Annotated in this window: 54 protein-coding genes, 1 tRNA gene, 1 pseudogene and 1 riboswitch (2 of these 57 running past the window's edge); of the genes and pseudogenes, 8 read left to right on the top strand and 48 right to left on the bottom strand. The window is 40.3% G+C overall.

Annotated elements, in window-relative coordinates:
* From nrdG to murI, 3 genes are all read right to left on the bottom strand, one after another.
* Positions 1–268, bottom strand: the beginning of a protein-coding gene (nrdG, locus tag G613_RS0103560) for an anaerobic ribonucleoside-triphosphate reductase activating protein (RefSeq protein WP_029231348.1). Its footprint begins 284 nt before the window's first position; only the first 268 of its 552 coding nucleotides appear in the window; the start codon lies at positions 266–268; its stop codon lies beyond the left edge, outside the window.
* Position 269: 1 nt separating this feature from the next.
* Positions 270–2501 carry an anaerobic ribonucleoside-triphosphate reductase gene (gene nrdD / locus G613_RS0103565; RefSeq protein WP_029231349.1) on the bottom strand — a complete coding sequence of 744 codons (2232 nt, stop codon included), beginning with the start codon at positions 2499–2501 and terminating at the stop codon, positions 270–272.
* 168 nt (positions 2502–2669) lie between these two features.
* The gene (gene murI, locus G613_RS0103570) at positions 2670–3488 is read right to left on the bottom strand and encodes a glutamate racemase (RefSeq protein ID WP_029231350.1); all 819 of its coding nucleotides are present in this window, start codon (positions 3486–3488) and stop codon (positions 2670–2672) included.
* A 48-nt stretch (positions 3489–3536) separates the two neighbouring features.
* Between murI and G613_RS0103575 the strand changes: the two genes are divergently transcribed.
* Positions 3537–3986: a hypothetical protein gene (locus G613_RS0103575; RefSeq protein ID WP_029231351.1), complete on the top strand. Its 450-nt coding sequence runs from the start codon at positions 3537–3539 to the stop codon at positions 3984–3986.
* A gap of 52 nt (positions 3987–4038) precedes the next feature.
* Here the strand turns inward: G613_RS0103575 and G613_RS0103580 are convergent, their stop codons facing one another.
* The 3 genes from G613_RS0103580 to trmB are packed head-to-tail and all read right to left on the bottom strand — an operon-like array spanning position 4039 to position 5819.
* Positions 4039–4803, bottom strand: a complete 765-nt coding sequence (locus G613_RS0103580) for an SH3 domain-containing protein (protein WP_029231352.1) — start codon at positions 4801–4803, stop codon at positions 4039–4041.
* A 41-nt stretch (positions 4804–4844) separates the two neighbouring features.
* Positions 4845–5165, bottom strand: coding sequence for a thioredoxin (trxA, locus tag G613_RS0103585; protein WP_029231353.1), 321 nt, complete (start codon positions 5163–5165; stop codon positions 4845–4847).
* A gap of 3 nt (positions 5166–5168) precedes the next feature.
* On the bottom strand, positions 5169–5819 hold the full coding sequence (gene trmB, locus G613_RS0103590; RefSeq protein ID WP_029231354.1) for a tRNA (guanosine(46)-N7)-methyltransferase TrmB: 651 nt from the start codon (positions 5817–5819) through the stop codon (positions 5169–5171).
* Positions 5820–5951: 132 nt separating this feature from the next.
* On the opposite strand from trmB, the gene G613_RS0103595 reads away from it, so the two are divergent.
* Positions 5952–7349, top strand: coding sequence for a D-alanyl-D-alanine carboxypeptidase family protein (locus G613_RS0103595; RefSeq protein ID WP_242826122.1), 1398 nt, complete (start codon positions 5952–5954; stop codon positions 7347–7349).
* A gap of 49 nt (positions 7350–7398) precedes the next feature.
* On the opposite strand, the gene G613_RS0103600 is transcribed toward G613_RS0103595, so the two are convergent.
* Positions 7399–8334, bottom strand: coding sequence for a 3'-5' exonuclease (locus G613_RS0103600; protein WP_029231356.1), 936 nt, complete (start codon positions 8332–8334; stop codon positions 7399–7401).
* 129 nt (positions 8335–8463) lie between these two features.
* Between G613_RS0103600 and G613_RS0103605 the strand changes: the two genes are divergently transcribed.
* Entirely contained in the window at positions 8464–9006 is a 543-nt protein-coding gene (locus G613_RS0103605; protein WP_029231357.1) for a glutathione peroxidase, read from the top strand.
* Between the two features lie 110 nt (positions 9007–9116).
* Here the strand turns inward: G613_RS0103605 and G613_RS0103610 are convergent, their stop codons facing one another.
* From G613_RS0103610 to G613_RS0103660, 11 genes are all read right to left on the bottom strand, one after another.
* Positions 9117–9743: a hypothetical protein gene (locus G613_RS0103610; protein WP_029231358.1), complete on the bottom strand. Its 627-nt coding sequence runs from the start codon at positions 9741–9743 to the stop codon at positions 9117–9119.
* 43 nt (positions 9744–9786) lie between these two features.
* Positions 9787–10590: a DUF1295 domain-containing protein gene (locus tag G613_RS0103615; RefSeq protein WP_029231359.1), complete on the bottom strand. Its 804-nt coding sequence runs from the start codon at positions 10588–10590 to the stop codon at positions 9787–9789.
* A 56-nt stretch (positions 10591–10646) separates the two neighbouring features.
* Positions 10647–11495 carry an SDR family oxidoreductase gene (locus tag G613_RS0103620; protein ID WP_029231360.1) on the bottom strand — a complete coding sequence of 283 codons (849 nt, stop codon included), beginning with the start codon at positions 11493–11495 and terminating at the stop codon, positions 10647–10649.
* 15 nt (positions 11496–11510) lie between these two features.
* Positions 11511–12440 carry a hypothetical protein gene (locus tag G613_RS0103625; protein WP_029231361.1) on the bottom strand — a complete coding sequence of 310 codons (930 nt, stop codon included), beginning with the start codon at positions 12438–12440 and terminating at the stop codon, positions 11511–11513.
* Between the two features lie 48 nt (positions 12441–12488).
* Positions 12489–13007: a TetR/AcrR family transcriptional regulator gene (locus G613_RS0103630; protein WP_029231362.1), complete on the bottom strand. Its 519-nt coding sequence runs from the start codon at positions 13005–13007 to the stop codon at positions 12489–12491.
* A gap of 127 nt (positions 13008–13134) precedes the next feature.
* Positions 13135–13944, bottom strand: a complete 810-nt coding sequence (locus G613_RS0103635) for a YlmH/Sll1252 family protein (RefSeq protein WP_029231363.1) — start codon at positions 13942–13944, stop codon at positions 13135–13137.
* Between the two features lie 55 nt (positions 13945–13999).
* On the bottom strand, positions 14000–16495 hold the full coding sequence (locus G613_RS0103640) for a clostripain-related cysteine peptidase (protein ID WP_029231364.1): 2496 nt from the start codon (positions 16493–16495) through the stop codon (positions 14000–14002).
* A gap of 165 nt (positions 16496–16660) precedes the next feature.
* Positions 16661–23491, bottom strand: coding sequence for an Ig-like domain-containing protein (locus G613_RS0103645; protein ID WP_029231365.1), 6831 nt, complete (start codon positions 23489–23491; stop codon positions 16661–16663).
* 259 nt (positions 23492–23750) lie between these two features.
* Entirely contained in the window at positions 23751–24806 is a 1056-nt protein-coding gene (locus G613_RS0103650; RefSeq protein ID WP_029231366.1) for a LacI family DNA-binding transcriptional regulator, read from the bottom strand.
* A gap of 66 nt (positions 24807–24872) precedes the next feature.
* Complete coding sequence (locus G613_RS0103655) at positions 24873–26669, bottom strand: glycoside hydrolase (protein ID WP_029231367.1); 1797 nt, start codon at positions 26667–26669, stop codon at positions 24873–24875.
* Positions 26670–26841: 172 nt separating this feature from the next.
* Complete coding sequence (locus G613_RS0103660; protein ID WP_334291381.1) at positions 26842–28029, bottom strand: aldo/keto reductase; 1188 nt, start codon at positions 28027–28029, stop codon at positions 26842–26844.
* 193 nt (positions 28030–28222) lie between these two features.
* Between G613_RS0103660 and G613_RS0103665 the strand changes: the two genes are divergently transcribed.
* The gene (locus tag G613_RS0103665; RefSeq protein ID WP_029231369.1) at positions 28223–29092 is read left to right on the top strand and encodes a GGDEF domain-containing protein; all 870 of its coding nucleotides are present in this window, start codon (positions 28223–28225) and stop codon (positions 29090–29092) included.
* Positions 29093–29153: 61 nt separating this feature from the next.
* Here G613_RS0103665 and G613_RS0103670 read toward each other — a convergent pair whose 3' ends face one another.
* The 16 genes and pseudogenes from G613_RS0103670 to G613_RS0103750 form a co-directional block, all read right to left on the bottom strand.
* Complete coding sequence (locus G613_RS0103670) at positions 29154–30284, bottom strand: SGNH/GDSL hydrolase family protein (RefSeq protein WP_029231370.1); 1131 nt, start codon at positions 30282–30284, stop codon at positions 29154–29156.
* A gap of 134 nt (positions 30285–30418) precedes the next feature.
* Complete coding sequence (locus tag G613_RS0103675) at positions 30419–30895, bottom strand: methylglyoxal synthase (protein WP_029231371.1); 477 nt, start codon at positions 30893–30895, stop codon at positions 30419–30421.
* A 394-nt stretch (positions 30896–31289) separates the two neighbouring features.
* On the bottom strand, positions 31290–31832 hold the full coding sequence (locus G613_RS0103680) for a GNAT family N-acetyltransferase (protein WP_029231372.1): 543 nt from the start codon (positions 31830–31832) through the stop codon (positions 31290–31292).
* Positions 31833–31865: 33 nt separating this feature from the next.
* Complete coding sequence (locus G613_RS0103685; protein WP_035774212.1) at positions 31866–32684, bottom strand: SDR family oxidoreductase; 819 nt, start codon at positions 32682–32684, stop codon at positions 31866–31868.
* Positions 32677–33099 carry a DUF6608 family protein gene (locus G613_RS0103690; RefSeq protein WP_029231374.1) on the bottom strand — a complete coding sequence of 141 codons (423 nt, stop codon included), beginning with the start codon at positions 33097–33099 and terminating at the stop codon, positions 32677–32679. The genes G613_RS0103685 and G613_RS0103690 overlap by 8 nt, the downstream gene beginning before the upstream one ends.
* The gene (locus tag G613_RS0103695) at positions 33096–33554 is read right to left on the bottom strand and encodes a LytTR family DNA-binding domain-containing protein (RefSeq protein WP_029231375.1); all 459 of its coding nucleotides are present in this window, start codon (positions 33552–33554) and stop codon (positions 33096–33098) included. The genes G613_RS0103690 and G613_RS0103695 overlap by 4 nt, the downstream gene beginning before the upstream one ends.
* 9 nt (positions 33555–33563) lie before the next feature.
* Positions 33564–34271, bottom strand: a complete 708-nt coding sequence (locus G613_RS19635) for a hypothetical protein (protein ID WP_029231376.1) — start codon at positions 34269–34271, stop codon at positions 33564–33566.
* A 125-nt stretch (positions 34272–34396) separates the two neighbouring features.
* Positions 34397–35083, bottom strand: coding sequence for a CD3324 family protein (locus G613_RS19640; protein ID WP_029231377.1), 687 nt, complete (start codon positions 35081–35083; stop codon positions 34397–34399).
* A 20-nt stretch (positions 35084–35103) separates the two neighbouring features.
* Positions 35104–35811 (bottom strand): hypothetical protein, encoded by a 708-nt coding sequence (locus G613_RS0103710; RefSeq protein ID WP_029231378.1) that lies wholly within the window; start codon positions 35809–35811, stop codon positions 35104–35106.
* Between the two features lie 192 nt (positions 35812–36003).
* Entirely contained in the window at positions 36004–36879 is an 876-nt protein-coding gene (locus tag G613_RS0103720; protein ID WP_029231379.1) for an SPL family radical SAM protein, read from the bottom strand.
* 4 nt (positions 36880–36883) lie between these two features.
* Positions 36884–37051: a hypothetical protein gene (locus G613_RS19415; protein ID WP_155828026.1), complete on the bottom strand. Its 168-nt coding sequence runs from the start codon at positions 37049–37051 to the stop codon at positions 36884–36886.
* Between the two features lie 51 nt (positions 37052–37102).
* Complete coding sequence (locus G613_RS19005) at positions 37103–38107, bottom strand: GNAT family N-acetyltransferase (RefSeq protein WP_029231380.1); 1005 nt, start codon at positions 38105–38107, stop codon at positions 37103–37105.
* Between the two features lie 67 nt (positions 38108–38174).
* Positions 38175–40304 carry a glycosyl hydrolase 53 family protein gene (locus tag G613_RS0103735; RefSeq protein WP_029231381.1) on the bottom strand — a complete coding sequence of 710 codons (2130 nt, stop codon included), beginning with the start codon at positions 40302–40304 and terminating at the stop codon, positions 38175–38177.
* Positions 40294–40422: pseudogene (locus G613_RS20100) on the bottom strand (DUF3795 domain-containing protein); the annotation flags it as partial. The pseudogene G613_RS20100 and the gene G613_RS0103735, both read right to left, overlap by 11 nt.
* A gap of 41 nt (positions 40423–40463) precedes the next feature.
* Positions 40464–41021 (bottom strand): AAA family ATPase, encoded by a 558-nt coding sequence (locus G613_RS18430; RefSeq protein ID WP_029231382.1) that lies wholly within the window; start codon positions 41019–41021, stop codon positions 40464–40466.
* A 126-nt stretch (positions 41022–41147) separates the two neighbouring features.
* A complete protein-coding gene (locus G613_RS0103750) occupies positions 41148–41690 on the bottom strand; it encodes an NAD(+) diphosphatase (protein WP_029231383.1) in 543 nt (180 codons plus the stop codon).
* A gap of 215 nt (positions 41691–41905) precedes the next feature.
* Between G613_RS0103750 and G613_RS0103755 the strand changes: the two genes are divergently transcribed.
* Positions 41906–42409, top strand: a complete 504-nt coding sequence (locus G613_RS0103755; RefSeq protein WP_029231384.1) for an NUDIX hydrolase — start codon at positions 41906–41908, stop codon at positions 42407–42409.
* An 18-nt stretch (positions 42410–42427) separates the two neighbouring features.
* Here G613_RS0103755 and G613_RS0103760 read toward each other — a convergent pair whose 3' ends face one another.
* The 4 genes from G613_RS0103760 to G613_RS19800 form a co-directional block, all read right to left on the bottom strand.
* Positions 42428–43066: a hypothetical protein gene (locus G613_RS0103760; RefSeq protein ID WP_029231385.1), complete on the bottom strand. Its 639-nt coding sequence runs from the start codon at positions 43064–43066 to the stop codon at positions 42428–42430.
* A gap of 66 nt (positions 43067–43132) precedes the next feature.
* Positions 43133–44083: a DNA/RNA non-specific endonuclease gene (locus G613_RS0103765; protein ID WP_081647773.1), complete on the bottom strand. Its 951-nt coding sequence runs from the start codon at positions 44081–44083 to the stop codon at positions 43133–43135.
* Between the two features lie 65 nt (positions 44084–44148).
* Positions 44149–44224: riboswitch (cyclic di-GMP riboswitch) on the bottom strand.
* A gap of 102 nt (positions 44225–44326) precedes the next feature.
* Complete coding sequence (locus tag G613_RS0103770; protein ID WP_029231387.1) at positions 44327–45094, bottom strand: class I SAM-dependent methyltransferase; 768 nt, start codon at positions 45092–45094, stop codon at positions 44327–44329.
* 27 nt (positions 45095–45121) lie between these two features.
* Positions 45122–45865, bottom strand: a complete 744-nt coding sequence (locus tag G613_RS19800) for a GNAT family N-acetyltransferase (protein ID WP_029231388.1) — start codon at positions 45863–45865, stop codon at positions 45122–45124.
* 215 nt (positions 45866–46080) lie between these two features.
* Between G613_RS19800 and G613_RS0103780 the strand changes: the two genes are divergently transcribed.
* The 3 genes from G613_RS0103780 to G613_RS0103790 are packed head-to-tail and all read left to right on the top strand — an operon-like array spanning position 46081 to position 48464.
* Positions 46081–46935 (top strand): TraX family protein, encoded by an 855-nt coding sequence (locus G613_RS0103780; protein WP_029231389.1) that lies wholly within the window; start codon positions 46081–46083, stop codon positions 46933–46935.
* Positions 46936–46968: 33 nt separating this feature from the next.
* On the top strand, positions 46969–47628 hold the full coding sequence (locus G613_RS0103785) for a response regulator transcription factor (protein WP_330361437.1): 660 nt from the start codon (positions 46969–46971) through the stop codon (positions 47626–47628).
* Complete coding sequence (locus G613_RS0103790; RefSeq protein WP_029231391.1) at positions 47610–48464, top strand: histidine kinase dimerization/phospho-acceptor domain-containing protein; 855 nt, start codon at positions 47610–47612, stop codon at positions 48462–48464. Before G613_RS0103785 ends, G613_RS0103790 begins: the two co-directional genes overlap by 19 nt.
* A 42-nt stretch (positions 48465–48506) precedes the next feature.
* Here G613_RS0103790 and G613_RS0103795 read toward each other — a convergent pair.
* The 10 genes from G613_RS0103795 to mnmG form a co-directional block, all read right to left on the bottom strand.
* Positions 48507–48580 (bottom strand) — tRNA-Arg (locus G613_RS0103795).
* Positions 48581–48642: 62 nt separating this feature from the next.
* Entirely contained in the window at positions 48643–49353 is a 711-nt protein-coding gene (locus G613_RS0103800; RefSeq protein ID WP_029231392.1) for a histidine phosphatase family protein, read from the bottom strand.
* A 138-nt stretch (positions 49354–49491) separates the two neighbouring features.
* Positions 49492–50202: a purine-nucleoside phosphorylase gene (gene deoD / locus G613_RS0103805; RefSeq protein WP_029231393.1), complete on the bottom strand. Its 711-nt coding sequence runs from the start codon at positions 50200–50202 to the stop codon at positions 49492–49494.
* 35 nt (positions 50203–50237) lie between these two features.
* Positions 50238–51125, bottom strand: a complete 888-nt coding sequence (locus G613_RS0103810) for a DUF3881 family protein (RefSeq protein ID WP_029231394.1) — start codon at positions 51123–51125, stop codon at positions 50238–50240.
* A gap of 81 nt (positions 51126–51206) precedes the next feature.
* Positions 51207–52502 carry a serine--tRNA ligase gene (gene serS, locus G613_RS0103815; protein WP_029231395.1) on the bottom strand — a complete coding sequence of 432 codons (1296 nt, stop codon included), beginning with the start codon at positions 52500–52502 and terminating at the stop codon, positions 51207–51209.
* 110 nt (positions 52503–52612) lie between these two features.
* Positions 52613–53134, bottom strand: coding sequence for a DUF4446 family protein (locus tag G613_RS0103820; RefSeq protein ID WP_029231396.1), 522 nt, complete (start codon positions 53132–53134; stop codon positions 52613–52615).
* A gap of 24 nt (positions 53135–53158) precedes the next feature.
* Entirely contained in the window at positions 53159–54055 is an 897-nt protein-coding gene (locus G613_RS0103825) for a ParB/RepB/Spo0J family partition protein (protein WP_029231397.1), read from the bottom strand.
* A 58-nt stretch (positions 54056–54113) separates the two neighbouring features.
* Positions 54114–54878, bottom strand: coding sequence for a ParA family protein (locus G613_RS0103830; RefSeq protein ID WP_029231398.1), 765 nt, complete (start codon positions 54876–54878; stop codon positions 54114–54116).
* Between the two features lie 291 nt (positions 54879–55169).
* The gene (rsmG, locus tag G613_RS0103835; RefSeq protein ID WP_330361438.1) at positions 55170–55910 is read right to left on the bottom strand and encodes a 16S rRNA (guanine(527)-N(7))-methyltransferase RsmG; all 741 of its coding nucleotides are present in this window, start codon (positions 55908–55910) and stop codon (positions 55170–55172) included.
* Positions 55897–57671: the 3' portion of a tRNA uridine-5-carboxymethylaminomethyl(34) synthesis enzyme MnmG gene (mnmG, locus tag G613_RS0103840; RefSeq protein ID WP_029231400.1), read on the bottom strand. It continues 154 nt past the right edge of the window; the window shows 1775 of its 1929 coding nt (coding positions 155–1929); its start codon lies off the right edge, out of view; it ends in the stop codon at positions 55897–55899. The genes rsmG and mnmG overlap by 14 nt, the downstream gene beginning before the upstream one ends.

Genomic DNA, 57671 nt, shown 5'->3' on the forward strand with positions numbered 1-57671 from the left:
TTCGCTCCAATAAAGGTCTGATTTCTTTTTGATTCACAATTTCCATGGGTTCGCCCCCAAGGATTGTAAGACCTGCAATGTATTCTGGCTTAAGAGATTCAATTATCTCGTCCTCAACATCTTTGGTGTAAGGCTCGCCATAATTAAAATCCCAGGTCATCTCATTAAAACAGCCCTTGCAGTGGTGAGTACAACCACTTACGAAGAGGGCTGTCCTACAGCCCACTCCGTTGGCCACATCATTGTAATATACTTGTCCGTAGTTCATATCAAAGCTTAGGATTGCTCATGTGGAGCACTCTCTCTTTAATCTCCTGAGTACGTCCCTGATTCCAGAACTGTGTTCCGATATATCCGCAGGTACGTCTTGCAACATTCATCTTGTCCTGATTGCGGTTTCCGCAGTTAGGACACTCCCAAACCAGCTTACCATCTGTATCTGTTACGATCTTGATCTCTCCGTCGTAGCCGCAGCACTGGCAGTAGTCTGACTTGGTGTTAAGCTCAGCGTACATGATGTTTTCATAAATGTACTTCATTACAGATATAACTGCGTCGATATTGCTGTTCATATCAGGAACCTCAACGTAGCTGATAGCTCCTCCCGGTGAAAGAGCCTGGAACTCTGATTCGAACTTAAGCTTAGTAAATGCATCAATCTGCTCAGTTACATGTACGTGATAGCTGTTTGTAATATAGTTCTTGTCTGTAACCTCCGGAATAATACCAAATCTCTTCTGAAGGCACTTAGCAAATTTATAGGTTGTTGACTCAAGTGGTGTTCCATAAAGGCTGAATGCCACATTTGTCTCAGCTCTCCACTTAGCACACTTGTCATTGAGGAACTGCATTACCTTAAGAGCAAAGTCTTTTCCTCTTGGATCTGTATGAGATACGCCCTTCATATACTTGGTACATTCGCAAAGTCCAGCATAACCAAGTGAAATGGTTGAGTAGTTACCGAAAAGAAGCGGATCAATAACTTCACCCTTCTGAAGTCTTGCAAGTGCTCCATTCTGCCAAAGGATTGGTGCAACATCTGAAGGAGTTCCAAGGAGTCTGTTATGTCTGCACATAAGTGCTCTCTTACAGAGCTCAGTTCTCTCCTCAAGAATTTCCCAGAATTTCTCTTCGCTCTTAAATGAAGAACATGCTACGTCTACAAGGTTGATGGTTACAACACCCTGGTTGAAACGGCCATAATACTTGTGGTCTCCATCCTTGTAATTCAGGGCATGTGACTTATTGCCCTTGTTGCAATAGCCTTCTGCGTTCTCTTCGCTATCAGGTGTAAGGAAGGATCTGCATCCCATACATGGATATACATCGCCCTTCTTGAGTTCCTTCATCTTCTTGGCTGAAATGTAGTCAGGAACAAGTCTCTTGGCTGTACATTTAGCTGCAAGCTCTGTGAGGTACCAGTACTTGGAATCCTCATGAATATTGTCCTCGTCAAGAACATAAATGAGCTTAGGAAATGCAGGTGTAATAAGCTGTCCCTTCTCATTCTTAACACCAAGGATACGCTGCTTGAGCATTTCCTCGATAACCATTGCAAGGTCTTCTCTCTGCTGTCCCTCAGGAACCTCATCGAGATACATAAATACTGTAATGAAAGGAGCCTGACCATTAGTGGTCATAAGAGTGATTACCTGGTACTGAATAACCTGGCAGCCTCTCTCGATTTCCTTTCTAACTCTCATCTCGGCAATTTCTTCTACCTGCTTCTTGTTAACCTTAACTCCGGCTGTTTCAAACTCAAGAGCTACTTCCTTGCGGAACTTCTGTCTGCTGACATCAACGAAAGGAACAAGATGTGAAAGAGTGATACTCTGTCCGCCATACTGTGAGCTTGCGATCTGGGCAATTGCCTGAGTAGCAATGTTACAAGCTGTTGAAAAGCTCTTTGGACGCTCGATCATAGTCTCTGAAATAACTGTTCCATTCTGAAGCATATCCTCAAGGTTCACAAGACAGCAGTTGTGCATGTGCTGTGCAAAATAGTCTGAATCATGAAAGTGGATAAGTCCCTCTTCATGAGCCTTAACAACATCTTCCGGCAAAAGAAATCTTCTGGTGATATCCTTACTAACCTCACCAGCCATATAGTCTCTCTGAACGCTGTTAACTGTAGGGTTCTTGTTGGAGTTCTCCTGCTTAACCTCTTCATTATTGCACTCAATAAGAGACATGATCTGCTCATCTGTAGTATTAGACTTTCTGACAAGAGCATGCTTATAACGATATGTGATGTACTTTCTGGCAACATCGAACTTGCCTGCTCTCATGAGGCCATCCTCAACCATATCCTGGATTTCCTCAACGCTTGCTGCACGAGTAAGTGTTGCACAAAGTTTCTCTACGCCAGTTGCTATATCGATAATCTGACCGTGTGTCAGCTTCTTTTCGTCAGTGACCTCGTTATTAGCCTTCTCTACAGCAGCAATGATCTTGCTAACATCAAACGCAACTTCCTTGCCACTTCTCTTAATGATTTTCATAAGAACCCCCTTCATAAAAATTTATATATATTAACTGTTCGTCTCATAAAAAGAATATGGTCATCATGCAAGCATGCGCCATATTCGTTTCAATCATTGTTATCACTACATATTGTGGTTATAACAATATATTAGCCCAATATTTTGTTAAATTCAAGTCTTAAAAACTTATATTTTTCTGACCTCTTCGAGGCGATTATGCAGTCTTTTCAAGTGTTCCAGCGTTTTTTCATCTGAAACAAATTTTTTTGAAAAATAATATTCTGTTTTGACTGACCCCAACATCTTGTGGTAGTCATCAAAATATACCTCTGTATCTTGGCTGTCATTCATATTCAAATTAAGAACATCAGCCAGATGATGTACAGTGCCGAAATTACCGTCTACAAGAAGCGTATCCTTGCCAAAGAATTCCTGAAGCGCCGGTTTAAAGTAGTTAAAATGCGTACATCCAAGGACTAAGGCACTATAATTTGCCGGGTCAAAATTTGCAAATTGACCTCTAATATAACCTCTAACTTCCTCGGTGTCAAACTGCTCGTTTTCAGCGAATTCTACCAGCCTCGGCATAGCCATAAGGTCCACTCTGTGCTCTTCGTCCACCCTGTGAAGAAGGTCTTTAAGCTTATCCTCCCTTATGGTAACAGGGGTAGCGATCACCATTATTCTTTTGTCTTCTGTTTCCTCAACAGCAGGCTTAACTGCAGGCTCCATTCCGAGAATCGGAATGTCAAACCTTCTTCTTAGTTCCTTAATAGCCACGCTGGTTGCGGTATTACATGCGACAACTAGAGCTTCTGCCCCTTTTTCCAAAAGAAACTTGGTATTATCAACAGCAAAACCAATAATCTCTTCTTGCGTCTTTGTTCCATAAGGAACATGCTCTGTATCCGCATAAAATATGTATTCTTGCCCTGGAAGCCTGTGGTAAGCCTCATGTAGCACGGATAAACCACCAATCCCCGAGTCAAAAATTCCTATTTTCATATGTTTTCCTATCTTTACTTTTTATAATAAAATGATTAATCTAAATTTATGAGCGAAAAAAAATTTGATGAACTCCATAAATTATACGACAATTCCAAGGTTGGATCCCTTGTTCAGGAAATCTGCGAGTACTACGCCACTTTGGACAACTATGAAGACAATTCATACCAGGATGAGATTGAACCCCCTGAAATAGTGGAATCCATCTACCTTTTGTTCTGTCTTCAGAGTCGTGAGCAGATTCTTGATGAGTTATCCATTGTGCAAAAAAAATATCCCGATCTATACCAGTCCGTTAGCGGGATGCACAATACTCTTTTGATCAATATGGACTATCGCCTGCTGGAAAAAAGTTGTGGCCAAAAAATAGCCGATCATGCAAAAGATACATCTCTGGAGGAAGTTCTTGCCCATGCCGATTCTTATGCCAGATCAAGCCAGAACCTGTCAGAAGCGGTAGACAAATTCTACACCTGGCTCCACAGCCGCAGTAAATAATCCTTAACAAACCAGTTACCATTCAAAAGCGAATGGTAACTTTTTTATTGCTTTATTTTGTTGTTAAGTACTTCATGGATGCATACACTCGTGTTCCGTTATACTCCACAAGTGCCCAAGTATTTTCGCTATTAACTGCAATTCTTTTTAGCTCTGTTCCTTTGTCTACTGACGTAAAAATTGTAGCATCACTCTGAGAATTGTCTACAGTTCTAAGGTTTAGCTTCTCAGCGGTTACGACAACAGTGTCATTTGTCTCCGTATATCCCACAGGAAGAGCAACTTCCACAGTTTGTGCCTCATCAGGATCCTGAGCAAAATATCTGTCAAAGATCTTAACTTTGACTACAATCGCAATAAAAGCCAGAATGATTACTCCTGTTATGATAGAAGAAATCCTGATAAAGAGTTCTATTGGGAATCCGCCTTCTGAATCGTCTTCCTCAGTTTCCTCAGGTTCTTCTTCATACTCCTCTTCATCTTCCTCAGGCTCTTCTATTTCTTCTCTTCGTGGTCTCCTGTGCCTTATTGGTTCTTCGTCATTTCGATCAGAGTTTCTCTCTCTTCCGGGCTTTCTTGGAGGCTCATCCATAGGTCTTTCCGGCTCCGGCCTTTGTTCCAACTCCGGCTTCGATTCAGACTGCTTTGCCGCCTCGTTCTCCCTGGCTATTTCTTTCTGCCTCTCCTGGAAGTATTCTTCTCGCTCTTCTTCATTAAAGAAGTTGTAAGGATCCACAATCTGGATATCTATATCGGTTGTGTCTTCGACGTTGCCTTTTTTCTTATAGTCTTCAAAATTAGTAATCTTATCCGCCAACGTTTTATACCTGTTCCTTTATAAAACTAAAATGCTGACCCTTAGGCCAGCACTTTATCAATTATTCCTTGTAATTTAGCCTTGTTCAGTGCTCCAACTGCTGTCTCAATAACTTCCCCGTTCTTGAAGAAAGCAAACATTGGAATTGACATGACATTGTACTTCTGAGCTATATCAGGTGACTGATCAACATTAATCTTACCGATCTTCATCTCGCCTTCATACTCTCCGGCAAGCTCATCGATCACAGGCGCCATCATCTTGCAGGGGCCGCACCAATCTGCGGAAAAATCAACGAGTACCGGAATCTTGCTCTTTAAAACTTCTTCTTCGAAATTCTGACTGTTCAAACTGTAGTCCATTAGTTACTTCCCCTTTCTGCTCACAACGTATTTGTAAATCGGGTTGCCTAGTGATGAGAATTTCTCCTCATACTCCGTCATTACATTGCCCTCATTCATGACAGGATCATTATGAAGGTCTCGTGTAAAAGCATCCAAAGTCCAGCCTGCCGGTTCTACTTCTTCCAAAGCAAATTCAAACAGATCCTTATTATCTGTCTTGAATTCTACAACTCCATCGGCCTTGAGAATCTTGTCATACCTTCCCAGGAATTCTCTTGATGGAAGTCTCCTCTTGGCGTGTCTGTCCTTGGGCCACGGATCTGAGAAGTTGAGGTAAATTCTGTCTACCTCTGATGGAGCAAATACATCTGCGATATTCTCGGCATCCATCCTAATAAAGCTTACATTAGGAAGCTGTCTCTGCTCCTGTTTCTGTATTGCTCTAAGAAGTACACTGGAATACTTCTCAATCCCCACGTAATTGACGTTAGGATTAAGTTCTGCCAAATCCATCAGGAAACGACCCTTTCCCATTCCAATCTCTATTCGAATTGGGTTGTCATTACCGAATACTTCCTTTTTCCAGAGTCCCTTCTTGGTCTCGGGCTCCTTGACAGTATACTTACTGTCGGCAATTACTTCTCTGGAACCTGCAATATTTCTTAAACGCATTTCTCATCCTACCTAAAATTCTTATAAAAGAATTTTACAACATTTGCGGCCACTTGGAAAGTAGTGTATTATCTATATACTATGAGACATTCTGATTTCTTTATTATAAGGAAAATCAAATATAGAGCGGCTTTGAGCGCCTTCATTTTTTTGCTTTCCGTGTGGCAGCTGGCATTTACCTCTTTTGCCGATACTGTGGACTACCAGGCTGAAGCAGATGCCCGTAAAGAACTGCCAATTCAGAGTAACAATACTTCCGGGTGGCCGGAAGGCCCTGCAATCGGTGCAGAGGCTGCAATCATCATGGAAGCATCTACCGGAACTATTCTGTATGCCAAGAACATACATGAAGAGCTGTTTCCAGCCAGTACTACCAAGATTATGACTTGTCTTTTAGCTGTAGAGAACTCCAGCCTTAGCGACAAAATAACCTTTTCAAACGAGGCTGTCTTCAGCGTTCCTCAAGACGGTTCATCAATTGGTATGGATGTTGGCGAGTCAATAACCCTTGAGCAGGCCCTCTACGGAATCATGGTAGGAAGTGCCAATGAGGTTGCCAATGCTGTAGGCGAGCATGTAAGTGGCAGCATCGAGGACTTTGTCAAGCTCATGAATTCCAGAGCAAAGGAACTTGGTTGTACTAACACTCACTTCAATAACACCAATGGTCTTCAGGACAGTGATCATTACACAAGCGCTTATGATCTGGCGCTTATAGCAAGAGCCTTTTTTGACAACGAGCTTTTATGTAAGGTTGGAAATACTCCTAGATATCACTTTACAGAGACCTCTACTCAGCCTGATGACTTCTACCTTAATAATAAACACAAGCTTATTACCGGTGAGGTCAAATATGATGGAATTGTAGGTGGCAAGACAGGTTATACGGATCTTGCAAGAGAAACTCTTGTTACATGTGCAGAAAGAGACGGCGTCAAGCTGATCTGTGTTATTCTCAAGGAAGAATCTCCATCTCAGTTTACTGACACTGTTACTCTTTTCAATTATGGATTTAATAATTTTACTTCCATAAACGTTGCTGATACAGATAAGCGCTATATGCCAAATGATTCGCTTTTCTTTGAGTCAGAAAATGATGTATTCGGACAATCCGGTACCATCTTAAGCCTGAATAAGGGAAGCTCCATTATCCTTCCTAAGACCTCCACCATCAATGATACAGATTATTCTGTATCCTATGATTTGTCAGAGCAGGATCTGGAGACCTCAGCCAACGCGATAGCCAAGGTTTCATATACATATAATAATGTACCGATAGGCTCGGCACTTTTATGCTATGCAGGACAACGAAGTAACGGTAGTTCCGGTGGTTCTTCACACACCCACACTACATATATAAATGTTACTTATATATTTATAGCCGCCATAGCCTTTGTGCTTGTCATGACCATTGGCAGTTCAATTTCATTGAGAGTTTCCGCTAATCGCAGATATTCAAGCAAGAGTGACAGGCTTAGATACAGAAGGCGTAAAAGAGAATACAAAAAAGGTAAAATTCATTTTAAATAAGCAAAAACAGACCCCAGTATCGCATAGATACTGAGGTCTTTTCTTATTCTTATTCGCTTTGTCTTTTTTTGATTTTTCTTTGTCTGATCTTCATGGCTTCCACATCTTCAGGAGGAATGAACTTGCAGGTCTTAACTACAAACAGTCTGCCATTCTCAGCTTTTTTGATCCTGACCTTGGATTTCATAAATCCGTGAAGTTCACAGTAAGCAACAGAATAATAATGCTTACTGTTAGGAGTAAACCACTTCACCTTTCGCCTGATGTTTCTGTGACACAGATAACATTTGGTGCTCATTATCTCAATATTTTCAAGGATGTCTTCCTTGGTATCAAACTCCCTTGAGATATATTTGAAATAGTTATCGAAGGTAATCTTAATCTCCTGTTTCCTGGTCTTAGGAGTAACATAGGTATCAAAAGAAACCTTCTGGAGCACTTTATCATTTAGCTTGGCAAAAATTCTTGCGGTATATTCGGCATCGGCCAGCGCTCTGTGAAATGGTATGTCTTTGATCAGATGCATCTCATCAACAACTGTTGACAGGCCCTTTCTGGATTTGCCGTCATCATACTGCAAGCTGTAAAGTTTCTGGACATCATAGAATGCCACCGGTCTGTCTGATAAAAGAGGCATCCCAAAAAAGTCCAGATTTCTCTGAAACTCTGTAAGATCAAGCGGTCCCCAACTGCAGAATACAGCATCTTCTCCGCACCATTTTAGAAATTCCTGTGCCACTTCCTGAAATGGAGCTCCATTTTCCAGATCCTCCATAGTAAGGTGTATAAGCTTTCCGGTTATCCGGTGCATCTGCTTGAAAACCTGCGGTTTTATCAATTTAGAAAACTCGCCGATCTTTTCTTTTTTCTCATTAAGTTTAACTGCGCCGATTTCTACAATCTCAAAATTGAGAGTTTTATCATTTTCCACAACAGGCGCATCTCCCTGGTTCCATTCCAGGTCAAATACAATGTAGTTCTTCATAATCATTATTATATTATATTTCTTAAAAAATTGTTCTTGACATTTTAAATTGTGTGCAATATAATTTAACTAAATTAAAGATTGTAACCAATGTAATAGCATATAAATAATTTTAGATGGAGGTCTAACATGGGATTTTATGATTATTCTGTAACTGATGCTCAGGGAAATGAAGTTTCTATGGCTGATTTTAAGGGCAAGGTTGTTCTTGTTGTTAATACAGCTACAGGTTGTGGATTCACTCCTCAATACAAGGATATTGAGGCAATGTACGAGCAGTATCATGATCAGGGACTTGAAGTTCTTGATATTCCCTGCAACCAGTTCGCAGGACAGACACCTGGCACAGATGACGAGATTCATGAGTACTGCCAGCTTCATTACAACACTATGTTCCCTCAGATGACTAAGTCGGAGGTTAATGGCGAAGGCCAGCTTCCTCTTTACAAATTCCTCAAGGAGCAGAAGGGCTTTGAAGGTTTCGGTAAGGGACCTGCAGCTCTTGCTATGGGATTAATGCTCAAGAAGATTGACAAGGATTACAAGAACAATCCTGATATCAAGTGGAATTTCACTAAGTTTGTAGTAGATCGTGAAGGTAACGTTGTTGCCCGCTTCGAGCCAACTGAAGATATGAAGAAGGTTGCAGAGTGTGTAGCATCACTTATCTGAGCGTTTACTTATATAAATACAAATCTTTTTTAATTACCCCCTCATAAGAAAGATAAAAAGAAGCGTCTGTACAGTCTTTGAACTGCGCAGACGCTTTTTACGTCATACGATTATTTATTTAGTTTTAGCTCTACAAGTCCGGCCTTTCTAAGCCTTATAACTCCAAGCAAAAATGCTCCCTGTCCCAGAATATTGATACCTTCTCCAATCCAGTTCCAAATAGCAACGTCAAAGTCCTTGGAAGCAAGATATCCCATGCCAAGACAGCAAAGGAAATTGATAATAAACAAGATCATTATTGCTGATTTTTTGAGCCTGTGAGCCATAGCACACAGAACATAACATATCATTCCAAGTCCAATGATCATGAAGCATATCATTATGGGAGTTCCAGTGAACAAGACGGGTGGCATCACACTAAGAGCTGCATTCTCAGTCTGTTTGTGAGTGAGCATTCCCACAAGTCCTATTCCTGCCAAAAGGAAACCTACAGAAATAACAGGAAAATACAAGTTATTAAGCGCCTCGAAATCACATACTCTTGCGGCATATAACAGCTTGTATAAAGCCTTGGAACATCCCGCAAAAACAACATTTATAGTTCCGGTTGCAAAAAGAGCAAAAGCTCCCTTACTCATTTTGTTGTAAAGATCTCTTTGGAGCCTGACTGCCGCTATTGCAAAGAACAATACCGGAACAAAATCTACTAACGCCATTACAACGCTGAAATCCTTCATAAACCCTCCAAAATACCTTTATAGTCCACATCTATAAAATCTATCAGCCCTTTTTATTAAGGTGATAGATTGGTAATAACGGAATAATAATCGGTGTGCTATCAGCATAATCATTGTATGCTTTATCATTTCCATAGCGGGACATCTGTCTCTTTTCAAGACGCTGTGCTCCGTTGAACATGATATAGATGATAGAAATATAGGCGATTACTGCCATAAGCCACTGGCCAATTCCTGTATAGGTTGTAATTCCGCTGATGAATACGCCTGTCCAGAAGATAATCTCACCCAGATAGTTAGGGCATCTTACAATCTTGTAAAGACCATCCATTGCTACCATATTAGGATTAGCCTTCTTCTGCTCTGACTTCTGTTTGTCTGCTGCTGACTCAAGGATAAGGCCCAATACGGAAATGACTATTCCGATATAAGGAACCACTACATCCTTGGACTCGTTGGCATATCTAAAGAACATTGGGCTCACCTGAGCTACATAGAGAACTGCACATACAACCCAGATTGAGATGCTGACAAAAATAGGAATCTTTTTCTCTCCGCCGATATCATTTTTTAAAGTCTTCTGATAAGCTGCACTCTTGATTTCTCTGTAAAGCAGGAACCCCGAAAGTCTTGCTCCATAGGCTACAAAAAGAAGCATCTGCAGTACTGCAAGTAAAATAACGCCCTGAGTCCAGCCATTCTTAAGTGCAAGCACCAGTGAACAGATACCACCACCTGCAACAGCGAAGCCATATCCGATGGACATAAAGTAAATGTACTTGTAGAAGCCTGCCGCGCAAAGAATCAAACACACAATAAAAATTATTAATAACTCATTCCAAAACATACTAAAAGTCTCCCATTACTACGGAACTAATAAATCCCGGTAGCATATTCTTTTTATTATTTTGTAAAGCTATCCTTAATGTACTGCTTAAAGCTCATGTCTCCGTAGGTTGTATCTCCAACCATTTCCTCGGTAAGAGTCCACTTGGAGAATCTGAGAATCGCTTCTTTACCATTCTTTTTGCACTTATTAACAAATGCAAGTACGTCGAAGAGCCAAGCTGGTGCTCTCTTAATTACAGGAGTCTTGCCTGCTGCCTCGAAGCACATATTTGCGATCTCTTCGTATGAGTAGGTCTCTTTTCCTCCCACGTTATAGGACTTGTTGTCATCAAGCATGTGCTTAACAATAAACTCACCAAAGTCCTCAGTTGAGATAACATTAGCGTGTACAGGCTTTTTGCCAAGAAGAGTAACCTCTCCTTTCTCAATCATAGGGCGGAACACCTTAACAATGTCATAGAAGTAGCCTGTTGGACGGTGGATAACATATGTAAGTCCGCTCTTTTTAAGCTCTTCCTCAAAAAGATATTTAGCATGAAGCATAGGTACCTTAGGTGCCTTGTCTGCCTTAATAACTGAGATGTAAGTAAATCTCTTAACTCCAGCTGCCTTAGCCTCATTAAGAATGTTGAGGTTTCCCTGATAGTCAATGTCATAGTTTGAAACTGTTGCTGATCCCTTTGTAAGACCAACTGTTGTGATAACCACGTCTGCACCATCGCAGGTTCCCTTAAGTGTTTCAGGCTTTGTTACATCAACCTTGTGGAATGTATATGCCTTATCATCAATGCCAAGATCTCTTGTCATCATATCAAGAGCCACTACCTCATGGCCTTCCTTAACAAGTGATCTGAAAATATCTGCGCCAAGATTACCGAATGCGCCTGCAAGTACTACCTTCATTGTAAAATCCCCCTATTATTTCTTTTTCTTTTCCTGTGCTCTCTTATCGTTAATTATCTTCATATGCTCCTCGGTGATGAGCTCAACATTGTTCTCTCTTGCCCATTCTACGCATCCCTTAAGTGCCGCCGGAAGGAATACTCTTGGAACATTTAACATAAGCTTTAATGCATCATCTGTGAATTTGATCTTGTCATCAATTCTGTCTGCAGCATAGCGAACTGACTGAAGTGATGCCTGTCTCATCTGAAGAAGCTCTGCTCTCATGTGTCTCTTTCTGTGGAACCAGAAGTTCTTGGAATCTCTGTAACCGTAGTCTACAGGAAGAGGTGGGAAGTCTCCCGCCTTAACACCGTTAATGATGGCATCTGAGTATTTCTTCTTCATAAGGATCTTGTCGATTCTAAGGATGAAGTGGGCACCAAACTTACTGGTAATACCATTGAAATCATGGTATGGACCCTCATATCCCTCAAGAACTCCGGGCTGATCCTTGTCGGCGCCATCAAGCTCTCTCATCCAGGTACACTCAATAACCTGAATGGCATCAGTCATAACCATTGGTCTTATGTCATCAGGATTTTCCTCCTGAATAAGGCTCTTTTCCAGTCTGAAGTTACATTTTGGCATCTTCTCGGATGGCTTATCGCCTGGCCATGAGAGTTTTACTGCCTCTTTGAAATTCTTGGGATTATCATCAATGAAGTTGATAGCACATTTTCCTGTACGAAGGATGTTCTGTGCTGTGTTTGATGAGTTACGGCAGTTAAGGAGCATTGCGTAGTACTCTTTACCCGCAACATAGTAGGGCTGAATCAGTGAATATGGGCCCAGGTTTGTTGTGCCATCCTCACAAAGTGTACTGATGACAACAGTTGGCATTGGGAAAAATAGTGAAGTCTGATAGAAATTATCAACAATTCTCAGATTCTCAAAGCTGCTCATTACATATTTCCTCCTTGTATATTTCTCGTGTGCACCTCTAATAATCCTTCACACGAGTAATTTGATTATTGAATACTGTTTATCAAAAGGGATATCTGCCATTGTCCACCCGATAATTGAATCTGAAATATGAAGTGATAAAAACTCTTTATCTTCATACCTCGACTTCTCAACGGCCTTCTCAATAATCTTGGCTATACGAGCCCGAAACTGAACATGTTTCTTGGCAAGAACATCTGCAAAAACTCTTTGGGCATCCTCATCCTTAAAAACTGATTCGTACTTCCTGATGAACTTATTGAGAGCATTGTGAACCTGTTGTAATAATTCCTCAGGATCAGCAGACTTGATTTCCACCATCATCTGCTCACACTCACGCCAGTCCTCAAGCATAAAAGAGATAATAAGTTCATCCTTGGAGCCAAAATAGTTATAGAGAGTACCGACTGCTATATTGCAGCCATTTGCTACAGATCTTATTGTTGTCTTGGAATAACCGTTTGTTAAGATCTGATGCATTGCCTCAATTTGAATTTGTTCTTTCAGATTATCAATGATTTTTGGCATATTTTTATCCTTTATGAACGTGTTCGTTATAATTATAACGAACACGTTCATTTTAAACAATCCTGCGTTTATCACAAAAAAATAGCGGTATTTCTGTGCATTAGCACTAGAAAAACCGCTTGTATTGCTACTTGAAAAGTTTTACCGAAACAAATAGTCTCCCTTTTCTGGTAGTATTTGTAGTTCCCTGATAAATAAATTTTCCATGGCCCCTCACAGATACTCTGGCACCGGCTTTCAAGTCGTAGCCCCCGCTATAAGCTGTCCTTCCGTCAATAAATACGGATTCGCTTTCTATGAGTTTCTGTGCCTCTGATCTGGATAGATGATAAACAAATGCAAGTATTGCATCGATTCGCTCGGAAGCTACACTTCCTGATATTTCCTCGAACTTCGGCTTGATATCGCATTCCGCTGTATTTACAATCTGACTTCTAACTGAGGTATGTCTGATTCGAATAAGCTCTTTTTCCAGCATATTTGCAATATCCGGAGTAGTAAATACGTAGCTTTCCTTGTCCCCAGCCAGAATATCGCCAATCTGATCCCTCTCTATACCAAGGTTCATAATGCTTCCTAGATAGTCTCTGTGATTAAGATCATCTGCAAACTTGTTATTAAGTGGCTTTATATGAACACATTTAAGGACTTCATTTTCCTGTTTTTCAGATAAAAGAAATGTCTCTTCATCCATGTAATCCGGCAAAAAGCAGATCATGGCCCTTTCTGCATCTTCCATTCCGCCATAAACAACGTACTTTGCGCCACAATATTCATGCACATTAGAAGGCACCTTCTCAGATGCAAGTATCTGGTAAAACATTGCTATTTCTGATAATGACAGAAAATCCGTATGTGTTACAAAGCCGTTCATATAGGCTTTTGTGGCAAGGTCCCTTATCCTGCCTGCCAAAAAATCTTTTGTTTTTTCTTCCATAAAAATCCCATAATTATAGTCAGTGACCAGTAAATAAGCCACTGACTATTTTTCTTTAATATTCTAATGCCGGTGTCCAGTACTCTTCACCATAGATGTCTGTAAAGCAATACATAACTACAGTCTTGCCATCTCCTACAGGAAGATTGTTGATCACCATTTCTGAAACAGGCTTGTCTACCGTAACCTGCTCTCCCAGGAAATAGCTGTCCTGATAGTTTTGGTTGTAATCATAGAAATCGCAGACATAGTCAATTGTATCGCCTTCCTGAATTTCAGTAAGACTCTTGGCAACTGTTTCTGTTTCGCCATTTACATAATCATAAACCGCGCCTGCTACAAATCCATCTTCATTTTCAGAATTAAATACGATGATGAGATTAGCTCTATCCCCGTTGAGCAAACATGGAACGCGGCCTGTTATTGCGTAGCTGTTCTCATCTCCCTGGATATCTTCTACGTAGAAGGCTACTATCTGTCCGTCAATTGCAAGCCATGTCTTGTCATCGGGAGCAAGAAGATTTCCATCCTCGTCAAACTCAAAGGTTGTATCCATTCCAAGGTCCACATAGCCCTCACCGTCATCATAGAACATGTGAAGCTTCAGGTCATTAACAAGCTTCCACTGATCCTCAGTAAGTGAGATGCAGGTATAATCCTCTGCATTCGGTGCCCATACAAGAGCTGTAGGATCAAAATGATGCTCTGCAATGTAGGAAGACGCCTGGTCTACATCTAGACTCTTTCCAAGGAAGGATGAGTTTGAAGATGTGAGACCTGAAATGCTGCTCATATCGCTGGTAAGGAATCCTGACAAAAGCTGCATCAGCATGTCTGATGAAACGCTTCCGCCGGCACTTGTTGTACCTGCAGAAGAAGTGGTTGGTGTTCCAAACAGTGATGCCATCGGACTTCCTGTTCCGCCGGCTGCTGCCTGTCCGCCAACTCCCATTGCCGCAAAGTTCTGAATACATTTAGCATAATTTTCATCCATTCCGATGGCCTCGTAGGTTCCAACCATGGAATCTACCTTTGAAGCCTTCTGATAAGGGAAGTAGATAGAAAGACCGTATGCATTTGTCATGTTTGAGCTGGTTCTGTTGTACTTGATAGCACCCTTAAGGGCCTCTGCCAGCTCTTTTGCCTCATCTGTTCCAATCCTGTTTGCAAGGTCTACAAGGTCCACCTGATCGATTCTGGATGAAGTAGCAAATTCTCTTGTGCTGCTACGAGCATTTGAAACTGTAGCATAGTCACTGGTGATCATCTCAGAAGTATTCTTGGAGAAATCTGCCAGTTCAGCAGGTACTGTCTGAGAAAGCTCAGCCAGATCTATCAAAGAAAGTGTTGTCTTCTGTCCGGGACAAGACTGGGCGCAGGCATTTGTGAAGGCATCAATGATGTTCTTGCCAATCTCAGTTGTTTCCATGGAAGTGTTGCTTCCAAGAGCTGAAAGCCAACTTGTGTAATACCAGCCAACACCTGGTTCTGTCTCCTCAGAGGCAACAAGGTAATCTGCGTAGTTTGAAACTACAAGGGCATTCTCTACGGTAGCCATAAGGCATGTATCAAAGCCTACAAAATCAAAGGTTACTCCGCCGTCCTTGAGCGCAGTATTAATTCCTGCAAGAGACATCGCTCCTGCCGAAGAGAACTTCTCATCATAACCGTAGCCACCGGTTGATCCGCCGCCGTGATTCCAGAAAATAAAGTCATATCTGTCTGCAGGGAAATTAGATGCTCCCCATTTAATAAATCCTGAAAGTGTATCTGCCTTGGTCATAGGAACACTGCCAAGGTTATCTCTAAGGCAAATGAGCTTGCCGTCCTTTACCTGATAAATCTGGTTAGTTGAGCTTGAAATAACATTGTTCTGCCACTGCTTGGCTCCACCAGTATAGAGGATAAGGTTGATCTTATCATCGAACTTGGCTGCCAGCATTTCCTGAATATCCTTGGAAGCCATTCCGCCTCTGGACTCAAGGTCTGCACCGCACATATAAACCATGATGGTGATGGTATCCTGACCATTGCCCTTAATTACAGTGCGCTTCGCTCTAGCTGCAGATGCTACAGAAGTATTGAGCTTTCCGGTGTTTGGTGTATCACTCCAGCTTGCAGATGCCATACTTCCGCCTGAATATGAACCTGATCCACCGCCTAACATGGATCCAAATAGTGACAACATACTACCGTCATAGCCATTAGAAAAACCTGTTGTGGTCTGCGACTGTGACGATGTTGTTGTGGTCTGAGTTGTTGTCTGGGGAGCTGTTTCAGTATATGAAACTGTATCCGTTCCGCCTCCTCCCAGCAGAGATGTTAAGCCTCCGCCGCCTCCCAGAAGCAGGAAAAGAACTATAATGATCATAAACAGTGGGCTTCTTCCACCGGATCTTTTCATTCCACCATCATTTCCGTTTCCCGAGCTGCTGCCGGAATATCCGTTGGTGCTGCCGACAGGACCGGTCCCAAGGCCGTCGCCTCTTCTATGGACGCCGCTTCCTCCTGTTCCCACATTCTTTTTTCTTCCTACAGGTCTATTTTCCATATGCTGCCTCCTAAATCAGATGAAAACTACAATTTTCATTCAACTTATCTTAGTTTTCTCGAATTATCGCACTTTACATTATACTATATTTTATTTGCGATAAATTCTTATAACAGAAAAAGTTCAAGTCAATTTACGACTTGAACTTTTCCTGAACATTTTATCTTATTTTACGAGGTGGCCTAATTCGTCAAACGTATACTTTTGACCCCATTTTGTGATTGTTTCATTTCTGGCCATTGCTCCATCTGACTTTGCATAGTACTTGTAGTCTCCTGACTCTATCCAGGCACTTGTCTGCAGAACACCCTTGTCAGAAAGACAGTAGGTCTTTCCATCTACATCGACAAATCCGGTCTGCATTATTCCATCTTCATCAAAGTAATATTTGGATCCCCACTTATTTATCCATTCGCTCTTAGCAACTGTTCCATCAGACTTAACATAATACTTATTGCCATTCTCTGTAATCCAGTTGCTGGTCTGACGTGCTCCACTTGCTGAGAAATAATATGTAGCTCCGTCTGCATCAACAAATCCGGTCTGCATTACTCCGTTTTCATCAAAGTAGTATACTGCACCCCATCTTGTCATCCAACCGGTTACCATCTTACCATCTTTGTCGAAGTAATATTTATTGCTTCCATCTTCAGCAAAGAGACTTGTCTGTTTAGCACCCTTTGAATTGAAGCAGTAATAAACTCCGTCAACCTTCTGTATTCCTTCAAGAGTCTTACCGTCTTCAGTTTCGTAGTATGTAGCTTCCCACTTTGTGTACCAGCGGCCGTTTGTATATCCAAGGCTCTCTTTTTCTTTATCCATAGAGTCCTTGATAACGGCAATGAAGCTAAGTACCGGATCAGGATTTCCAGTCTTGGCAACGCTTACTGTAACCTTTGTATCCTCTGTAACTTCAAAGCTTACTGTCTCAAGCCTTGCGCTATCTGAAGATCCAAGAGTAAAGTTCTTCTGTGCAAGAGAATTACCTGCCTCATCTGTAACTGTAATTCTTGTAGGTCTTGAAGTGTTCCACCACTCCTGGAATCCCTCTGCTACTGTGTACTGACCCTTCTCAAGAGTAAATACATAGTCGATTGTCTTGTTACCTGCTGCCCAGAAACCATGTCCCCAAATATCGGAACCTGAATTCTTGTAACCAACATCGTAGCTCTCTGCATTCTCTGAGCTTCTTACGCCGTTATAACCTGACACCCCTGTCACCGTGAAGTCTTCGTCTGCGGCTGTATTTCGAATCTGCCTTCCAAGTACCTTCCTTGCAGCTGTAAGATAATCTGCTTCCTCATCACCCAAAACGTTTCTTGAAGCACTGTCGTAGAAGTAGATCATCTTATCAGGAATCATGCTTACTGTATGGGTAAAGCTTCTGTTGTAATCAGCTATAACACCTGTAACTTCTACATCGCCAACAAGGTCAGCTGCGTCTGTATTCCATGTAACTGCTTTGGTTACTACGCTTCCATCTGAAAGAGTAAGCTCAATTTCTGATGGGAGTTTATAGGCCAAATCTTCCTTGGAAAGAGCATATGTAGGAAGCCCGGTATTTATCTCAAATACCCCCTTGTTCTCAAGCTCATCCAGAGTCCAGTTAGAATAGCTTCTAAGAGCAATTCTGTTACCTGCAAGGAACTCAACAGGGAGCCAAACGTATCTTGATTCGCTGAGATCTCCTGAATTCCATCTATCACCCATGTAGATGAACTTTCCAGCTGCTGCATCTACTGGGAATACGCAAGTAGACTGAGTTCTGTAAGTTGTATTTGCACCTGAATCTGTACAAGGATTATTAACTGTTGTCCAAGGTCCCATTGGGCTTTCAGCATATGCATAGCTTGCAGGGTTTGGATCCCATCCTGTACAGCCTGATGTGATCATATAATAGGTTCCGTTGTACTTGAACATTGCGGGAGCTTCTCTTGATGCACCTGCAAAGTTGAGTGTAAAGTCTTCCCCAAGTACCGCATGTTTCTGATCGTTTGCAAGGTATGTGTACTCATCATTGAGCTTGGCAATATACATATTTGTATTGCCGTCAGATGAATACATTACATAAGCTGTTCCGTCATCATCCTTGAAGACGTTCATATCTCTTACTGAGCCCCATGCTGACTCGTCGCTATCCCACTGATGATCTGCTGTCTCTGAGTAGTTAAGCTTGTAAGCTCCAAGGAATTTGAATGGTCCATAAGGTGAATCTGAAATAGCCACACCTGCTCTGGCTTTTCCATAATTTGATCCGGTCGGATTACTCTTGGTATTTCCATCGCAGTGCCACCACATTACATACTTGCCAGTCTTATCATTATAGAGAACCTTAGGTCTCTCCATAACAGTTCTGTCAGCTGCGATATTCCAGTATACTTCTTCAAGCTTGTTATCATACTGGGAGTCATCTGCTGCCTGTCCCTTGTAATCTCCATAGAGTGTTGCAAAATACTCGTCCTCTTCGAAGATTGAAAGATCTGCCTGATAGCCAGCCTCCTTGAACTTGCCATAATTTTCATCAGCTATAGGAATTGCCTTAAAAGGAACTCCCTCATCTGTCCAGTTGTAAAGATCCGTTGAGGTGTAAAGATGTACACCTACAACCGGCTGATAATCATAAGTCTTATCTTCACCGTACCAATAGTACTTGGTTACTCCATCGATAGTGAACTGCTGAATCTGTCCACCATGAGCCTGAACTTGAACTCCGTTGTTATCGTATAATGGAGCACCCTCTACACCTGTGATTGAAGTGTAGTTAATAATGTAAGTTTCATAGAGGTTTTCAAATGCTTCCTTCAAGTTCTTGTAAGCCTCTTTAATTGCAGCTGTATCTGTACTGTTTGCATCAATGAGAGCCTTTGCTGCCTCTTCTGCTTCTTCAAATGCCAAAAGAGTTTCTTTTGTATAGGTCTTACCTTCCATTGCACTGCGATAGCTTTCAATAGCTGCTCTCAATGTATTTACATCATACTCTGGAACTGCTTTTACAATAATGTAGCTAAGCAGAGGATCCACATAGGAACTTGTTCTGTTTGTAGCATAAGCATAAAGATTAAGTGTTCCATCTGTAACTTCTACGTTGTAGGTTCTCTCCACAAGTGAGTTCTGTCCAAGGTTAAGACCGGACTCAACACATGTTCCCTCGATGTCATAGCTTATATCTCTTGCACTCCAAGGGCTCTTAACGCCGATGGTTACGAGATACTCATTGTTACTTCTGTCAGGCATTTCGAAGCTGTAGTAAAGTCCGCTCACGCCTTTCTCATATGTCCAACCCTTATCTGACATATATGCATAGGTTCCTGTAAGTGAGCCATCAGATGATCCGCCGTTTACTCTTACACCGTACTGCTCATCTGTTTCATATCCCCACTTAAGGCCTGTTTCTGCATCAACTGCTACTTCCTGGTCTGTAACTGTCTGATAAAGGCCAAGTGAATAACCGTCTGGAACAACTGTTGTATCTTTACTTGCAACATCTACAAGGTAGAGAACATAATCATTTGCTGCGATTTCTTCCTCTGAGAACTGATTTCCATCTGTGTCTACAAATTCTGAAATCTCTTTTACCAAAAGATCTACATCGTCCTGAGTTGTAGCTGCTCTGAGCATAAGCTTCTGAGCTCTCTCTAAAAGAGAATTAAGTCTATCAATCTTTGACTCTGAATACTGAGCTGTATCTACTGCCTGAGCTTTTGCAAGAGCACTCTTAAGCTCATCAAGTTTTAAGTTCTTCTGGATCCTGATAAATGAAAGAACCGGGTCAGGACCACCATTTTTGCGAACTGAGAAGGTTACATTTCCCGCCTCAGCAAGGCTATAGCTGTATACAGGTGTGTTCCAGTTGTTGTTACCATTCTTGGCATTTGTATTTCCAAGAAGTGCCTCACCGTTATCTGTTACTGCGTAAACAGACATTGGCCTTGACTGATTCCACCACTCCTTGAAGCCGAAGGTAAGTGTATAGTCACCTGCTTCAAGCGGCACTGTGTAATCGATACTCTGATTAGAATATGCATACCATCCATATGCCCATGGGTCATCGTCTGAGTTGTTGTATGCGCCGTAGTCTGCAAGTCTTCCCCAAGTTCCATCATACTTCTGGTCCGGAACCTCATTGAAAAGATCTGCATAGGAATCCATTGTCTTGTATGAAGTATGTCCTACTTCATTGTCGTTACAGTCGATGTACCAAGCCATGTTAGGTTCAACGTACTTGATGGAGAAAGTTACTTCGTAGCCATATCCGTCAAGATTTCCTGTAACTTCTTTTGCTGAAGAAAGATCTACACCATCGAGATCCCAGGTTACATTTGCATTAATTGTATTATTCTTACTTGTCTGAACGCTTACTGTCTTAGGAAGAACAGGAAGAGTTCCCTTTACTGCATAAATAGTGCTCTCATCTACAGAAACTACTGTCTCTGCGCTACTATCATAGGTAACACCCTCAATAATATATGTTGTGATTGAGTTAGCTTTAAGTGTTGCTGATACGTTCTTGGAAGCTCTGTCTACAACGATATTGTCTATAGCTGTAACATCAGCCCAGTTCTCACCGTCTGCTCTGCTTCCGCTTGTACGGATAGCTGTTACCTTGTCACCAATCTCAGAGAAATCCTGAAGATTGAATTTCCAGGTCTGATCTGAACCTGCTGTATTAACAGCAACAACTACAACTTTTCCTTCCTTGGGATCAAAAGCTGCTACTGTAGAATCACTTGAAGCAATGATTGCATATCCCGGTCTGATGTATCTTGAGAACTGGCCAAATGCGTAGTACTTCTTGCTAAGAAGAAGCTCCTGGTTATCATGATCTGCGATGGCAATTCCCCAGAAACCATCACCGTTTGAAAGCATATTTTCAACAGATTCTCTGGTTGCTGTGTCAAACTCGTTATTTGAATCAATGTGGATATCTACTGCATCCCACATGATCCATGCTGAAGGCATCATGCCATTAACGTCTGTAATGATTCTCTGTGCAAAACCAAGGCCTGCTTTCATCTCACCGGCATTTGATCCTGCTTCGAAAGTCCCATCAACTTCGCTCATCCAAAGGTTCTTTCCTGCAGACTCTGAAAGCGCCTTAAGTCCTGCTCTGTTTGATCCGCTGTAGGTATGAGCGTCAATTCTGTCCACAACCTCTTTTGCCTCGTCTGTAAGAGCGTTAAAAGAGGTAATGGCTGTATCGATGCTTGTCTCATCAGATGCTGAGATAAGAATATCAATACCCTTTTTCTCAAGCTCTTTATTAAGTTCAACAAGTATTCTTGACTGAGACTCTCCGATATCAAAGTGGCAGCCTTCCTGTTTGTTGTTAAAGGCTGACCAGTAATTGGTATAAGGCTCATTCATAGGTGTTGTACTCTGGAAGTTTATAACACCTTCGTCAGCCCAGTGCTCGATTACATCTGCCATGTAGCAGGCAAAAGCTGTATAAGAATCTGATCTTAAGTTATCTACACTTGGATCAACTCCGCCTGATGAGCAGCCTGACACTGTCATGAAATATGGTGGTGAATTGGAGAATGCTTCACCAATAAACTCATCGCCTGCTGCCTGTGCTGCTGCAATAAGAACGTTCATCTGATTCTTATCAGCATCCCAGTCATAGTTCCAAGCGTAGCCGCATTCGAAATCAGCTCTTGCAAAGTTGGTTTCATAATACTCAGCACTCTCTTTTTCCAGATTGATCTTGGTTACGTCTGTGGCATAACCGGGAACAATTGAGTCTGATCTCTTAATGTGCTCTCCGTGAAGGAAATCACTGCTCTCTGGAAGTACTCCCTCTTCTCCGGACTTAATAAGAGCCATCTTAACAAAGTCGAGGCACCAGTCACCGTCTGCTCCGCCGATATCAATCTTATTAACACCGCTCTTAAGTTCTACATTCTCAAATGTAACAACATAGAGCATGTTGTTATTTCCTGAAGCTACAAGGTTCTTGTTTACCTCAGAAGCAGATACTGTATAGATCTTAGGCTCTGCTGAAACTGTTTCTAAAAGGTTGTCTTCTGATATCTGCTCAACGTTTACGTCAACCTCGACCTCATTATCAGCACTTACAGATGCAGCTTCAACTTCACCATCTTCTGCCTCTTCTTTTTCTTCCTGGCTATCTTCTAAGTCATCTACTTTTTCTTTATCATCTGCGTCAGCGTCCACTTCTTTTTCTTCCTCTACAGACGCTTCAACAGATGCTGAATCGCTGGCTTCTTCTCCCTCAATTACATCGCCGACTACTTCTAAATTCCCTTCTGTTCCGGCATCTTCCTCCAGATGGCTGTAGGTTGCAGCCTCTTCGGAAGTAACCTTTATGCTGACACCTCTTTTGTTTGTGCCTGAAAGAGTGAACAGCATCTTGATGGTGTATGTTCCATCTTCATTTGCATTTATCAGATAGTGGAGGTTATCACCTGAACCGATACCACCATCTAAGTTGTTGATCCATCCAATAGTGTCAAAAGAGCCGACTTTCTTGCCGGATGTGAATCCGAAATCCGCATCAGACTTAGAAAAGCTTGCATCCTTAAGGCTACTGTTTGTAGAAACCTTCATGTTAGAACCCGCATAGCTAAGGTTCTCTGATGATGTATCATAGAATACTGCTTTGTCATTGACTGATACTTCAGGAGCTTCCCCGACGTTATCACCGCCTCCCACGTTGTACCTGCCAATTGTCATTCCAAGGCCTTCTTCCTTGTCAAAAAAGGCTGTTGCTGCCTGCTGCGTAAGCTCATCACTATACCCCACGCGATTAGCCCACCAGCACAGTGATGTTCCAAAGCCCTGGAATTCACCGAAACCATCTCCATCAGTGTCATTAAACAATGATGCTGTTGCAGGAGAAAGCTTAACTGTCTTGTCAGCCTTCGCCTCGGCAGCCTGGGCCGTAATACCTGTCAGACTTCCCGCCTGGAACAAGGTAGTAAAGGCCGTGGTTACGCCTAGAACTGATGCTAGTACCTTTTTCCAATCCTTCCTCATTTTGTACCCCTTTCAACTTTTTCATACTACCAGTTTCCCAAACTGGTATTTGTAGATAATTGATAAACCGTCTACATAGAATTCTAAGATTAATTGTGAAATAATACTATCTGACATTTTTACTAAAATTTTACTTCAAAAATTTTACACATTTTTATTAAGTTTATTTCACCTATATTTCGTATTTTTACACAAAAAGAAGCACCCACATTTCCACGAGTGCTCCCAAATTGCTTCAAAACATATTAAATTCGCGCAGTTACTGCATTTTCCTGATGCTTGCCCTCTCCATAAGAGTTGTAGGAATCAACGTTGTAAAGGGTATATTCACATATCCGTTTATCAGCTTGGTAAGTGCCTCAACTGCTGCTCTTGCCATCTCATCCATATAAATGTGAATACCGGTGATAGGCGGCTGCATATAGGAGGCAAGAACAGTGTCATTATAGCCAAGTACGCTTATATCCTCCGGAACCTGAAGTCCTGCGTTCTGCACAGCCTTAATTGCTCCAAGGGCTGTAGCCTCATTGTATGTAAAAAGAGCTGTAACCTTATCCTCATCAGATCTGAGATTATTATCCGACACTATGAAATTCATGACTTTATCAGTAGCATCCCTTGCAGTTCCGGTTACATCTATAGTTTCAGGATGAACTTTTCCCTCATAGCTTTTGGTAATAGTTTTAAAGATCCTACGTCTGTCCTCAGGAGCTGAAATTGCCTTGGAATCTCTTGAATTTTCAGGTCCAACAAAAGCAATATTTGTATGCCCCTGTCTCACAAGATAATCCACACCCTGTCTAACTCCGGTCTCGTAGTTGGTCTTAATGCTACAGAATTTCTGCTCATCCGGAGATGAATCCACAAAAACAATTTTCTCTGTTCTTTTCTTCATAGCTGCAATGCGCTCTTCTGAGAACTGGCCTATTGCAATGATGCCATCAATCGGTCTTCCCATGTTCCTATACTCGGAAAGCCCCTCGTCGTACTGCATGGGAACTGCCTCTATTTCTTCTTCCATGCATACCTTTTCCACATTGTTCTTAAGGTACATGTAGTAGGCATCTTCAATCTGCTCTCCCACACTCAGCATTTCCACAATTCCTACTCTCGAGAGCTTATGAAGTCCCTTCTTTTTGGCTGCTTCATACTTTTTTCTCTCAGTTTTGGTTTTGTAATTAAGGCGACCTGCGGTCTCTATAATTAGTTCTCTGGTTGCCTCAGGTACGTTCAAGGTGTCATCTTCATTGAGAACTCTTGAGACAGTTGCTATAGAAAAACCGCTCTCTGCCGCTATTTCTTTTAATGTAGCCATTATTCCCCCATATGTAGCCACCAAAATAACCATCAATGACTGCAATAAATATATTTCTTCTGTTCATCACTTGATTATGAAAGTTGTGATAGAGCTTCCCTTCACAAGACTTGTGAACTTGTTCCCCTCAAACGCAATACCACTATCATCTGTAACATCAGCCCAGTTCTCATCCTTACTGGTTCTGATAGCTGTGACAGATCCAAATTCCAAGCCAAGTTCTGACAGATCAAATTCCCATTTTAGGTCATCGGAATTAGTATTCATGGCAACAATTACAGCACTCTTTTCCTGTCTGTTTACTGCAGCAACTGTTGTGCTTGATGATCCTACGAGTGTATATCCGGGCCTTATGTATCTTGAGAACTGTCCGAAGGCATAGTACTTCTTGCTAAGAAGAAGCTCCTCTTTATCATGATCTGCAATAGCGATACCCCAGAACGGAGTTCCTTCCTCTATGATCTTGTCAGCCTCCTGCCTGGTACAGGTGTCATATTTATTATTTGTATCCACATGAAGATCTACCGCATCCCACATAATCCATGCACTTGGCATAAGGCCGTTTAAATCTTCCATGATTGCCTCTGAAAAGCCAAGCGCTGCGCTCATTCCGGTAGCTTTTTTGCCGATAGAATATGTGCCGTCAACCTCACTCATCCAAAGGTTTACCCCGGCTTCCTGCGCTGTCTGTCTGAGCATTTCGCGCTGGGTTCCCTGATAAGAGTGAGTATCAATTCTTGTCACTGCCTCTTTTGCCTCGGGAGTAAGATGCTTGTAGGAAATAATAGCCGCATCGATGCTGGTTTCATCGGAAGCGCAGATGATAATATCTATTCCCTTGTTCTGAAGCTCTTTATTAAGCTCCACAAGTATTCTGGACTGGGACTCTCCCTGAGTGAAGTGGCAACCTTCCTGCTTCTCGCTCCACATTTTCCAATAGCTTGTTGCAGGCTCATTCATAGGGTCAACGCTCTGGAAGTTTATAACACCCTCTTTGGCCCAGTGCTCGATCACATCTGCCATATAACAGGCAAAGGCTGTAACAGAGTCCTCTCGCAGGTTATCTACAGAAGGATCCTCTCCTCCTGAGGTGCATCCAGAAACTGTCATGAAGTATGGCGGTGAATTGGAAAATGCTTCCCCAATAAACTCATCTCCTGCTGACTTGGCTGCTGCAATTAAGATATTCATCTGGTTCTTGTCTGCATCCCAGTCATAGTTCCAGGCGAAGCCGCAGTCATAATCAACTCTGGTAAAAGAGCTCTCGTAATAATCTTTATTATTCTTGCTAAGGTCAATCTTGGTTACATCAACGCAGTAGCCGGGAACAACAGAATCTGATCTTCTGATATGCTCCTTGTGAAGGAAAGGGCTTTCTTCCTTCATCTGGGCCGTAACATCCTCTGTAGTAACATTGTCGCCGCCGCCTACATTGTAACGTCCGATGGTCATTCCAAGACCGGTTTCTTTGTTATAAAAGGCCTCTGCAGATGCTTCTGTTAGTTTCTCACTATAGCCACATCTGTTTGCCCACCAGCAAAGACTGGTTCCAAAGCCCTGGAACTCGCCGTAGCCGTCACCATCTGTGTCATTAAAGGTCTGAATATTACTTGTATCAAGTTTGATAGTCCTTGAAATATCCATATCTGCCACCATTTCCTCTATGCTTACGTTATCGCCATCTTCTCCATTAGAAGCTGCCTCATTTGCCGATGTATCTGCAGATGCTACTTCTTCCTGATTACTCTGACCGGCGGCATCATCGGTGCCTGCGGCAGCCCCGCAACCTGTAAGCTGGCTTAGGGCAAGAACCGCAGCAAATAACCCTGCAGATAATTTGTGTTTCCCAATACTGTTTCTCATCTCATTCCTCTGATAATCTTGTATAACTCTTACAGGTAAAAACCTGTATCTTCCATCCACAATGATAATATATTTGTTTTTATATTAGAATTCATTTTTTTACTAAATTTTTACTATTATTTATGTGCATAAAAAGATGGTACTACCGATTTACGGTAATACCATCACTTCTTTATTCAAACTCTTTTGCCACTTCTTTAAGACAATTTCTAATCTCAATATGCTGTGGGCAGACACTCTCACAAGCTCCGCACTCTATGCAGGCGCTGGCCTTTCCCTGGTCCCCGGATGTAATGAATGCGTTATAACGCCATTTTTGACTATTGTCCTTAAATGCCTTGTACATATTATATGCCTTGAAAATCTCAGGGATCTTAATATTCATAGGACAATGACTTTGCTCAACACAGTAATGACAAGCTGTACAAGGAACTGCCTTTACTTCCTTGGCTATAGCTACGACCTTGTCGATAGCTGCAAATTCCTGCTCAGAGAGAGGCTTGAAATCTTTCATAAATGAAACATTGTCCTTCATCTGGGCCATATCGCTCATTCCGGAGAGAACTATTCTGATACCCTCCTGGCTTGCTGCAAATTTGATTGCGTAGCCGGCGTTAGAGAGCCCACTTCCCAGTTCGTCAAATACTGCCTGTGCCTCATTAGGAAGATTTACAAGGGTTCCTCCCTTAACCGGCTCCATAACGATCATAGGCTTGCCATGCTTTCTGCAAACCTCATAGCACTTGCGGCTCTGAACTCCCGGATCCTCATAATCCAAATAGTTGAACTGGATCTGAACAATCTCAACATCAGGATATGTGGTAAGGATCTTATCAAGAACTTCTGCACTGTCATGGAAAGAAAGTCCAACGTGCCTGATCTTGCCTTCCTTCTTGAGCTCAAAGGCTGTCTCGTAAGCTCTGCATTCCTTGTATTGCTCAAAGTTTCTGGCATTCTGAGCGTGCATGAGATAGAAATCAAAGTACTCAACACCGCAAGCCTCAAGCTGGCTCTGGAAGAATGGTCTTATATCCTCTTCCTTATGGAAATAGGAATCTGAAAGCTTATTTGTTAAAAGAAATTTCTCTCTCGGATATCTGTCTGAAATAGCTACCTTAATAGCCTTCTCAGATTTACCGTCAATGTATCCGTGAGCCGTATCAAAGTAGTTGAACCCATTATCTATAAAGTAATCAACCATATCCTTGAACTGCTCAATGTCTACCTCTTTATCGATCATTGGAAGTCTCATACACCCAAAACCGAAAAAGGTTTTAATTTCTTGAAAAGAATTGTCCATCGCTTGCCCTCCGAACAGCACACTTTTACCAATTGTGTGCAATATTATGTTGTTAAGCATACCTATTAGTAATTTTAACATAGATGCTGCTTTATTAAATATGTCAAAATACCCTATTCTTCCCCTTTCTAATTGTTAATTATGTTAGTCTCTTCCACAAAAGTTAATCATATTTTTATACAATTAAAACATTTTAAATACGTTAATGTGATAATATTTTAATAGAGGAATGTGCCCTCTGAAGGTAGCGAAAATGGACGTTCTAAACAACTCTGATATTCTAAACAACATATTGGCCATAATCCCGGTTGGTGTATTTTGGAAGGATAAAGACAGACGGTTTCTTGGAGCAAACCAGATGTTTTTGGATTATTATGGCCTAAATTCAGTGGATGATATCATTGGGAAAACCGATGAAGACATGGGCTGGCATATTGATCCGGAGCCCTATAGAGCCGTGGAATACAGAGTTATACGTGATGGAGAAACAGTCAAAGATGTTCCCGGACAGTGTATTGTAAAAGGGCGAGTTCGTAATATCAGAGCTTCTAAATCTCCCCTTAGGATAAATGGCGAAATTGTTGGACTGGTTGGTTCTTTTGTGGATGTAACAGATGACCTTGCAGAAAAAGATCGCCTGTCTGTACTGTCCCAGACCGACGAACTTACAGGCGTCTTCAACAGAAGAGCCTTCAGCGAAATCGCTAAAAAATACGAAGAACAATATCAAAGAGACAAGACTGATTTCGTCTTATACATGATGGATATTGATGATTTTAAGAGTATTAACGATAACTACGGACACGAATACGGAAATCTTGTACTACAGTCACTTTGTAAAAGCCTTACATTAGTGGCTGCCGACAACTGTGTTTTATTCAGATATGGCGGTGATGAATTTGTAATTCTTCATCAGCTTCAGGATCCTTCCGAAGCTGAAGAGATGCAGAAAAAGATAATAAAGGCCGTAGATTCTCCGCGTAATATAGACGGCCTCAACCTGACTGTAAAAGCCTCTATAGGCTACGCTCTCTACTCTGAGACCACATATATTTCAACCTTGATTGAAAGAGCCGATCAGAGAATGTACGAAATGAAAAATGAGCACAAGGCTAATCGTTAACTACTAATCACGAAGCCTTGTGCTTTTTATTTGTAACTATAACTACCTATACAATCCCGAATCAGTCTACCCAGCCAAGCTTATTCCTCAGATAATCCACAAGCTCCTTGGTTGCGTTCTGGTGAGACTTGGGTCCCGGATGCATATGTGAACCAAAAGTATCCATAGTAGTATTTGGAAGCTGGAAGAATGAAACCTTTTCATCTCCGGCTTTTTCTTTGTACTTATTTATTCCTTCTGTTAGAACCAGGTTGAGATTACTTCCAAGCATTCCATAGCACCAGATTATCTCTGCCTTGGGATTGTGCTTTCTGATCATTGTAAGGAAATTTACAACTGCATCAACAATCTTAAGCTCATCGTCTCTGCTCCTTGTGCCATCGTCGTTAACTCGCATCTTGTAAACCCTGCCATCATCAGGGTTTACAAACTCCGGCTGGTTAAAAGAAGTATCATCATTAGTACCGAGATTTACAATAACTGCATCCGGCTGCCATGAGCTAAAGTCATATTCATCAGCTGCGCCGAGAGCTTTATTCATCTCTCCGTTAGCAAGACCGCATACCTTCTCATATACAGAAGGAAGATTATGTCTTACATCGTTATCCCATCCAACAAATACGCCCCATCCTCCCTGGGAAATCAGGTGATAATCAGCACCCAGAGCTTTGGCAGTCATAGGGCCATAATTTGCGCTGGCACTCATGTACATAGGGATCCAGTCTACATCATCAAAGGCCCCATAGCTTCCCTCTCCTGAGGTAATACTGTCGCCAATAAATTCGATCTTTCTGCTGTACTGTGGCACTTTCTGGAATTCTCCGTCAAGCTTAAATCCTTTGATCAGAAGCTTAACCTTAGGATCATCATTCATAGCCTGAAGCTCTCTGTAAAACCTCACTCTTTTGGGTGTGGTTTGTTCCATACTCCTAAACAGACATAGGCTATGTTCCCCCGGAAGCAGCATCTGCCTTGCCATGAAAGCTCCATTTATTTCAACTGCAATCCACATTTCATTAACGTCTGAATCTGTCTCAACATCTATCCACAGCTCAGAGCCTGTAACAACTACTTCAACACCTGCGCCGTTGAAAAAGACAGGAAGCGGCTGGCGCTGCTTACCCATTCTTCCAAGCACATGTATGTTTTCATTAGCTATATCTTTTAACTCAACGTATCTTAACTCGCCCATATTGTCCCCCGATATAATTAATTGTTTGCACTACGGATTTAATTATAATACAGCTTTTAAATGTATGGATATAAAAAGAAAACCGCCTTCTATCATCAAGAAGACGGTTTCGCATATATTAGCTATAAAAAGTATTACTTGTTTGGCAGAGTCTCTGCTCTGTGTTCTATATTCTGCTGGAAATTGATAACATCATGATTGTACTCATCATCCATAAGTGGTGAGTTGATCATGAAATCTGCAGTTGCCTTGTTGTTGGCAAATGGAATGTCATAAACCTGTGCAATTCTCATAAGTGCCTTAACATCAGGATCATGTGGAGCTGCTGTAAGTGGATCTGAAAAGAAAATTACGAAATCAATCTTTCCTTCAACAATCTTGGCACCAATCTGCTGGTCACCACCAAGTGGACCTGAATTATATCCTCTGACAGGAAGATCTGTAGCGTCTGCTATCATTCTTGCAGTCGTACCTGTTCCGCAAAGGAAATGCTTTTTAAGAATCTCTGAATTATCCTTACACCACTGGATGAGTTCAGCTTTTTTCCCATCATGAGCTATAAGTGCTATATTCTTTTTCTTTGGAATCGTAAGTGTAATCTTGTCTGACATAGTCTCTTCCTTTTTATCTTTCTTATTTTTATCTTCGACATTGCTTGTTGTCTTTGTAGCCGGGATTTCTTTGAATTCTTCATTCTCCTGCTGTGTAAGAGACAGGAAATAAAGAATGGCTTTTGACAAACAAAGTGCTGTATTATCCATCATAACTTCCTCTATAAAACCTTGCAATCAAAACTACCATTTTCTTTGCATTTTCACAAAGATTTTGTGATTGTGAAAAATCTTGGTCAGTATATCTAAGCGAAAACTATTTGTCAATATTCAGTTTTTTATGACAAAAAAATATCAGGATCAAACAGTAGTAATACCGCAGACCCTGAGGTTTTTTCTGACAATTTGAAATTTAGTTCACACTTTAAATATCAGTTACTTTTTATTACTCCAATTATATCTGATTGTTCGCATCTCTTTTGTCTAAAAGATATCCGATAATTGCGCCTGTCAGCACACCTCCGATGGTCCCCATCCAAAGGTTTGAGACTGTAAGCCCGATAATAAATCCCGAAATCAATCCAATCATAATATAAAGACCTGTCCAGGAACTCTTTTGCTTGGTCATGGAATAATGATCAACACCGTCTTTGGTCTCCCTGCGAACATATCCGGCCTTCTCAAGGCCTCTTACTCTATTATCATTTTCATGTCTGCACTCTGTGCATATTTCTCTGACATCCTTGATTCTAAAGACAAATCTTGCCATGGAATAATAGACTTCTTGTACGAACATGGTCTTATCATATTCCGGATTCAGCTCCACAGCCACCTTAACTTCCCCATTAAAGAGTCCGTCTTCAAAACGTAAACTTCCAACCTGTGCATGATTGTCTTCCTTAAGTGACACAACCCATTCATCTTCCATGGGCCTGTTTTCATCCTTGGGCGTGATATTAAAATGCTTGGTTCCAAGCGGAAAAAGCTTCTCTGCCATACTCCCCAAACCTCCCTATAAAAGTATCTATAATTATAACCTAAAAGCAGCCTCATTGTCTCTTGCGCATTTACATAATCCTTCAGAAACTTCGCTGAAGCTGATGCCATATTGGCGTGCCTTACTGCAATCCATCCACAGATTGTGCCTTGGAGGTGCATCTTCAAGCTGAATACTAAGCCCCATATCCTCAATAAACTGCTTGGCTACCTCATACATGGATTTTGTAGTCTCACTGCCAAAGTTATATACGCCTCCCGGCAACGTTATTACTTTTTCAAGGTTCTGCGCAACTTCCTTAACATATGTTATACCGCGATATTGCCCTGAACTAAATGCAACAGAGCCCTTGGCATTAATCATGTTCATAAAGAAATTGGACTTTTTCAGGTAGTAATCATACATCCATTCTGCCCGGAGCATTACCGCGTCCGGACATATATCAAGCACTCTCTCCTCCATCTCAAGCTTATGCTTGCCATAGACATTTGCCGGATCAGCTTTATCTTCTGTATATGGCCCGTCATCCTCAAGGCCGTTGTATACCTGATCGGAGCTAAAGCAGATCAGTTTCCTTCCTTCTGCTGCCTTCGCAAGATAAACCGGTATCTGAACATTTGCTTCATAGGATGCCTCCGGATTTTCCTGACAAATTCCGGTATCTGATATAGCCGCAGTATGAACAATCGTATCCGCGCCGCTGGCATCAATAATTCGTTTAATCTGCTCCTGGGATGCATTTCTAAGTGACGGAGAAGCAACCACATCCCTGCATACTTCCATTATTTTACTTCCTACAAATCCGCTGGCTCCTGTAACAAGTATCATTTTCTTCCTTTCTAATTTACTCATTCTGATCCAGGTTCATAAAAACTTCGTTGGCCTTTTTTATCTGCATAAAAAAGCTGGCGTAATAAACTATTGCACCGATTACATATGGAATCGAAACGGAAATGAACATATCTCTGTAAGCCGATGGCGCATTCTCGGTGAAATGACCTAAAGTCCAGATGCCACCAAAGATCACTGCTAGAAGCAGAAGATACTGTCCGATCACCACGGGAACAAAAGGAAGATGTTGCAAATAATAATGAAGCGCTAGAATCGCCGTTGCCAGCACCGAAATCCCCAGGCACATAAAAATATTTTCTGTATAATATATATCCGTAAATCCTGTAGCCTTTTCAAAGAGAAGCTTGCCACAGACAATCAGTGTAAAACTGACACAGACAATAGATATGAAATTATTTCTATTTATGATCTTCATGCCTTTTTTCTCCCCTGAAGTTTATTAAGTGCCGCATAGAACTCTGCTCTGTAGCCTCTGTTCATCACAAGACACTCATCATTCTTAAGAAAGATCAGGGTTCTCATGTTTAGATCACCCTGCAGCTTTTTAATCTTGTAGAGATTAACAACAGCTGATTTGCTTATTCTCACAAATCCCACTTTTTCATACTCATCAATTATTCCCTGCAGTGTCTCTTTTACCTCAACACAGGAATTCTTGGTATATCCAAAGGTCTTCCTGTCTACCGTTTCAAAATAGTACATATCTGCAAGTGGCACTGTAAGCCTCTTTCCATCTGTGGTGCCCTCGATATACTTAAGAGCAGGCCGCAGCCTTTCCAGTACTGCGGCAGTCTCCTCATCGATCTCGTCATAGTGCAGCTCTAAATAGTTTTCCTCTAAATCTTCTTCCCTGGTCTTAATAAATCTCATTACAATTCCTTACAAAATAAACATGATGCAGAGGAATAAATATGTAAGCTTGATATTTCTGTTTGTAAGAAGGTATGCGCCTCCAAAAACAAATCCGCCGATTGCAGAATAAATACCCATTCCAAGTGAACCCTTTGTGAACCAATGACCAAGTCCCCAAGTAAGACCTACCAGAATTCCTCCATAAGGAATCTTATCATTTTTGAACCACTTTTCAAATGCATACTGTCCAAACACAATGATGAGAAGAACCATTACAACTTCAGCCAAATAGTACAGATACTGCATTGGGAAAAGAACTCCATTGCTTGCAAACTCTTTTGCAACCTTGCTTCCGTTCCAGTCAATCCATGTTGAGATAAGGCAAAGAACTGTTCCTCCAATGAGAAGTACCCACTGAATAAGAGGCATCTCTTTTGCGCCCTGGATAAGGCTATTTTCCTTCATGTTCTTAAAAAGATCTACTCCTGATTTCTTAGCACATTCTCTTGTTACATACCATGCTCCAAACATCCATACTGCAATGGTTAATACCCAATGTACTACGCTCTGTATCTTGGTAAAATCCCCGAATTCATGACCATATAAATTAAATTCGATTCCGTAACCGAGTAAAAGTTCAAATCCGATAAAAGCGAATATCTCAAGTCCATAACTAAGGAAATCAAATCCCTGGAGAAATCTGTTTCTTTCTTTTGTTGCTGTCATTGTTTTCATTTTAAAAAGCTCCTTTTCAGTAGTCGTTGCATTTCATATGCATACTCTACTTCAAAAGGAGCTTACCCTCAATATTTATGGTGCTAAGTTGCAATCAGGGATGTCTAAGTTGCAAAATGCCATTATTATCTCTGAAAATTCTTACCAAAGTTATTCCAGAAAAAGCTATACTCTTCATTTCTGGCAAATACAAAAGCGTAATGAGAATTAGTTTTTTCCAGTTTCAGGAAATGTAGGTATTCCTGCTGGTATGGTGCAGTAAAAACGTGGTTTTCATAAATTACAATGAGTGGAAGATCAGAATAATTCTCTATTACAGCAATATCTTTTTTGCTATCTATGCCTTTATTGTTATCTGTTTTCTTATCTTCGCTTCCGTTTCTGATGAGTCTAAGCGGAATCTTTACCAGCTCTGTCATGAAGAATGCTGAATAGTCAGGGACATCTTCATCCATTGAGCTAAGGTAAGTCCGCACCCATTCTTCTCCAAGTCCCTGAGATGCGTAGTGCTCTGCAGAAGTGATAGTTGGGGAAAACATCGGAAGGTTCACTTTCTTACCATAAACAAGCTTCTTGATGGTTTCAGGCGAAAGGTAGAACTCTTCAGCTATTTCTATGATAGAGTGCCCTGCTGAGTAGCGGTTGCAGATCATGGCATTACGCTTATTTAATCTGTCACGATAGCCTGATGCTTCGCCCCATCCCTTGGAAGATTCATTCTTTGGGATATATATCACTTTTCCTGCTGCGTATTTTTGAACTTCCTCCAGTAGTTTTTCCGGGAGGATATTCTTAGCGTTTTCATATTTCATATATTAGTTCCGCGCTTTTCTTATAGTTTTGCCATGCGTCCTTCTAAGGCATTGATTGACTTCACTATGGATTCGCAGGATTCCAGGTCATCAATTGATGCATGCCATCTGAGTGTTACAATTCCCTTGTAGTATGCCATGCAAAGAAATCTCTCCTTAAAATCGGGGATTTCGATATTTCTCTTTTTAGCATACTCATAGAGTTTCTCTGGAACCAGAAGATATGGCTTATTGAGATCCATAATTGCAAAATCCATCAAAAAGTCCATAATTCCAGCTCTTCCCCAGTCTGCGCAGTAGGTCTTACCATCTTCGCCCACGATCATATTGCAGAAAAAGGTATTGTTATTTGCAAGAAATCTCTGCTTCTCGCAAAAAGGTGCATACTTAAGAGCCTTTTCCGCAATCTCGTTGTAGTAGTCTTCCTCAAGGAAAGTTGTTCCGAACATTTCCTTCCAGTTCTTCCAATAACCATCCTCAGGATCGCCCAGCATATCATCACGGATGAAAGCTTCCAGACTCTCAAATGGTGCCTTATTGTTCTCATCAAACTCTCCGAAGCCTTCCACCTCTGATACATCAGTAGCTGCAATCTCGAAGATCATGTCAAAAAAGTTCTCGTAGCACTTCTCAAAATCTTCAGGTGTGAGCTCATTGGCCTTTCTGCCCTTTGGGCTCATCTCTATTTTTTCCTTAGTAAGGTTTTTGATAAAAATATCTCTATTCATGTTAGTATCCTCTCTGTTTGTCTTTAGTATATTTTGTATCAGCGCTTTTACAATTATGATAATATCAGCGATTGCCTGCTAATCAAATAGAGAAAATCGTTATAATAGAACTATACCTAAAAGATCTATATTATCCTCCAATGTCTGGTTCTCAATAAGTGTTGGCATGCCAAATTGCATCATTCTCATCTCCTAGTCAAAAAGGCTCATTTGCTTGTACTTCTCGGGTAATTCCTGCATATAATCAAAACATCCTTCAGGTGTGGATAATATTCCATTCTCCTTGCATATTTTCTGAAATACCCCTGTTAGCTCTTTTGCATTAGGACTCGGAAGTTCATAAGCGTTCCCATATTGTTTAATGTACTTCTCTTTCATTCCTTGAAAATGCTTATCCAATGCTTCGTAGTAATACTCCCTGTCACCCTCACGAAGTGTAAGTCCCATGCCAAAATCAATGACTCCCTTTACTCCTGTCCTTATGCACTCATTCAGGATTGCGGTTACATTTTCCTGTGTATCATTGATAAATGGCAGGATTGGTGTAAGCCATACAACTGTCGGTATTCCTCTTTCCTGCATTGCCTCCAGAACCTCAATACGTCTTTTTGTATTGCAAACATTTGGCTCTAGTATTGCGCAACACTCATCGTCATAAGTTGTAAGCGTAATCTGCACTACACATTTTGCATTACGGTTAATCTCTGAGAGAAGGTCTATATCCCGAAGAATTAAATCTGACTTTGTCTGAATGGCTACACCAAAATCATATCTCAAAATGATTTCCAAACATTTTCTTGTAAGCTGCAGTTCTTTTTCACAGTGCATATATGGATCCGACATTGCGCCCGTTCCAATCATGCACTTTTTTCTTTTTGATTTCAGTGCCTTTTCTAAAAGCTCCGGAGCATTCTGCTTTACTTCAATATCTTCAAAGGGATGGGTGAACTGATAGCATTTGCTTCTGCTGTCACAATAAATACAACCGTGGCTGCATCCGCGGTATATATTCATTCCCTGAAATCCGTTTTTCCCAGTTAGAATCCCCTTCGCATCAACAAAATGCATCTTGTCACCTTAACTTCTTAACTTCAATAGCAAGAACTATTGAAAAAACTATTTCTGTTACCACAAAGACACTTGCTAAAATAGTCGGTGTGAAAATGTGTCCAACTATGAGCGCCATAATCGGAAGGAATATAGCAACAACTCTATCGTCTCTAAGTTCTTCAATATTCATTTTTCCCCACCTGTTAGTCTAGTTTTCTTGTTATAGCTATGAACGTAGAAATTACAATCTGATCCTGTACTTCTCCAGATTTACCCCGTCTTCCTCCAGATAAACTGTCTCCATAAATTCTCCACCATTTGCAAGGATTGTCTTTTTGCTTGCTTCATTTTCTGGAAGACAACTTACATATACTTCATCAAATCCGAAACTTGAAAGGAAATCCAAGGCCTTAGCCAGCATCTTTTTGGCGTAGCCCTTTCCTCTCTCTGATGGACGAACTGAATAGCCCACATGTCCTGTATACTTCTTCATTCTCTCGGTCAAGACACTATGAACCTGCATGCAGCCTACCATTTTCATATCTGACTTTCTGATGACCAATAGTACATTTCCCCATGCGCCGTGCTCATCTGCTTCTCTTCTTGGGTTAGCCCAGCCTATACAGTAATCAACATATTCCTGCATGTCTGGCATTCTTTTCATAGAAAAACATCCGTCAAAAGAGGATCCTGCATCCAGCATTTCCTGTCTATAAGCCGCTATTTCTTTTGCAAAGTCCATAGAAGGCTCCACAAAAAGAAGCTCATCCTCCGGAAGTTCTTTTCCCGGAATGTACTCAACGCTAAACTTCTCGCACACTACCTTGGATTCCTGATTGAACGGCATATCTGTTTCATCAAGGCATTCCTTGAAAAAGTCTGTGTGAACATTGCGCCAGTATTTAAGTGATCTGTCGCCTTCTCCCTCCGCATAAGCATGGAATGGAGGAACGTCTCCAAAGGCTCTCACATACACGTCATAGTCTCTGATCACGCATACAGCCTCGTCCTTACTGTCCAGGATCACGCTGTAATCCCCGGGTTTTGGAAGCTCATCCAAAACATCCTCCATGACATATTCGTCATAGGAGCTTGCAGTTCCAAACTTCACTCCCTTTATAACCAGCTCTGCAAGCCTGTCTGTATCTCCCTCTTCAACACCTCCAAAGCCCCATGCTTCATATGGTGTGTCTATATCAATATTCTTCTTTGAGCAAAACTCCGCCCATAACTCTTGTTCTGTCATTGTGTCCTCCCATAGATGTCATTGATCCATACCACAAAATCCTTATCTGTTGCTACGGTAAACTGCCTCATTTTTTCTCAAGCACGAAGTCGTCGACTGTTCCCCAGCTTCCTTTGTTGACCTTGTAGTGGACACCAATTTCTACAGAATCGCCATCTGCAATCTCTATGTCATCGATCACCGGATTCTTCCACTCTGCCCAATTAGTTACCATAAAGGACTCGGAATAAGTCTTGCCATTAACTAGCGCATAGAGAATAAGCTCGGAGTCGTCTGTCATGTCGCCGCCCTGAGCAAAGCACTGAAGGCTGTATGTTCCTGCAGATAATCCGTCTATCTTCTGGAATAACTTAAATTCTGACTTGCCATCTCCTGCCCAGAAATGTAGTGCCTTTGTTCCCGTGTGAGCATCGTCTGCTTTGTCCTGATAGTCGGTTATATCGGACCCTTCCGCTCTGACCTCCCACATGGATGTGTCGTCCTCTTCAAAGCTTGGGTTCAATACTGCATTTGGAAGATTGACTTCTATGTAGCAGGTGAGCACGCTGCCATCATCTACAGTGCCGCAAATCTCATATTTTCCTGCCACCGAATTGTCTATCTTGGAAGCAGCTTCTGTGTCCCATTTAACTGCAACGTTTTTATTCTTGGAAGTATCGTTATAAATTACGCTGACATCCTCCGGAAGCTTAACTTCTTCTCCTGTGGTAAAAGACAAATATACATCAGGAACTGCATCGATTCTAAGCTCTGCATCATGTCCTGTCTTTACATACTTGAAGGTATTAAGTGATGGCAGTGGATGTCCGTCAAAGCTAAAGAGCGCCTGATTCTCCCAGGAGCATCCGCCGTAGTAAAGCCCTGCGTCATCTGGGTCATATTTTCCTGCATAACTACTTGCCCAGCCGCTTCCGTAGGTCTCCCAGATTGAAGAGTTGTCATCAGTAGCGGCACCAACAGGAAGCCATACACCTTCCCAGTAGAAAATTCCCAGCGCACCTGCGTCACTTGCTGCTGCCATGGTGTCGCGAAGCATGTTGGCCTGTCCCTGAACTGTTGCAGGATATCCGTCCACTATATCATCTGTTCCGGATACGCTATTTCCACTTCCATCGCCATCCACAGATGTATAGCAATAAGAAGTCTCCGCAAGAAATACCTCTTTTCCAAATTCATCTCTTATCATCTTCACAACGGACTGCATGTTTTCAAAATCGCCGTCCCAGAAAGGATAATAAGAAAGGCCGATATAATCATAGTCAACACCTGCAAGTCCCAGGTTTGTCACCCTGTTTTTAACCTGCTCGTTATCCTCGATGTTTGTGTAATGAACAACAATCTTAATATCCTTGTCAAAAGAACTAGCGGCTTCTCTTACAGCCTTGCTGCCCTCGCTAAGAAGCTTTGTCACATTCGCCTGTAGCGACTCTCCGCTCATACCGTAGTTGATCTCGTTACCAATCTGCACCATTCCAACATCAACGCCGTTTTCAAGGAGCATGTTAAGGCACTCCAGCGTGTAATCGTGAAGTGCAACACTCTTTTCACTTACACTCATGCCCTCCCATGCCTTGGGAGCAAGCTGCCTCTTTGGATCTGCCCAGAAATCCGAATAGTGGAAATCTATGCAGACTTTCATCCCATATTCGGTAGCTCTTTTTCCAAGCGCCTGCGCGGTCTCAATGTCATTGTTTCCGCCGCCGTAGCCGTAGCCTTCCTCGTTATAAGGGTCGTTCCACACTCGCAGCCTGATGTAGTTAACTCCTGCCTCAGAAAGAGTCTTAAATACATCACACTCTTTTCCCTCAAAGTCGTAGTAACGAACTCCACTGTTCTCAAGGACCTGCACAGATGATGCATCCATTCCGCAAATGAAATCATCAGATAATCCATCAATCTTTTTAACAAATAAATCCTGCGTAAGATCAAGGTCATCCTGCGGTGTCACACTGTCGACTTTCTCCTTTGGGGTAGCATAGACACGTTCTGCCTTCTCAGTACTTACATCTGAACTTTCTTTTGCATTATCAACGGTCTCGCTGTCTGTAGTCTCATTCGCATTGGTATTGTCAATGTTCTCGGTGCTTGTAGCCTCATTTACTACTGTCGCATCTGTACTTGTAGCATTTGCGCAACCAGCCATACTGATTACAGCTGCCATGATAACTCCTACATATTTCAGTTTTTTAATCTTCATAGTCGTTCCTTTCTCGTCTTCCTGTCTTTATGAACTGAATCAATTCCTCAATATCGTCAAAATCATCATAGTCACCAATTATTCCTTCCCGGTGATAGACAATTCCAGCCTTTTCATTTCATCAGTTTACCTCCTCGCGTATTCAACTATTTTTTTAACTCAAAAGCTAATTCTATAATCCTCTAAAGAAATCTCTAAAGCCATTTCATCTATACTTTTATTGGAATTATCATACAGATGGCCCGCATTTTCAGGCATAGCATCAAGTTCTTTTTTCAAAAACTTAGCTCGCTCTATCATGTCCAGATCACCGCGGTTTCTTATTCTTTTTTCCAACTCATCCTCACTGGCTGTAAGAACTATGTAGAAAAGCTCAGCATTATTCTTCGCCGCAAGCTCTTTTACCCTTGGAAGCTCATCCTCGATTACATAATCAATCAGAACATCCATCCCCTGCTTAATTGCTCTGTCAGCTGTATCGATAATGCAATCCCAGTTGAACTTAAGGATATCTTCCCACATGACTTTATCGGAAGCTTCCCCGTCCACACAAAAACTGTCCTTATCTTCTACTTCAACAAATCCGGCATGAAAATCATCGCCATGTATCACATATACTGTTTTCTTATTTTCATCAACAAGATGCCTTGCGTATGCATCAACAAATGTTGACTTTCCGCAGCCACAAGGCCCTGAGACAAATATTATCTTAGCCACAATATTTCTCCTGTTTTTGTTATAACAGTTTATCTAGTTCACAAAGAAGCTTTTCTTTCATTTCCTCTAGCTCTTCGCTACTAGGTCTGTTGTCATCTGATGGATTCTTCCCCTCTTTAGTTTCATTTATTCTTTCACATATACCGCACATAGTAATCTCGCTCCCTTTGCTCCTGATTTCAGGTATTCTCTACACTTATCAAAGTGCATTCCTGAGCAGTTATTTACTCTTGCTATTACACTATCAACTTCATCCATTTTGTACCACTTAAGGTCGTCTACTTCCACAGAATCAACAAAATCTGATTTTTTTACATAAGCGATAAAGCCTATCATGATAAGCTGCTTTGGCTCGAAGTAATAACTTGATACATACTGACATTTATTTACTATCTGGCCGGTCTCTTCTCTAACTTCCCGTGCAACAGCTTCTTCTATGGTCTCTCCTTCAACCATATATCCTGATACTACTGTCCACTTATCCTCAGAAATATAGTTCTGTTTCAAAAGGAGTATTTCATTAAACTCATTTACAACCAAAACTTCAACAACAGGAATAGGATTTCTCCCATAGATTCTTTTGCATGAAGGACAAATCTTGCACTCATCATCCCCGCATTTAATATCTTCAAGTTCATGTCCGCATTCAGCACAGTATTTGAAAAGCATTGCCTTTTGTCCTCCCCTTTTTGCTACTTTCTTTATGGTAACAAAAAAGGAGCCCGAAATCCAGTCTCCATGCATGTTTCCGCTTTGATTTAAACTCAAAGTCTTTAAATTCGGTTCATTCATTATAAATATAATTGAGAATCACTAGATTAATTTGTATCATTTTATATTAAGACGAATTAAAAATGCATTATAAATTTGGAGGCAAGCTCAATATGACAGAGTTATTTTCTAAACCTGCTGCAGGAGGAATAATAGAAAGAAATATTGATGGGGAATTATTCATTCTTTTGCAGGAAAGATATAAAGGAAATGATCATGAAAATGGATTGTTTGAAATACCAGCAGGTAAAATTAGAGAATTCGAGAATATTTATGATTGTTTGAGAAGAGAGATATTTGAAGAGACGGGGCTCGAGGTTACATATATTCAAGGAGAGGAAGATGCAGAAATAATCAATCATAATAATTATAAAGTATTGAATTATACACCATTTGCATGTTCCCAGAATGTTGATGGTGATTATCCGATAATGGTTCAAGTCTTCATTTGTAGAGCAAATGGAAAAGAGTTAAACGAATCTAATGAATCGAAAAATATTAGATGGGTTTCTCTAAATGATTTGAGAACTATGCTAAGAGATAATGAGGAGTCTTTCTATCCTATGCATATATCAACACTAAAAAAGTACTTAAATACAAAATCAGGCTCCGTATAAAACGGAGCCTGATGATATTTATGGATTGCAATGTCCACAAGGAGAATATCCCTGTCCTACTATGTCATCTCTGCTTGATGTAGATGTGGCATAGTTTTCTGCTTTTATTTTCTTTACATCTTTGCAAGAAGAATAATGGAACTTCTTAGTGCTAGTATTCAGTACATATGTTGTTTCTGTTTTCTCAGTCTTCTCTACGCTTGTGCTCTTATCATCAGTACTTGCTTTCTTATCAGTCTTCTGAGCACTCTTGGATGAATTACTTGTAGTACCTGTAGAAGACTTTCCAGTCGCTTTGCCAACTGAAGTGCTAACAGATGCTTTGCTTGTTGTAGCAGTTTCTTTTTTGGAAGAAGCTGATTTCTTTTCTGCTGTTGTACTATCTGTAGCCTTACTAGAGCTAGAATCTAACGTTACAGGATTACACTTTGAACATGCCTTGTAGCCCTTGTCTACAGCGCTCTGCAAAGTTGTTTCTATTTTACTTTTACTAAGACTGCTGCAACCATCTGAATGATAGCATTTTCCGGACTTAGTTATGTAAACAGTGGTATCTCCACTTGCTGCATATACCTTAGTATTCACTCCAAAAAGGCCTGTAACCATTACCAATACAAGTGACAAAGTCATAAGATACTTATTTATTGTTTTATTCATAGGAATCCTCTCTTATCAAAACTTCACTTATCATTTTATCATAATCAATTATTATGATGAACCATGCTATGGATTACACTTTTTACACGGATCATACCCTTGGCTAACAAGGTCATCTCTTGATCCTTCGTAATACAATTTGTTCTTTTCCTTCATGCTCTGGACACTACTACATGACGCATAATGAAACTTCTTTGTGTTCTTGTTTGCCACATACGAAGCTGTGCTTAAAGCCGGTGTAGTACTGGGCTGCTGAGGCTGTTCAACCTTGTTGTTATTTGTAGTGGCATTAGCTGCATTCTGCGTTGTTGCTAGAGCAGTATAATTCTCATCCAGGTAATTCTTTCCTGTCTTATAATCGATTACTACTCCGGGCTGTACATTGTAACAAAATACATTGAAGCTAATGCCCTTACCATTATCTTCTACAGAATATGCCTCTATTTGAGCACCGCTGCAAAGTAAATTATTTCCCTCAAAGTAAGGTGTCACCCTGTACATGACATGATTTCCGGTACTCTTTATATAATTTGCCACGCTATTTTCATAAGGCAGCATGCCTTCTATATTGAAGTACCTAGTGCCTGTTATAAGATTTCTCTCGTTGGCATTCTCTGCTGTCAGTTGATACCCTATCAGATGACATCGGTTATATAGATACGGAGGGTTGGAATCTACAATTCCCGGATACTTGTTCTGATTCCAGCCTGTTGGCTTTATCATTCCGATAGATCCGCGACTTTCCGTAGGCATTAGTTCTGTTCCAATACAAGAAATTGCAGTAGTACATCTTCCTAGCTTGTCCAGTGCTCCGTATGTTTCATAAGCATTGGTAGATAATTCCTGACTGGAGAATTGAGGTACGTTGTTATTTAGAGCTATTGATGCGTATCCACTATATTCAAGGATTGTCTCTTGCGCACTGGTTTCTACTATCGAAAAAGAAAAATACGTAAGAAAAATACATAGGGCATATAAAAAAACTAGTTTTCTTTGTAAAAAGGAATTTACTCTCATAATATTTCCTTCATTATCCACATAAAAAAGAAGCATCACTTCGCCAGTAATGCTTCATACATATTAGTTGCAACTGGCTGACTCCTAAAAGTCCCTATAGCTTTGTGTCGCCGGATTACTCCGGGTTTACCCATTATTTTATTTTTTAAGGCATACTCGTCTACTGTCTGCCATGAAGTATAAACTCTTGTAAGCTATAATGAAACAAAAACAAAGTTAAAAGAATATTAAATAATTATGATATCATTTCTTTCTTGCAATCTTTCTTGCAATAGCCGTGAATTCTCCTGGAAGCATATCATTCTCCCATGACGGATGCTCATCAAATCTCTCTACAGTAAAGCCATTTGCAATTATAGAGTTGATAATCTCGCTGATTGTATATTTTCGATAATGACACTTTGGAATCTGCTTACGGATTTCATCATCATAGAATCTAGCGTGTGCCATCTCTCCTTCGAATACTTCGGTAGAGAAATAACTCATAGTTGGCTGCTGCAATCCAAGTACATCTGAGATTTTTGTAAATGGATGGAAATCACTGCAGATCATCTTTCCATCTGGTTTCAATACCTTATTCATAACCTCCATGAAAGCATCGATGTCATGGAAATAGTGAAGGATTCCACCTTCCATAAATACCACATCAAAAAAGCCTTCATATTTGCTCATGTCAATTTCCATGATGTCACATACTTCATATCCAATTTTGACTCCTGCTGCTTCAGCAGTCTCCATGGCATATTTCTTGTTTGCTTCAGAAATATCGAAAACAGTAACTTCTGCTCCAAGAAGTGCAAGCGGAATTGCCTTCTTGCCACAAGATCCGCATATATTAGCTACTTTAACTCCTTCATAGGAATCAAAATAGTTCGCGTATTGCTTAAGCATTTTTTTTGGATTTTCCTTATCCTTCGCAGCTCGCTCCTTAGGTGTTCCAGCCGTTCTTACCCAGAAATCATATGCATCAAATTCCCATGCTTTCTTATGTTGTAAGCTATACTCCTCCATTTTCTGTCCTCCCTCTGATGATATCTGCTAATTCTTTTCAAAGTAGATAATATCCATGTTTTCACTTATCTTATCAATTTTCCCCGTTCTTTTATAACCAAGCTTTTCATATAAATGGATATTGCCCTCTTCCTGCAGGATAGTGTCAAGACTCCAATTGTCGTTTCCATATATCTTTTCAGCTTCCAGTATTGCCTGCTGTGCATAGCCTTTGTTCCGGAATTCTGGCATAATCCAAAGCGGAGAGATTCGTTTCCTACTGCCATCCTTTTTATCAATTATTCTGACTCCCCCAACATTAACTCCGTCGGCTACTATGAAGAAATATGTAGTTACCTCGAAATCATATTTTTGCAGGATACGCTCATAGTTCTCAGCAGCGGGACTCATATCATAATCCTGGTACTTTTCTAAAAGACCTGTAAATGCCTCAACTTGCATCTCCCAAAGAGTATGCATATCTTCTTTTTTAGCTTTTCTTAGTTTCACATTCCTCTTCTTATACTCATCTCTCAATTTTGTAAGATGCTCCACTATATTGGGATTCCAGGAAATCATCTGTGGAAGCTTATCACAAGGAAATTCCTCACATAAACCACAGAACTTTGCATTATGTTCTCTGCAACAAACGTAAACTTTGCAGATTCCTGATCCAGCCCATTCAGGCACACGTCCTTCTGCCTCTATACATCCGGGACATATACCCTTTATCTTTTTCCCACATCCAACACAACACTCACCGCATGCCGTTATAGTAGAAAAATCTGTCATCGTCTACGTTCTCCCCCTTTTTGCTACTTTCTTTATGGTAACAAAAAAGAATCCTGAAATCCAGTCTCCATGCGTGTTCACGCTTAGATTTGAACACAAAACATATTTTTGAATATCCTTATAAATTCCTTATAATTGCCTGATATCCTTCTAACCATAGACAAAAGAAATGCAGACAAGCAAAGGCTTTGCGCCTTATACAGGAGGACATCACAATGAAAAACTTACTAAAAAATGGTCTTACAGGCTTTGATCTTAAATATCTGGCCCTTATATTCATGGTGTTGGACCACATTCACTACTTCTTCGAATTCACAGGAATGATACCCATTTGGTTCTCATGGCTCGGCAGACTGGCAGCTCCTTTATTCCTGTTCTGCCTCATAGAAGGCTTCATCCACACCCACGACAAAAAAAGATATTTTCTCAAGATCTACTCTATTTCAATAATCATGGGCCTCATACGATTTGGCTTCTACAATGTACTTGACTTTGCAGTCAGAGGTGATGGCTTTTTTCCTCTAAACGCCATGCTTTCAAGCTTTGTGGTACTTCTTGTAGTACTTATGGGAATTGATTGGATCAGGGAAAAGAAATATTTCATCGGGATTCTTGCAGTTGCAATCCCGGTAATACTGCCATATCTCTTTATATACTTTGTGTATATACCATTTGCAGATAACCTTACAATTAATATCATTGCAAGCCTGATCAACTTCACGATACTTCCGCTTCATACCATGATTCAAGATGGCGGAACAATTACACTTATTGAAGGTGTAATTCTTTATCTCTTTAGCTTTTGCAAAAACAAGAACACAAGAATCTACGCATTCATTATCTTTGAGCTCTTGTACGGAATTGGACTTGTGACACTTGCTATTGGATCATTTAATGTTCACACTCTTATATTTGAAACCTTTGAATGGATGTCAGCCTTTTCAGCTATATTCATGCTCTGCTATAATGGACAGCGTGGTCATGGGAATTCCAGGTTCTTTTATCTCTTTTACCCAGCCCACATCTACGTTTTGTATGGCATATCTCTTATTGCCTATTCATTATTTTGATTTAGAAACATATAGCTGATGGGAACAATTCTGATGAAATTACTGGTTATTGATGACGAAAAAGACATACTGATATTGATAAAAAGAGCTCTCTCTTCGGATTATGAAGTGACAACAGTTCATAGGCCCTTTGAAGAGGTTCCGGAGAATCTCGCAGACTATGATCTCCTGATCATGGATGTGATGATGCCCGGTGAAGATGGGTATTCTCTTTTGACCAGGATCCGCGACAAGACAGATGCTCCCATCATCTTCTTAAGTGCAAAGGCCCTGGAGGAAGACGTTATCTATGGTCTGTCCATTGGCGCTGACGATTATATCAGAAAGCCTTTTGCCATCGCTGAGCTTAGAGCCAGGGTTGCTGCCCACATAAGGCGTGATAAGCGTGATCACAGCGCCTGCATCAAGGATGGAAATATCAGTATTTATCCTGACTCCAGACTTGTGCAGGTCAATGGAAAAGAGCTATCTCTTACAAAGAGCGAATTTGACATCGCTATGCTCCTTGTGCGTAACAAGGGACAGGTCTTTTCCAAGGAACAGATTTATGAAAAGATCTATGGCTTTGATAAGGATGGCGATGAATCAGCAGTAACTGAACACATAAAAAATCTTAGAAGAAAGCTATCTGACGCAGGAAACGTTATTGAAACAGTATGGGGAATAGGTTACAGATGGAAAAAAGAAGCATGACTATAAGCCGCATGATCGGTATTTATATTGCAGTTGTCAGCACATTAATTGGATTTACTACTCTTATTGCGATTGTATTTATTGCTGTCTTCCTTAATGGAGAAAGCTCTTTTGCAGCAGATAATTTAGAAAAAGCGGTAGAAGCCTGGATCTATGATTGTCAGAAATGTGGTGAGATAAACACCGCTCTTTTCCCAGAAGGGGCTGATATTATCGTAGTTTCATCTGATGGAGAAGAACTCTTTGTGAAGGTGTCACATTCTAAGGAGAAGGCACTTCGTAAATTCGCTCAGGAGTCAAGTCAAGAAAATGGCAGATTGCTTAGAGGCCAGGATGTTTATCTGCGTCTGGATGCTCCCGATAAAAGCGCATTTATTCACTACACAGTAAGTGCACCTCATGAATACCTGATCCTTTTTATCTTTGCTCTTGCATACCTGTTGGAAGTACTGATTCCAACTGTGATTCTGGTAAAAACTATTAAGAGTAGCCTTAGAAAAGTATTGGATTATACAGCGAGTCTGAAGAACCAGGACCTTAGTGTATCACCCATAAACACAGGCATCTACGAGCTAGATCAGATAAACGTTGCAACTGACGGTATGCGAAGGGAGCTTGTTGCCACAATGGAAGATAAATGGAAAAAAGAACAGGATTCAAAGGCTCAGATGGCTCAGATAGCCCATGATCTCAAGACTCCTCTGACCGTCATCAGAGGAAACGCTGATCTTCTCATGGAAAAAGAATACGATGAGGAGTCCAAGGAAAGTCTTGAAGCCATAATTCGTAATTCTGAAAAGATAGCCATGAGCGTTCTAGATATTCTTGAAAAGTAAAATGATAACAAAAAAAGGAGTCTGAAATCCAGACTCCATGCGTGTTCCCGATGCGATTCGAACGCACGACCTTTCGCTTAGGAGGCGAACGCTCTATCCTGCTGAGCTACGGAAACATGACAAATAGTATATTAGCACAAGAGCTTACTCTTATCAAGTAAGCTCATTTTTATGAAGATTACTTATCAAAATTTATCTTCTCTAAGGCTATATTTTCCATATGACGCATATCATTGAATATCTCAAACCTTGGAATTACCATATCTCCTAAGCATCCGTCAAATGCAAGGACTGAAACTGAGCATACTCCATAGGGAAGCATAGTAAGTGTAACCGGAAAAGGAATGTTCAGAACATGTGAGAACATTACAGCACCGGATCCTCCATGGGCAAAAAGAGCTATAGTATCATGATTCTCTTCTTCACAGAGGTAATATCCGTTGTGACGCTTTAGTCCATAGCTGGACAATATCTCATCTATTCCTTCTGAAATCTTATCAAAAGAATTCATGCATCTATTGTTCTTAAAATATGGATGCTGTTCCCAATTATTTCCGCCAATAAATTCCTGATTCTCAGTTAAAAGCTTATATCCCAAGGTCCATGGATGACCATCAAAGGGAAGCTTATCCGGGTCACCTTCTGAAACTTCTTTTTGATTGCCCCAGTCAATTTCATGCATAAAATCCCGAGTTTTGATCTTAAGGCCATGATTTTCAGCGGTAAAAGATGCGGTCTTCATCGCTCTTCCCATGGGAGATGAATAAATTTCTTTTATATTTTCTTTTTCTAGTCTCTTAGCTGTGGCTTTTGCCTGTACTATGCCATTGTCTGTGAGACAATCATCTGCGTAGTTTGGCTCTCCGTGTCTTACAAATATCAGTCGCATATTATTTTCCTATAAGATAGTATTTCCTATGATATTAAATACAGCTGCTCTCAAATACTTGGAACAGCTGTACTTAATTATTCTTTGATTAAATTCTTAACGAGTGTTTTGGAACAATCATTTTTAGATTCATAATTATTAAAGCTGAATTGCTGTCTTAAGAGCAATCTCCATCATATCTGTGAAGCTTGTCTGACGCTCAGCAGCTGAAAGCTCCTCTGACTTGTAGAGATGATCAGAAACAGTAAGGATTGTAAGAGCATTCTTCTTAGCTTCTGCTGCATTCATATAAAGAGCTACTGTCTCCATTTCTACAGCAAGGCATCCAAGATTTCTGTAACGATCAGCCTCGTCACAATTCTTCTTGTAGAACGCATCTGAAGCAAGAACGTTACCAACATGGTATCTTACACCTTTATCCTTAGCGATATTTACTGCCTTCTCAAGAATGTCATAGGTTGCTGTTGGGCAGAAAGTTCCTGGAAGTCCGAACTGGAATCCATAATTTGAATCAGTATGAGCGCCCATTGCAAAAATGATGTCCATTACATTAACATCGTCCTGCATACCGCCTGCTGAACCTACTCTGATTATATTGTCTACATCATAGAAGTTGAAAAGTTCGTATGTATAAATACCAATTGAAGGAATTCCCATTCCGTGTCCCATAACTGAAACTTCTTTTCCTTCATATTTACCTGTAAATCCCAGCATTCCTCTTACTTCGTTAACGCACTTAACATCTGTAAGGAAATTCTCTGCGATAAATTTTGCTCTTAATGGATCTCCTGGCATCAGGACGGTCTTAGCGAAATCGCCTTTTTCTGCACTGTTGTGTGGTGTTGCCATAAACAAATCCTCCTTTTTTGTTGTTTATTAAAAAATCACTTAGAATCCGGGTAGTTAATTGCACCCTGCATCCATATATTTCCCTTAAATCTTCTACCTACAGCCGGCTCTCCAAGAAGATCAATTTCATTAATTCCAAGATCAAATTCCAGATCATTGCAATTGATTCTCATGATATGAACTACTTCACCGGTAAACCTGTTAGTTACTTTTCTGGTAGCTTTTATTTCACCGAGAACTGAATAATGATCGCACTCTACACCAAAGGGCATAAAGTATGAATCTACAAGACTATAAACATCCTGTCTTCTGATTTTCTTGGAAATTGATGTGTAAAGATCCATATCATCAAGAGTAAGAGATTCGATTGCAGTCTCATCTCCTTTTCTTGCGTTGTTTATCAATTTGTTACGATAGCTGTTTTTCTTCTTGGCTACTTCTTTTTCTTCTTCAGTCTTAGCAATAGGCATCATTATCTGCCCCTTTGTAGAAAGAGCTGAAAGACTCAAGGTAGTTCCCCTGATTGGGAATTTGTCTTCGTTCTCATATTTGATATACGGAATCATATTCAAAAGATAAAAAATGAGTGTTACTCCAATTCTTGGTTCGTTACAAACACCTTCGTAAGAAATGGTCGCTGCATGCCTCTCAACATTCAAATCTTCTTCTGTACTAATTTCGGAAGGAATGAGATAAGGATAATAGTATTCATAAATGAATTTATCTTCCTCGTCAAATTCTCCGCAAACTGCAATTCCTATATCATCGGCAAAATCTCTGGAAAACTCCGCAAGCATTCCATCTGTCTTGGTTGTCACATAATTTCTCCTTGTGGCATCCTGAATACTTGCTGTAATAAGCGCAGTTAATTCTTTTCTATTATTTATTTTTGAAAAGCCTACAGCTCTCAAGAATTTATGCACTAAGATTTCACCTCTGTCATAAGCGCCAATACCATATGATCATTGTGCAACAATCATATGGTATTTGACTTTACTTTTTCATTAAGCCTTCTTGTTTGTTGGAACAAGAACTTCTTTTCCACCCATATATGGACGAAGTACCTCTGGGATACGAACACTTCCGTCAGCCTGGAGGTTGTTCTCAAGGAATGCGATAAGCATTCTTGGTGGAGCAACTACTGTATTATTAAGTGTATGAGCAAGGTAGTTTCCATCCTTACCCTTAATTCTGATCTTAAGACGTCTAGCCTGAGCATCGCCAAGGTTAGAGCAGCTACCAACTTCGAAGTATTTCTTCTGTCTTGGTGACCAAGCCTCTACGTCACAAGACTTGCACTTAAGATCTGCAAGATCACCTGAGCAGCACTCAAGTGTACGAACAGGAATATCCATTGATCTGAAAAGATCTACTGTATTCTTCCAAAGCTTGTCGTACCATGTCTTAGAATCTTCAGGCTTACAGATTACAACCATCTCCTGCTTCTCGAACTGGTGGATTCTGTAAACACCTCTCTCCTCGATACCGTGTGCACCCTTTTCTTTTCTAAAGCAAGGTGAATAGCTTGTAAGAGCCTTAGGCATCTCTTCCTCTGGAACGATCTGATCAATGAACTTACCTATCATTGAGTGCTCACTTGTTCCGATGAGGTAAAGATCTTCACCTTCGATCTTATACATCATTGCTTCCATTTCCGGGAAGCTCATAACACCTGCTACAACATTTCCATGAATCATGAAAGGAGGTACGCAGTATGTAAATCCTCTATCAATCATGAAGTCTCTAGCATAAGAAATTACTGCTGAGTGAAGTCTTGCGATATCACCCATAAGATAATAGAAACCATTACCTGCTACTCTTCTTGCTGCATCAAGGTCGATACCATTAAAGCTTTCCATGATATCTGTGTGATAAGGGATTTCAAAATCAGGAACAACAGGCTCGCCAAATTTCTCAATCTCAACGTTCTGAGAATCATCTTTTCCGATTGGAACTGACTCGTCGATGATCTGAGGAATGATCATCATCTTGTTAGTAACCTCTTCATCGAGCTTCTTCTGATTCTCTTCAAGCTCTTCAAGTCTCTTAGCCTCTTTTGCAACCTCATCCTTGAGAGCCATAGCTTCATCTTTTTTGCCCTGTGCCATAAGTCCACCGATTTCCTTGGAAATCTTGTTCTTATGTGCTCTAATTTCATCAGCTTCCTGCTGGTTTGATCTTCTCTGCTCATCCAATTTGATAACTTCATCTACAAGTGGAAGTTTCTCATCCTGGAATTTCTTCTTGATGTTCTCTCTTACAACATCTGGGTTCTCACGTAAAAATTTAATGTCGATCATCTTGATCTCCTCCAAAGTAAATTATTATTTCCTGTGTAAAAATGATACTACTATATTCTTTACACTTGTTATTATTTATATTATGAGTGTTGTGTATCACTCATAAATAATTATCTGCTTGTACTTTCTAATGCCTGTTCCAAAGCTCGTCTCTCATCCTTACTAAGTTCAACATCTGCAACTCCGGCATTTATTGCCTTAGCATATGAATAATTCATACCGTCAGAATTATGAACTGAGTTTAAAATAAATCCGTTATCCTTTTCATCTAACATGCAAAGAGCAAAACTTAGTTTTCCTCCGTTCTGACTAAATGCATCATACTTTTCCAAACCAATCTTTTGGAATGAGTTATTCAATCTTCTGTTGATATCGATGATATCTTTTCTATTCTTTTCGTTCTCACTTCTGATCATTCTGTTGTCATGGAACAAACCAACAATTTCATCTTCCAGAGATTCTGCTTCTTTTCCCTGCATGAACTTGTTATACTTACGCTCAAGTTTCCTGAGTTTATTTGACTGAAGAATAATAAACACAAACGCAAGAATTAAAAGAAACAACATTACAAAAAACAAGATTGCAGGATCTAACCCTGCCAGTCCCATTGCACTAAAAACACTGCTATTCATATATTATCCCCAACTTTTATTATTTTAGTTTTCTTTACAAAGTCTTTCGATGATTTTCTCAAGATCATCATTGTTATAGAATTCTATCTGGATGAGACCTATTCCATCACCCTTTGAAGATACATCTACTTTTGTTCCAAGAGCCTGCTTTAACTTCTCAGCAACCTCACCATAAACAGCCTCAACACTTGCATTTGTTTTAGGTGTCTTTTTCTTTGCTGTCTTTCCAAGACTCTTTACAAGTTTCTCTGTCTCACGAACACTTAACTTCTCGTCAAATACCTTCTGTGCAAGTGTATACTGTTCATCAGGATTTTCTACAGAAATAAGTGCTCTTGCATGACCTGTTGAAATCTGTCCGTCAATTACCATCTGTCTTACGTTATCACAAAGTTTCAACAGACGAAGAGAATTAGTAATATATACTCTACTCTTAGAAACCTTCTCAGCTACCTGATCCTGTGTATAGTCAAAATCCTCTATAAGCTTTTTGTAAGCAAGAGCTTCTTCAATTGCATTGATATCTTCTCTCTGAGTATTATCAATGATTGCTATCTCAGCAATTTCTCTTTCATTAAGATCTTTAATGATTACCGGTACTTCTTTAAGTCCTGCCTTCTTAGCAGCTCTCCATCTTCTCTCACCACCAACTATCTCATAGTGGTCTTTCTTATCTGTAACAATAAGAGGGTTAACAATACCAAACTGTTTAATAGAATCAGCAAGTTCTAAAAGAGCATCCTCATCGAATGTTTTTCTTGGCTGATTCCTATTAGGTTCAACCTTTGTTATATTTACAATCTCAACCTGTCCCTCAATATGTTTTTCTTCAATCTTAACTGCTTTTGTAGTGCTAGTCTTAGCAGGTATGATTGAATCGAGGCCTTTCCCCAAACCTCTTTTTACGTTTTTTGTTGCCATTTATTTCCTCCCTGATATATTCACGTGAAACAATAATATGTTTCGTGGTTATATCTATTTAAAATTCTCTATCTATAACTTCATCTGCCAAAAGTCTATATGCTTCTGCTCCTGCTGACTTTGGTTCATATATATTTATAGGTAATCCATAACTGGGTGCTTCAGCGAGTCTTATGTTTCTAGGAATAATTGTCTTATAAACATTTTCCTGAATATGTTCCTTAACATTTTCAACTACCTGAAGTGAAAGATTTGTTCTGGAATCGAACATTGTGAATACAACACCTTCCATCTCAAGTTCCGGATTAAGTCTTTCCTTTACAAGATTAACAGTGTGTACCAACTGACTAAGTCCCTCGAGAGCATAGTACTCACATTGGATAGGTACTAATACAGTATTAGCTGTTGTCATAGCATTAACTGTCAGCATGCTAAGTGATGGAGGACAATCAATAATAATAAAATCGTAATCATCTTTTACATTCTTGATTGCTTCCCTTAAGATGTATTCCTTCTGCTCAGCGTCGATAAGTTCAATTTCTACTGCTGCGAGGTTTACATTTGATGGGATGATATCAAGTCTTTCAAATATTTCTTTATGAACAGCTTCTTTGATATCACATTCACCGATCATTAACTCATATATTGTGTTTTCGAGTTCATTTTTGTCTAGTCCTAATCCGCTGGTTGTATTTCCCTGTGGATCAGTATCTATTACAAGGACTCTTTTTCCTCTTTCTGCCAGAGCTGCAGACAAATTAATAGAAGTCGTTGTTTTACCGACTCCTCCTTTTTGGTTTGCTATTGCTATTACTCTACCCATTTCTCCTCCACATTCTAAAAACGCTAATATGATTTTATCACAAATATGATTTATGGTTTATACATTTTTAGTTTTATATCTTATAAAATCATAGAATTACTACATATTGTGGCCTTAATTGTGTAACCATAATCTACAATTATGTCTATATATTAATGTTTCACAGATAATATCACAATATTTAGTATCATATGTTTCACGTGAAACAATTTTTTGTATTAAATACTTTTTTGAATATTAATGTTTCACGTGAAACATTTATTAATAATAATTTTATAACCACAAGATATATTAAAGTGGTTCCTTAGATGGAACACCTGCTTTACGAGGATACTTTTTAGAGGTAGGTTCTACCTTATTAACAATACAAATAGTTCTACTTATATCAGAATTAGGTAACATGAATTCATCAGAACTAATAAGCTTACCACCCAGAAGATGTATTGCACCCTTTGCCTTCTGTAATTCATCAGATGCTTTTTCACTTTTGTAAGCTATAAAGTTACCACCAACCTTAACATATGGAAGACAATACTCACTAAGAGTAGACATATTTGCTACTGCTCTGGATACAGCAATATCAAAAGTTTCTCTGAGAGAATTTTTTTTAGAAGAAGCATAGTCTTCTGCTCTTCCATGTAATGTGACTATAGAACCTTCTTCGTTAAGACCTAGTTGATCTATAACTTCATTGAGGAACTTAAGTCTTTTATTCAAAGAATCAAAAAGTGTTACATGAAGATGAGGATAAACTATCTTAAGTGGAATACCTGGAAAACCTGCTCCGGTTCCTATATCTATTAATGAATAATCCTTAGCATTGAAATCAAAGTATGGACTAGCAGAAATACTGTCAACAAAATGAAGCTTACATACATCTTCAAATTCTGTAATAGCAGTAAGATTCATAATCTCATTCCACTTAACCAGTAATTCAAAATAAGTATTAAATTGATCAAGTTGCTTATCACTAAGTTCAACATTAAAAGATTTCAGATCTTCTAACATTTGTGCATACTTATTTCTCATCATTTTTTCCTCTATACATAGAATCAAGATAAATTAACAGTACAGAAACATCGGCCGGATTAACTCCACCTATTCTTGATGCCTGACCAATATTAGTAGGTCTAAACTTTTCAAGCTTCTGTCTAGCTTCCAAACGTAAACTACTTACATCATCATAATTAATGTCCGCAGGAATTAATTTCTTCTCAAGTTTCTTGAATTGTTCTACCTGTCTTTCCTGCCTATTGATATAGCCTTCATATCTAATAGTAATCTCAACCTGTTCGATAACATCAGAAGGAAGTTCAGATCTATTAGTATCAATAGGAGCTAATGTTTCATATGAAAACTCAGGTCTGCAAATGAGTTCCGCAAGAGATGTTGCCGTCTTAAGAGACGAACTACCATTTTCTTCCATAAACTTTTGAATAGTAGCATTGGCACCAACTGTAGTAGATTTAAGTCTGGCAACTTCTTTTTCTATAGCATCTATTTTAGAAACAAGTCTTTCATATTTTTCATCAGATATAAGACCTACATCATGACCTTTCGCACGTAGTCTTATATCTGCATTATCCTGTCTAAGAAGTAATCTGTATTCTGCTCTTGAAGTCATCATACGATAAGGTTCAAGGTTTTCTTTTGTAACAATATCATCAACAAGAACCCCAATATAACCTTCTGATCTATCAATGGAAAGATATGGCTTCCCCTTAATCTGCATAGCAGCATTGATTCCAGCATAAAGTCCCTGAGCAGCAGCTTCTTCATAACCGCTACTTCCATTAAACTGACCGGCACTAAACAGACCATGAATATTTTTGATTTCAAGAGTAGGCTGAAGTTGACCTGGACATAAGCAATCATATTCAATTGCGTAGGCACTCTTTACAATCTTACAATTTTCAAGACCAGGAACAGTTCTGTACATTGCAATCTGTACATCTTCAGGAAGTGAAGAAGACATACCATCAATATACATTTCATTAGTATAGGTTCCTTCAGGCTCTACAAAGACCTGATGTCTTTCGTGATCAGGGAACTTAACAACTTTGTCCTCAATTGAAGGACAATATCTAGGACCGATGCCTTCAATAATACCGGCATATATCGGCGATCTGTTAATGTTATTACGTATTATTTCATGCGTTTTTTCATTGGTGTATGTAAGCCAGCAAGAAACCTGAGGACGCTGTACATCTTCAGGATTTGTATCAAAAGAAAATGGAATAACAGGAGAGTCTCCAAACTGTTCAGACATCTTGGAGTAATCAATTGTATTACCGTCCATTCGAGCAGGGGTTCCTGTTTTAAATCTTCTAAGCTCAATACCTGCATCAAGAAGAGACTGAGATAAAAGATTAGATGGCAAAAGACCATTTGGACCACTATAAGTAATAGCTTCTCCAGTAAGACATCTGCTCTTAAGATAAGTACCTGTACAAAGGATTATTGCGCGACACTCATAAATAATACCGGAGAAAATCTTAACTCCGACAACTCTCTTAGTATATTCTTCTTCCTCAGATTCCACCTTGTAATCTTCAAGTAGAATCTCAGATACTTCAGCCTGTTTTATAGAAAGATGTTCCTGAGATTCAAGAACTCTTTTCATCTCTTTGGAATATTCCATCTTATCAGCCTGACATCTAAGAGAATGAACAGCAGGTCCCTTAGAAGTGTTGAGCATCTTGGACTGAAGGAAAGTTTTATCAATACACTTTCCCATCTCACCACCAAGAGCATCTATCTCTCTAACCAAATGTCCCTTGGAGGATCCACCAA

It is taken from the genome of Butyrivibrio sp. VCB2006 (assembly GCF_000420945.1).
Classification (GTDB): domain Bacteria; phylum Bacillota; class Clostridia; order Lachnospirales; family Lachnospiraceae; genus Butyrivibrio.

What these genes read in the sequence shown, in the direction of transcription:
- G613_RS0103645 (WP_029231365.1), bottom strand. Translation starts at nt 23,491, where the DNA reads ATGAGGAAGGATTGGAAAAAGGTACTAGCATCAGTTCTAGGCGTAACC.
- serS (WP_029231395.1), bottom strand. Translation starts at nt 52,502, where the DNA reads ATGATCGACATTAAATTTTTACGTGAGAACCCAGATGTTGTAAGAGAG.
- G613_RS0103640 (WP_029231364.1), bottom strand. Translation starts at nt 16,495, where the DNA reads ATGGAAAATAGACCTGTAGGAAGAAAAAAGAATGTGGGAACAGGAGGA.
- G613_RS0103695 (WP_029231375.1), bottom strand. Translation starts at nt 33,554, where the DNA reads ATGAGATTTATTAAGACCAGGGAAGAAGATTTAGAGGAAAACTATTTA.
- G613_RS0103770 (WP_029231387.1), bottom strand. Translation starts at nt 45,094, where the DNA reads ATGGAGGAGTATAGCTTACAACATAAGAAAGCATGGGAATTTGATGCA.
- G613_RS0103650 (WP_029231366.1), bottom strand. Translation starts at nt 24,806, where the DNA reads ATGGCTACATTAAAAGAAATAGCGGCAGAGAGCGGTTTTTCTATAGCA.
- G613_RS0103785 (WP_330361437.1), top strand. Translation starts at nt 46,969, where the DNA reads ATGAAATTACTGGTTATTGATGACGAAAAAGACATACTGATATTGATA.
- G613_RS0103635 (WP_029231363.1), bottom strand. Translation starts at nt 13,944, where the DNA reads ATGGAAGAAAAAACAAAAGATTTTTTGGCAGGCAGGATAAGGGACCTT.
- trxA (WP_029231353.1), bottom strand. Translation starts at nt 5,165, where the DNA reads ATGGACTACAGTTTGAACAGTCAGAATTTCGAAGAAGAAGTTTTAAAG.
- G613_RS0103710 (WP_029231378.1), bottom strand. Translation starts at nt 35,811, where the DNA reads ATGAATAGAGATATTTTTATCAAAAACCTTACTAAGGAAAAAATAGAG.
- G613_RS0103665 (WP_029231369.1), top strand. Translation starts at nt 28,223, where the DNA reads ATGGACGTTCTAAACAACTCTGATATTCTAAACAACATATTGGCCATA.
- G613_RS19640 (WP_029231377.1), bottom strand. Translation starts at nt 35,083, where the DNA reads ATGAAATATGAAAACGCTAAGAATATCCTCCCGGAAAAACTACTGGAG.
- G613_RS0103575 (WP_029231351.1), top strand. Translation starts at nt 3,537, where the DNA reads ATGAGCGAAAAAAAATTTGATGAACTCCATAAATTATACGACAATTCC.
- G613_RS19800 (WP_029231388.1), bottom strand. Translation starts at nt 45,865, where the DNA reads ATGACAGATTTTTCTACTATAACGGCATGCGGTGAGTGTTGTGTTGGA.
- G613_RS0103610 (WP_029231358.1), bottom strand. Translation starts at nt 9,743, where the DNA reads ATGAAGGATTTCAGCGTTGTAATGGCGTTAGTAGATTTTGTTCCGGTA.
- G613_RS0103720 (WP_029231379.1), bottom strand. Translation starts at nt 36,879, where the DNA reads ATGCATTTTGTTGATGCGAAGGGGATTCTAACTGGGAAAAACGGATTT.
- G613_RS0103790 (WP_029231391.1), top strand. Translation starts at nt 47,610, where the DNA reads ATGGAAAAAAGAAGCATGACTATAAGCCGCATGATCGGTATTTATATT.
- G613_RS0103760 (WP_029231385.1), bottom strand. Translation starts at nt 43,066, where the DNA reads ATGAATAAAACAATAAATAAGTATCTTATGACTTTGTCACTTGTATTG.
- G613_RS19635 (WP_029231376.1), bottom strand. Translation starts at nt 34,271, where the DNA reads ATGAAAACAATGACAGCAACAAAAGAAAGAAACAGATTTCTCCAGGGA.
- G613_RS0103670 (WP_029231370.1), bottom strand. Translation starts at nt 30,284, where the DNA reads ATGGGCGAGTTAAGATACGTTGAGTTAAAAGATATAGCTAATGAAAAC.
- G613_RS0103825 (WP_029231397.1), bottom strand. Translation starts at nt 54,055, where the DNA reads ATGGCAACAAAAAACGTAAAAAGAGGTTTGGGGAAAGGCCTCGATTCA.
- G613_RS0103685 (WP_035774212.1), bottom strand. Translation starts at nt 32,684, where the DNA reads ATGAGTAAATTAGAAAGGAAGAAAATGATACTTGTTACAGGAGCCAGC.
- G613_RS0103680 (WP_029231372.1), bottom strand. Translation starts at nt 31,832, where the DNA reads ATGGCAGAGAAGCTTTTTCCGCTTGGAACCAAGCATTTTAATATCACG.
- G613_RS0103800 (WP_029231392.1), bottom strand. Translation starts at nt 49,353, where the DNA reads ATGCGACTGATATTTGTAAGACACGGAGAGCCAAACTACGCAGATGAT.
- G613_RS0103690 (WP_029231374.1), bottom strand. Translation starts at nt 33,099, where the DNA reads ATGAAGATCATAAATAGAAATAATTTCATATCTATTGTCTGTGTCAGT.
- G613_RS0103615 (WP_029231359.1), bottom strand. Translation starts at nt 10,590, where the DNA reads ATGTTTTGGAATGAGTTATTAATAATTTTTATTGTGTGTTTGATTCTT.
- G613_RS0103600 (WP_029231356.1), bottom strand. Translation starts at nt 8,334, where the DNA reads ATGAAGAACTACATTGTATTTGACCTGGAATGGAACCAGGGAGATGCG.
- murI (WP_029231350.1), bottom strand. Translation starts at nt 3,488, where the DNA reads ATGAAAATAGGAATTTTTGACTCGGGGATTGGTGGTTTATCCGTGCTA.
- G613_RS0103605 (WP_029231357.1), top strand. Translation starts at nt 8,464, where the DNA reads ATGGGATTTTATGATTATTCTGTAACTGATGCTCAGGGAAATGAAGTT.
- trmB (WP_029231354.1), bottom strand. Translation starts at nt 5,819, where the DNA reads ATGCGTTTAAGAAATATTGCAGGTTCCAGAGAAGTAATTGCCGACAGT.
- deoD (WP_029231393.1), bottom strand. Translation starts at nt 50,202, where the DNA reads ATGGCAACACCACACAACAGTGCAGAAAAAGGCGATTTCGCTAAGACC.
- G613_RS0103675 (WP_029231371.1), bottom strand. Translation starts at nt 30,895, where the DNA reads ATGTCAGACAAGATTACACTTACGATTCCAAAGAAAAAGAATATAGCA.
- G613_RS0103830 (WP_029231398.1), bottom strand. Translation starts at nt 54,878, where the DNA reads ATGGGTAGAGTAATAGCAATAGCAAACCAAAAAGGAGGAGTCGGTAAA.
- G613_RS0103620 (WP_029231360.1), bottom strand. Translation starts at nt 11,495, where the DNA reads ATGAAGGTAGTACTTGCAGGCGCATTCGGTAATCTTGGCGCAGATATT.
- G613_RS0103765 (WP_081647773.1), bottom strand. Translation starts at nt 44,083, where the DNA reads ATGAGAGTAAATTCCTTTTTACAAAGAAAACTAGTTTTTTTATATGCC.
- G613_RS0103655 (WP_029231367.1), bottom strand. Translation starts at nt 26,669, where the DNA reads ATGAGAAACAGTATTGGGAAACACAAATTATCTGCAGGGTTATTTGCT.
- G613_RS0103755 (WP_029231384.1), top strand. Translation starts at nt 41,906, where the DNA reads ATGACAGAGTTATTTTCTAAACCTGCTGCAGGAGGAATAATAGAAAGA.
- rsmG (WP_330361438.1), bottom strand. Translation starts at nt 55,910, where the DNA reads ATGATGAGAAATAAGTATGCACAAATGTTAGAAGATCTGAAATCTTTT.
- G613_RS0103780 (WP_029231389.1), top strand. Translation starts at nt 46,081, where the DNA reads ATGAAAAACTTACTAAAAAATGGTCTTACAGGCTTTGATCTTAAATAT.
- G613_RS19415 (WP_155828026.1), bottom strand. Translation starts at nt 37,051, where the DNA reads ATGAATATTGAAGAACTTAGAGACGATAGAGTTGTTGCTATATTCCTT.
- G613_RS0103820 (WP_029231396.1), bottom strand. Translation starts at nt 53,134, where the DNA reads ATGAATAGCAGTGTTTTTAGTGCAATGGGACTGGCAGGGTTAGATCCT.
- G613_RS0103630 (WP_029231362.1), bottom strand. Translation starts at nt 13,007, where the DNA reads ATGCCAAAAATCATTGATAATCTGAAAGAACAAATTCAAATTGAGGCA.
- G613_RS0103750 (WP_029231383.1), bottom strand. Translation starts at nt 41,690, where the DNA reads ATGCTTTTCAAATACTGTGCTGAATGCGGACATGAACTTGAAGATATT.
- G613_RS0103735 (WP_029231381.1), bottom strand. Translation starts at nt 40,304, where the DNA reads ATGAAGATTAAAAAACTGAAATATGTAGGAGTTATCATGGCAGCTGTA.
- G613_RS19005 (WP_029231380.1), bottom strand. Translation starts at nt 38,107, where the DNA reads ATGACAGAACAAGAGTTATGGGCGGAGTTTTGCTCAAAGAAGAATATT.
- G613_RS0103625 (WP_029231361.1), bottom strand. Translation starts at nt 12,440, where the DNA reads ATGAGCAGCTTTGAGAATCTGAGAATTGTTGATAATTTCTATCAGACT.
- nrdD (WP_029231349.1), bottom strand. Translation starts at nt 2,501, where the DNA reads ATGAAAATCATTAAGAGAAGTGGCAAGGAAGTTGCGTTTGATGTTAGC.
- G613_RS0103660 (WP_334291381.1), bottom strand. Translation starts at nt 28,029, where the DNA reads ATGCTTAACAACATAATATTGCACACAATTGGTAAAAGTGTGCTGTTC.